Origin of the sequence: Pseudovibrio sp. FO-BEG1 (assembly GCF_000236645.1) — a bacterium.
GTDB lineage: Bacteria > Pseudomonadota > Alphaproteobacteria > Rhizobiales > Stappiaceae > Pseudovibrio.
In genome coordinates this window covers 4,029,929-4,079,571 of record NC_016642.1, presented here as the reverse complement: position 1 = coordinate 4,079,571, position 49,643 = coordinate 4,029,929, and the positions used below count along the sequence as shown (strand labels likewise).

Annotated in this window: 28 protein-coding genes and 2 rRNA genes (1 of these 30 cut by a window edge); 18 read left to right on the top strand and 12 right to left on the bottom strand. The window is 51.7% G+C overall.

Translation table 11 applies throughout. The features are described from left to right. A 23S ribosomal RNA gene (locus PSE_RS18245) occupies window positions 1–2,431 on the top strand; it begins 295 nt to the left of the window's first position. An 86-nt stretch (window positions 2,432–2,517) separates the two neighbouring features. Next, window positions 2,518–2,632 (top strand): 5S ribosomal RNA (rrf, locus tag PSE_RS18240). 1,625 nt (window positions 2,633–4,257) lie between these two features. On the opposite strand, the gene PSE_RS18230 is transcribed toward rrf, so the two are convergent. The 4 genes from PSE_RS18230 to PSE_RS18215 form a co-directional block, all read right to left on the bottom strand. Then, complete coding sequence (locus PSE_RS18230) at window positions 4,258–5,403, bottom strand: HlyD family secretion protein (RefSeq protein WP_014286196.1); 1,146 nt, start codon at window positions 5,401–5,403, stop codon at window positions 4,258–4,260. Then, window positions 5,400–5,612, bottom strand: a complete 213-nt coding sequence (locus tag PSE_RS18225) for a DUF1656 domain-containing protein (protein ID WP_014286195.1) — start codon at window positions 5,610–5,612, stop codon at window positions 5,400–5,402. The genes PSE_RS18230 and PSE_RS18225 overlap by 4 nt, the downstream gene beginning before the upstream one ends. A gap of 13 nt (window positions 5,613–5,625) precedes the next feature. Further along, on the bottom strand, window positions 5,626–7,776 hold the full coding sequence (locus PSE_RS18220; protein WP_014286194.1) for an FUSC family protein: 2,151 nt from the start codon (window positions 7,774–7,776) through the stop codon (window positions 5,626–5,628). A gap of 110 nt (window positions 7,777–7,886) precedes the next feature. After that, on the bottom strand, window positions 7,887–8,771 hold the full coding sequence (locus PSE_RS18215) for a LysR family transcriptional regulator (RefSeq protein ID WP_014286193.1): 885 nt from the start codon (window positions 8,769–8,771) through the stop codon (window positions 7,887–7,889). Between the two features lie 245 nt (window positions 8,772–9,016). Here PSE_RS18215 and blaPSV point away from each other — a divergent pair, with 245 nt between their 5' ends. After that, complete coding sequence (gene blaPSV, locus PSE_RS18210) at window positions 9,017–9,904, top strand: PSV family class A beta-lactamase (RefSeq protein ID WP_051125936.1); 888 nt, start codon at window positions 9,017–9,019, stop codon at window positions 9,902–9,904. 60 nt (window positions 9,905–9,964) lie between these two features. Here the strand turns inward: blaPSV and PSE_RS18205 are convergent, their stop codons facing one another. Next, window positions 9,965–11,479, bottom strand: a complete 1,515-nt coding sequence (locus PSE_RS18205) for an alkaline phosphatase family protein (RefSeq protein WP_014286191.1) — start codon at window positions 11,477–11,479, stop codon at window positions 9,965–9,967. A gap of 213 nt (window positions 11,480–11,692) precedes the next feature. Between PSE_RS18205 and PSE_RS18200 the strand changes: the two genes are divergently transcribed. The 7 genes from PSE_RS18200 (at window position 11,693) to PSE_RS18170 (ending at window position 19,895) form a co-directional block, all read left to right on the top strand. Beyond that, on the top strand, window positions 11,693–12,466 hold the full coding sequence (locus tag PSE_RS18200) for a DeoR/GlpR family DNA-binding transcription regulator (RefSeq protein WP_008546787.1): 774 nt from the start codon (window positions 11,693–11,695) through the stop codon (window positions 12,464–12,466). Window positions 12,467–12,643: 177 nt separating this feature from the next. Beyond that, window positions 12,644–13,483, top strand: a complete 840-nt coding sequence (locus tag PSE_RS18195) for an EamA family transporter (RefSeq protein WP_193384373.1) — start codon at window positions 12,644–12,646, stop codon at window positions 13,481–13,483. 184 nt (window positions 13,484–13,667) lie between these two features. Next, window positions 13,668–14,564, top strand: coding sequence for a LysR family transcriptional regulator (locus PSE_RS18190; protein ID WP_014286190.1), 897 nt, complete (start codon window positions 13,668–13,670; stop codon window positions 14,562–14,564). Window positions 14,565–14,668: 104 nt separating this feature from the next. Beyond that, window positions 14,669–15,145 (top strand): formate dehydrogenase subunit gamma, encoded by a 477-nt coding sequence (locus PSE_RS18185; protein WP_014286189.1) that lies wholly within the window; start codon window positions 14,669–14,671, stop codon window positions 15,143–15,145. Then, entirely contained in the window at window positions 15,145–16,701 is a 1,557-nt protein-coding gene (locus PSE_RS18180; RefSeq protein ID WP_014286188.1) for an NADH-quinone oxidoreductase subunit NuoF, read from the top strand. Before PSE_RS18185 ends, PSE_RS18180 begins: the two co-directional genes overlap by 1 nt. Window positions 16,702–16,705: 4 nt before the next feature. Then, the gene (gene fdhF / locus PSE_RS18175; RefSeq protein WP_014286187.1) at window positions 16,706–19,576 is read left to right on the top strand and encodes a formate dehydrogenase subunit alpha; all 2,871 of its coding nucleotides are present in this window, start codon (window positions 16,706–16,708) and stop codon (window positions 19,574–19,576) included. Between the two features lie 100 nt (window positions 19,577–19,676). Then, the gene (locus PSE_RS18170; protein ID WP_014286186.1) at window positions 19,677–19,895 is read left to right on the top strand and encodes a formate dehydrogenase subunit delta; all 219 of its coding nucleotides are present in this window, start codon (window positions 19,677–19,679) and stop codon (window positions 19,893–19,895) included. Between the two features lie 74 nt (window positions 19,896–19,969). On the opposite strand, the gene PSE_RS18165 is transcribed toward PSE_RS18170, so the two are convergent. From PSE_RS18165 to PSE_RS18155, 3 genes are all read right to left on the bottom strand, one after another. Then, complete coding sequence (locus tag PSE_RS18165; RefSeq protein WP_041769093.1) at window positions 19,970–20,767, bottom strand: enoyl-CoA hydratase-related protein; 798 nt, start codon at window positions 20,765–20,767, stop codon at window positions 19,970–19,972. A gap of 139 nt (window positions 20,768–20,906) precedes the next feature. Continuing rightward, entirely contained in the window at window positions 20,907–21,758 is an 852-nt protein-coding gene (locus tag PSE_RS18160) for a carbon-nitrogen hydrolase family protein (RefSeq protein WP_014286184.1), read from the bottom strand. Between the two features lie 24 nt (window positions 21,759–21,782). Next, complete coding sequence (locus tag PSE_RS18155) at window positions 21,783–22,661, bottom strand: MurR/RpiR family transcriptional regulator (RefSeq protein ID WP_008547237.1); 879 nt, start codon at window positions 22,659–22,661, stop codon at window positions 21,783–21,785. Between the two features lie 604 nt (window positions 22,662–23,265). Between PSE_RS18155 and dctP the strand changes: the two genes are divergently transcribed. From dctP to PSE_RS18115, 8 genes are all read left to right on the top strand, one after another. Further along, entirely contained in the window at window positions 23,266–24,300 is a 1,035-nt protein-coding gene (gene dctP / locus PSE_RS18150) for a TRAP transporter substrate-binding protein DctP (RefSeq protein WP_014286183.1), read from the top strand. Between the two features lie 81 nt (window positions 24,301–24,381). Further along, window positions 24,382–24,984, top strand: a complete 603-nt coding sequence (locus PSE_RS18145) for a TRAP transporter small permease (RefSeq protein WP_008546401.1) — start codon at window positions 24,382–24,384, stop codon at window positions 24,982–24,984. Beyond that, entirely contained in the window at window positions 24,981–26,270 is a 1,290-nt protein-coding gene (locus PSE_RS18140) for a TRAP transporter large permease (RefSeq protein WP_008546510.1), read from the top strand. The genes PSE_RS18145 and PSE_RS18140 overlap by 4 nt, the downstream gene beginning before the upstream one ends. Window positions 26,271–26,914: 644 nt before the next feature. Beyond that, a complete protein-coding gene (locus tag PSE_RS18135; protein ID WP_014286182.1) occupies window positions 26,915–28,279 on the top strand; it encodes a TolC family outer membrane protein in 1,365 nt (454 codons plus the stop codon). An 87-nt stretch (window positions 28,280–28,366) separates the two neighbouring features. After that, window positions 28,367–30,544 carry a type I secretion system permease/ATPase gene (locus PSE_RS18130; RefSeq protein WP_014286181.1) on the top strand — a complete coding sequence of 726 codons (2,178 nt, stop codon included), beginning with the start codon at window positions 28,367–28,369 and terminating at the stop codon, window positions 30,542–30,544. A gap of 1 nt (window position 30,545) precedes the next feature. After that, window positions 30,546–31,853, top strand: coding sequence for an HlyD family type I secretion periplasmic adaptor subunit (locus PSE_RS18125; RefSeq protein WP_014286180.1), 1,308 nt, complete (start codon window positions 30,546–30,548; stop codon window positions 31,851–31,853). A 28-nt stretch (window positions 31,854–31,881) separates the two neighbouring features. After that, a complete protein-coding gene (locus tag PSE_RS18120; RefSeq protein WP_014286179.1) occupies window positions 31,882–32,787 on the top strand; it encodes a transglutaminase-like cysteine peptidase in 906 nt (301 codons plus the stop codon). A gap of 368 nt (window positions 32,788–33,155) precedes the next feature. Beyond that, on the top strand, window positions 33,156–45,635 hold the full coding sequence (locus PSE_RS18115) for a DUF5801 repeats-in-toxin domain-containing protein (RefSeq protein ID WP_014286178.1): 12,480 nt from the start codon (window positions 33,156–33,158) through the stop codon (window positions 45,633–45,635). A 71-nt stretch (window positions 45,636–45,706) separates the two neighbouring features. Here PSE_RS18115 and PSE_RS18110 read toward each other — a convergent pair whose 3' ends face one another. The 4 genes from PSE_RS18110 to PSE_RS18095 form a co-directional block, all read right to left on the bottom strand. Beyond that, window positions 45,707–47,929 (bottom strand): FHA domain-containing protein, encoded by a 2,223-nt coding sequence (locus tag PSE_RS18110; RefSeq protein ID WP_014286177.1) that lies wholly within the window; start codon window positions 47,927–47,929, stop codon window positions 45,707–45,709. 179 nt (window positions 47,930–48,108) lie between these two features. Further along, window positions 48,109–48,399, bottom strand: coding sequence for a hypothetical protein (locus tag PSE_RS18105; protein ID WP_014286176.1), 291 nt, complete (start codon window positions 48,397–48,399; stop codon window positions 48,109–48,111). A gap of 27 nt (window positions 48,400–48,426) precedes the next feature. Next, window positions 48,427–48,666 carry an EscE/YscE/SsaE family type III secretion system needle protein co-chaperone gene (locus tag PSE_RS18100; protein WP_014286175.1) on the bottom strand — a complete coding sequence of 80 codons (240 nt, stop codon included), beginning with the start codon at window positions 48,664–48,666 and terminating at the stop codon, window positions 48,427–48,429. Window positions 48,667–48,700: 34 nt separating this feature from the next. Beyond that, window positions 48,701–49,486 carry a Crp/Fnr family transcriptional regulator gene (locus PSE_RS18095; protein ID WP_014286174.1) on the bottom strand — a complete coding sequence of 262 codons (786 nt, stop codon included), beginning with the start codon at window positions 49,484–49,486 and terminating at the stop codon, window positions 48,701–48,703. Window positions 49,487–49,643 lie beyond the last annotated feature (157 nt).

Genomic DNA, 49,643 nt, shown 5'->3' with positions numbered 1-49,643 from the left:
AGTGGGTGATAGCCCCGTACGGGTAGAAAGAGATATGATCCTTGAGTAGGGCGGGACACGTGAAATCCTGTCTGAACATGGGGGGACCACCCTCCAAGCCTAAGTACTCCTAGTCGACCGATAGCGCACCAGTACCGTGAGGGAAAGGTGAAAAAGTACCCCGACGAGGGGAGTGAAATAGTACCTGAAACCGAATGCTTACAAACAGTTGGAGCCCGTAAGGGTGACAGCGTACCTTTTGTATAATGGGTCAGCGACTTAATTTAACGAGCAAGCTTAAGCCGATAGGTGTAGGCGTAGCGAAAGCGAGTCTTAATAGGGCGTTTTAGTTCGTTGGATTAGACCCGAAACCGAGTGATCTAGCCATGAGCAGGTTGAAGGTGCGGTAACACGCACTGGAGGACCGAACCCACGAATGTTGAAAAATTCGGGGATGACTTGTGGCTAGGGGTGAAAGGCCAATCAAACTCGGAAATAGCTGGTTCTCCGCGAAATCTATTTAGGTAGAGCGTCCTGTGAATACTCCTGGGGGTAGAGCACTGGATGGGCTATGGGGGCTCACCGCCTTACTGATCCTAACCAAACTCCGAATACCAGGAAGTACTGCAGGGCAGACACACAGTGGGTGCTAACGTCCATTGTGGAGAGGGAAACAACCCTGACCGCCAGTTAAGGTCCCTAAGTTATGGCTAAGTGGGAAAGGATGTAGAGATCCCAAAACAACCAGGATGTTGGCTTAGAAGCAGCCATCATTTAAAGAAAGCGTAACAGCTCACTGGTCTAAATAAGGGTCTCCGCGCCGAAAATGTACCGGGGCTAAAGCCATACACCGAAACTGCGGGTGCGTCTTATGACGCGCGGTAGCGGAGCGTTCTGTAAGCTGATGAAGGTGGACCCGTGAGGGCTGCTGGAGGTATCAGAAGTGCGAATGCTGACATGAGTAACGATAAAGAGGGTGAGAGACCCTCTCGCCGAAAGTCCAAGGGTTCCTGCGCAACGCTAATCGGCGCAGGGTTAGCCGGCCCCTAAGGCGAGGCCGAAAGGCGTAGTCGATGGGAACGGGGTTAATATTCCCCGGCCAGTGGGTAGTGACGGATGCCGTGTATCGTATCTCCTTATTGGATTGGAGATGCGGTGAAGGTGTTCCTGGAAATAGCTCCCACGCTAAGACCGTACCCGAAACCGACACAGGTGGACAGGTAGAGTATACCAAGGCGCTTGAGAGAACTGTGCTGAAGGAACTCGGCAAATTGCTCCCGTAAGTTCGCGAGAAGGGAGCCCGGTACGAAGGCAACTTTGTATCGGGGGCACAGAATAGGGGGTTGCGACTGTTTATCAAAAACACAGGGCTCTGCGAAGCCGCAAGGCGACGTATAGGGTCTGACGCCTGCCCGGTGCTGGAAGGTTAAGAGGAGGTGTGCAAGCACCGAATTGAAGCCCCAGTAAACGGCGGCCGTAACTATAACGGTCCTAAGGTAGCGAAATTCCTTGTCGGGTAAGTTCCGACCTGCACGAATGGCGTAACGACTTCCCCGCTGTCTCCAGCACAGACTCAGTGAAATTGAATTCCCCGTGAAGATGCGGGGTTCCTGCGGTCAGACGGAAAGACCCCGTGCACCTTTACTACAGCTTCACACTGGTATTCGTGATGACATGTGTAGGATAGGTGGTAGGCGTTGAACCCCGGGCGCCAGCTCGGGTGGAGCCATCCTTGAAATACCACCCTTGTCCTCATGGATATCTAACCGCGGTACTACAATATCCGGGACCGTGTGTGGCGGGTAGTTTGACTGGGGCGGTCGCCTCCCAAATGGTAACGGAGGCGCGCGAAGGTAGGCTCAGAGCGGTCGGAAATCGCTCGTTGAGTGCAATGGCATAAGCCTGCCTGACTGCGAGACTGACAAGTCGAGCAGAGACGAAAGTCGGTCATAGTGATCCGGTGGTCCCTCGTGGAAGGGCCATCGCTCAACGGATAAAAGGTACGCCGGGGATAACAGGCTGATGATGCCCAAGAGTCCATATCGACGGCATTGTTTGGCACCTCGATGTCGGCTCATCGCATCCTGGGGCTGGAGCAGGTCCCAAGGGTTTGGCTGTTCGCCAATTAAAGCGGTACGTGAGCTGGGTTCAGAACGTCGCGAGACAGTTCGGTCCCTATCTGCCGTGGGTGTAGGAAATTTGAGAGGATCTGTCCCTAGTACGAGAGGACCGGGATGGACGTACCTCTGGTGGACCTGTTGTGGCGCCAGCCGCATTGCAGGGTAGCTATGTACGGAATGGATAACCGCTGAAGGCATCTAAGCGGGAAACCAACCTCAAAACTAGATATCCCTTGAGAGCCGTGGAAGACCACCACGTCGATAGGAGGCATGTGGAAGGGTGGTAACATCCGAAGCTGAGCCTTACTAATAGCTCGATCGATCTTGATCACTCCCATTAAGCTATAATCATAAAAACTGCTAAAACGCAGAGCTTGAAAAAAACAAAACAGACCAGTTCATATGTGACTTATTCCTGCCCGGTGGCTATGGCGGGGCGCCCCCACCCGATCCCATCCCGAACTCGGAAGTGAAACGCCCCTGCGCCAATGGTACTTCGTCTTAAGACGCGGGAGAGTAGGGCGCCGCCGGGCATGAATAAGACACACACAATCTCTCAAAATAAAACAGAACACAAAATCACACAAAAGCCCCCGATGCACACAGCACGGGGGCTTTTTGCGTTTGGAAGCAAGCCTGGGAAGGCGGATTAAGCCTGAATACCCCCCTTAGAACGGTCAATAATCCCTCATCCCAAAAGCGACCCCTCGCAGAGAAACAGACCAAAGCTTCAAGGAACAGATAGCCTATCTAAATCGTTCCTCCGCCAAGCCTTGCTTCTCCATCTTCAATTTTCAAAGATCCCGGACTTGTCCGAATACTGTGTTGCGTTGTTAGAGCATGGAGCGTGTTTTGGTTGTGGTCTATTCCCTTAATGTTCTCCTCAAGACTTTGGTGCTGGTGAACTGGTGGCTGGAAATTCGTTCCAGTTTGCGATTGGCGTGAAACTGGGGCTTGAGCTGAGCTCTGTTTGAGCGTTTGGTGGAATGGCTGGGCGCTGGGAATAAGTGGGTGTTTGGTGGTTGCAGACCGCTCTGTTGACGCCTTGTTCATTAAGGACTTCAGGCTCTTATCCAGCTGGGAGTGCGCTGAGAGCGCTGATCCCTACGTAAAGTTAGAACTTCGCGTGGCTTCAATGGAAGGTGTGTAGGCAAGGTTACATGGTGGGCCGGAGAGCTTAAGTACGCCGTGGGATTTTTGAAGGTGATGGCAGCATGCATGGGACTTGTTTGGTGGAAATAAGCATTGCCAACGTGTCCGTGCAAGTTAATTTTCTGATTGCAGGGGTACCCTTTTGCTCTTGAGCTGAGTTTGCTTCTCTTGGAGCGACGCTAAGCACTTAAACAGCTGGTTATGATCTGCGCTTCTGCTCAAATGGACCGAAAACATCAGCATGTACAGTAGGTGGGCTAGACCAGCGCGAGGCACGTGCTGTTGGTTCTTGGAGAGAAGGACTGCATTCCTGCAAGGTTGAGGATACTTGTCTAATCTGAAGAGCTGCTGTTTGGAGGTTGAGAGGCAGGCCTTTTAGAGACTGGGGGCTTTGCGCTCTTATGTGCGTTGGTTTGAATGATTTACGTTCAGATGGCGTTGCTGGGTTGAAGCTGGGCTAAGCAGTGGTCTTTGAGAGCGACGCCGGAGCTTATAGGTTATGAGGACAACTCAGAAGGTGATGCCATAAGAAATGGTTCTCGGTGAGGACTGCTGCAACGGGATATCACCGCACCCAGGAGGTCTCTGAGAGATGCTCTTCTGTAGGCCCTCGGGGATGCGGAGGGAATATCTCTTAATCGCAGTGAATGCAGCTGCTGATCCTGCAAACTCGGCTGAAATCAGCTCAAACACCATAGCAGGCCAACTTATCCCCCCTTGCAACCCACGCACTCACGGCACTGCCTACTCAGAGTTATCCCCTTTCTCCCGGTAACCAGTGCGCACCTGTCTGTGATGTACTCCTAGTAATTCTTCACCGTAACTGCGGATGCTAGCTTTGGCATAGGGTTCTCTCAATAAGTCCGCTTTGCTCCAGTTGCGCCTTGAGCAGATCCCGGTCGCGGTCAACGTTTGGGGCAACGCCGTGCAGCAGGGCGTAAATGGCCTTGTCGTAGGTGATCGATAGGTTGGTCCCGATCTCCGACAGAACTAACGGGTACCTTTCCTACTGAAACACCAGCGGTGCTGGTGGAGCATCCAAACTTTTATCTTCTGAGGCGGTGCCGGTTAGGACCAGGACGGAGACTGTGGTGCCGACGCGGAGGAGGATGTTTTTGGGGAGGTCTGTGATTTTTACGCGGACGGGGATGCGTTGGGCGAGGCGGATCCATTCGAAGGTTGGGTTGATGTTGGGCAGGAGGTCGGAGCCGGTGCTGCCGTCAGATTGGGAGATGCCCCAGCCGATGCTTTCCACTTCTCCATGGACCACCTGATCGGGATAGGCCATGAGGGTCATGATCACCTTATCGCCGATGTCTATCCGGCTGATCTTGGTTTCCGGGAAGTAGGCGTCAATCCAGAAGCTTGAGGAATCCACGAGGGCAAGGGCAGGCTGGTTCTCTACGGTCTGGCTGCCCAGACGCAGGTTGAGGTTGGTGACATAACCGGAGACGGGGGCGGCGACCTGCGTGAAGCCCAGATCCAGTTCAGCGGTTTGAAGGGCGGCCATTGCGGAGCGAAGCTGGGCGTTATCTTTTCCTTTTGCTCCTAAACTCGCCACGACTTTCGCAAGGCTTGCCTGTGCTTCGACCAGTGCGGCTTCGGCCTGTGCCAGACCGGACTGAGCCTGCTCTGTATCAGCCAGCGCGACGATGTAGCTTTTTTCAATCTGATCGTAGGTGCGCTGGGTGACGTATCCGTCTTTTAAAAGCTTTGCGTTTCTGTCCAGATTGCCCTTGATGTTCTTCAGGGTTGCGATGGAAGAGCGGAGTTCTGAACTGGCCTGTTCCACGTTGGAGCGATACTGGGCGACGTTGGCTTCTGCGGCTTCACGTTCTTTTTCCAGCGCGTTGAGCTGGTCGACAGTCTGGTCCAGGTCTGCCTTCTTTTGCGCGTAAGTGGCCTGGAATGTGCGTGGGTCGATGATGAAGAGCAGTTCGCCGGCCTCGACCTTCTGGTTGTCTACGATGGGCAGTTCCACAATCGGGCCGGAGATACGGGTGGCGATCTGGATGACGTTGGCGCGGACCTGACCGTCGCGGGTCCATGGGTTTTGCAGGTATTGGTAATATTTAAAGGCGAAGGCCAGAACAGCCACGCCGATAATTGTGCCAGTGATTGCGAGTTTATGGATGGGTTTAAGTGCTTTCATATCGGAATAACCCAGCTCCCAAGAATGACGGTGTAGATGACGGCCAGAGCGACGAATACGCCGGGGGGATAGAGCAGAAATCGGGAGAGGCGATATCTGTTCATCAACCGGGCGGTGAGCCAGCTAAGAAGCAGGCCAAGGGCAGCAGCAACCAGAAAGGGAGGGAGGTACACTGTACCGATGGCCCATTCGCTTGGAAAACCATTCATCAGCGCTCCTCCTTTAAAACCGGGCTTCTTGCAGTTGAGGCCAATCCATCTTGAGGGATTGATCCTCATAGTCCTCTAATGCCCGACAAACACTGCGAATACCTCCAAGAATGCGATAGATATTTAATCGTTCGTCCAGATCGATGCCGTCTTTGCCGCGCTCTTCCAGTACTTTGGCGATGGTGGTTTCCATCTCTGGCATGCTGAGGGCACATTGTCTGACAGCTTCCCCGATGGTTGCGCCTGTTGGGTCTTTGACCAGTTCAGCGAAGTCCGTTTTTAGCTGAGCACTCCAGTCGTGGATGTCTTTTCGCAGAGCGGCATAGAGCTGGGAGCTCTGAGCGATTTTGAGTTCGTTGATGAGCACGGACAGGCGGATGGACAGGGCTTCGAGGATGATCACTGTTCTGCGTAACTGGTGCTTGTCGAGCCGTGGAGAGGTGCCGGCGATCCAGCCTGTCATCTTGTGAGGGATGCTCTCGACCTCATTGAGGTGATGACGTCTGATGTATTGGCGCAGTTTTGTGGGTTCCAGATGCGGTTCTTTTTGGTGCTCGGTCAGCAGGAAGTTGGTGCTGGCGAAAAAGCGGCGCAGCAGGTTGAGATACTGCACCTCCGGGCGCAGATTGAAGGTGAAAATAGATATGGCTGCGTAGATAGCGATGACCAACAGGAAGACCAGAAGCTGATCGGCTACGAAATTGAAACTGTAACTTTGATGGTTGCTGATGTTGGTCATCATCACAAAGTTCGCCAGACCAAACATTCTGCCCAAAATGAGTTGAGGCGTGTGGAAGAGGTAGGCGATGGAGAACACTGAAAGAAAAATGACGGTTCCCAGAGACCAGAAGCTGTGCAGATGAGGCATTATAAGCAGATAGATGAAAGCCCCAAAGGCGGAGGATAGGATGCCCGGAACAAGAATGGAGACGGGCTTCAGATAGGGATTACTGGAAAGGGTGACGCTGTAAACCCCGGCCAGAATGATGAGTACCGTTCCTGCTGGCAGGTTGGGAAAGTAGATGTAAGAGAGGTACGCGACCCACAGGCAAAGAAAAGCGCGCAGTGCTCCCTTCAGTTGACCCATGTTGATTACGTCTGGCTGTGTGCTTTCCTTAACGTGAAAGTCTAGCTGGTTGCTGGTGTTCTCGCTGAAGATGACCGTGGTGAGTTCATGAAGCTGATAGGTGATGCGTTCGATCTCATCCAACTGATGGATGTACAGGGACAGAGCGGCTTTCTGGAAGTACTGCAGGCCGGATATGTCGATCTCTTTGATGTGAAAGTCCCTGAAAAGCGGCTTTGGTTTGACGTCTTTGCCTTCTGTGAGATCTATGATGGTTTTGAAGCGTCTGGTGATTTCTGCCTCATATCTGGTGAGCCACGGGATGCGGGTTTCAAGCTCCAAATCGTTGACTTCGTTGAAACTTTGTCGCCAGACTTCCAATGCGCGTTCGTATTGGGTCCAGAGCTTGCCGGTGTCTTTCCATTGCTTGCTGACCTCCCAGACTTCGTAGCTTTCCAGTTCTGCGATGTTTGAGAGTTCTGCAAACTTAGCTTGCAAGGCTGAAAACTCACCTTGTTGCTGTAGGTACTTGTGCGGGTTGCTGGCGAACTCCCGGTCTATTGTGCTTTGAAAGAGAGCAAGGCCGCTTTTGGTCAGGTTCTCAGATGTTTTTTTGAGGATCTTTGATGAGGTTCGGGGCCAGAGGACAACCGAGACCATGCTGTAGGTGAGCACACCCAAAGCGGTTTCCTGAATGCGCAGAACTGCCGTGTAAAACGCGGGCTGGTCACTGGCAGCTGCATCAATTGCAACGATAATGGTGACGAAAGCAGCGACATTCCAGAAGTATGGATTGTGCTTGGATTTCATCATGTAGGTGCAGAAAAACACATAGCTGGACAGGGCAATCATGAACATCCAGCGCTGCTGTGGGAACAGCGAAAGCAAGGTGAGAGCCATGAATGCAGCAAGCAATGTGCCGCCGAGGCGTTGAAGGCCTTTGTGAAAGGACTGGCCTGAGGTTTCCAGCGATATGAAAGCAACGGCAAGGGCAGCCCAATAAGGACGGTCCCAATCCATATAGAGGGCGATGGCATAGGCAATCATCATGGCCAGTGCAACTTTTATGGCGTCCTTTGCTCTGTCGCTGAGAAGCATTCCTCGCACCTGAGTTCCGTTGCCCACTTTTTGCGGGCGGTCAGATCAGGATAGGGGGAAGGCGTATGGGAGAGGTTTTGTTTTTTCCTTCAATTCGCTGCGTTGTTTCATCATTCCTGGGCAGAGGTAACTGGTTCCTGAGCGAGCAACCAGTTTTTGAAGAGGGTGAGAGCCGGGGTGGCTGGTTTGGATTTTGGGTGGGTGAGCCAGTATTTGCCGGTTGTGATCTGGGTGGGGAACGGTCTGATGAGCCGTCCGGTTGCCAGTCGCCGTGCGAACATATGGTAGGGCAGCAGAGCGATGCCGAGACCAGCTTCGACCATATCTGCCATGGCAACGGATGAGTCAAAGACGGGGCCTTCAATTTTGGGGCACGGAGCTGCCGCTTGTTGGAACCAGAGTTCCCACTCGTCAGAGCGGTAGGATCTGAATAAGGGGTGATCCGCCAGGTCCTGCGGGGTTTTGAGGGTCTTTGCGGTCTCTGGTGAGCAGAGCGGGGTGAGTGGTGTGGTGAGCAAGGGGGCTGCATGCAAACCCGGCCATAGGCCTTCTCCGAACCGGATGGCAATGTCGAGGCCTTCTTTGGCGATATCAACGCGGTTGTTGTTGGTGAAGAGGCGCAAGTTCATGCCGGGGTGTTTTGCCTGAAAGTCCGGCAAGCGTTCAATCAGGTAACCGGTGGCAAATGTGGTGACGACACCGAGGTTGAGTGTTTCCTGATAGCGGCCATCGAGGAAACGGTCGAGTACGGAGCCGATCCTGTCGAAGCTTTGGGTGAGGACGGGATGCAGGGCGGCGCCTTCATCTGTCAGCACAAGGCCTTTTGGGGTGCGCAGGAACAGCGTTGTGCCGAGCAGCTCTTCCAAGGCAATGAGCTGGTGGCTGACAGCGGCCTGAGTGACACGCAGTTCAATTGCAGCACGAGTGAAACTGCCTTGCCGGGCGGCGACCTCGAAGGCGCGCAGGGCGTTGAGAGGAATGTTGGGTCTGTCCATTGCTATTAGTTTTTCTAATATTCATGTCGAGAATTAGTCGTTTGTGGCTCCACCTTAAAGTGTTTAGTCCTAAGGATGCATCTGATTAAGATGGTGCCCACCATCAAGATATTTCGTGTTTAAGTGCAGTTATTGGCGATTTTGTGCTGCTGAGTGTTATGCTTTGCGGCAGGGGACAAGCTGTATCTTTTTCATGAGATTTATTTGTTGCCGGGCACATATTTCGTCATTCAAGGAGTTTGAGTATGTGGCGTTGTTTTGACCATATAGCTGTGCCTTTCAAGCGTGTTTCTTTTGCATTGGTTGTTGCCTGTAGTGTGCCTGCTGTTGGTGCTGCCGGAGAGCTTCTGGACACGGTCAACCGATTAGAGAATGAAGTTGGGGGCCGGATTGGTGTGGTGTTGCAGCACACCGGATCTGATTGGGCTATTGAGACCCGGGCTGATGAGCGGTTTCCTATGGCTAGCACGTTCAAGGCTTTGTTGTGCGGGGCTGTTCTGGCGCGGGTGGATCGCGGGGAAGAGCGGCTGGGGGAGGTTGTTGCCTTCTCAAAAGCGGAGCTGGTTTCTTACTCACCCGTCACGAAGAAGCATGTGGCTGAGGGAATGCGTGTTGGGGAGCTTTGTGAAGCGACGGTCACGATGAGCGATAACACGGCTGCCAATCTTCTGCTGAAGCGTGTTGATGGCCCCAAAGGGCTGACGAGGTTTTTGCGTGGGCTTGGGGACCGTGTGACACGTCTGGACCGACGGGAGCCGGAGATGAACGAGGCGAAGCCCGGCGATGCGCGCGATACCACCTCGCCACGGGCTGTTGTGCAGACGCTGGACCGGTTGTTGTTTGAGGAGGTGTTACAGCCGTCCTCTCGGGCGCAACTGCAGCAATGGATGGTGGATGACAAGGTGGCCGATGCTTTGATCCGCAAACACCTGCCATCTGACTGGCGCATCGCAGATAAGTCAGGTGCCGGTCACAATGGCTCTCGTGGGATCATCGCTGCCATCTGGCCTAAGACGGGCAAACCTTATCTCACGGCTGTTTACATGACGGGTAGCGATGCGGACTTCAAAAAACGCAATGCTGTGATCGCTGAAATTGGGAAGGCGATCGTTGAGGAGATTCAGCAGCGCTAGGAGTGCTTGTTGTGAGCTGATTATGGAGAGCGGAGCAATGGTGGTTGCTCCGCTTTTTGGTCAGTGTTTTGGTCCGTCTGTGGTGATCATCCAGTTGGAGAGGGTTTTGTCCATGTTCTTCATGCGATGACGCAGAAGTTCGCGGGTCATGCGGGTCAGTGTTGGGGCATGCTCGGGTTTGTCGGCAAGGTTTTCCATCTCTCCGTTGCCTTCTGCATCGAACAGCATGGGTGGTAGATCAGCTGCAAACTCGACCAGCGTGAAGCGATCATCGCGCAGGATGCTCAGGCAGGAGTTGTCCAGATTGGTTCCCAGTTGCTGCTGCCATAGGGTTGCTTCCAGAGGATCAGCGAAGTCCAGCTCAGACATGGAGAAAGTGCGCCAGTCTTCAGGCGTCTTTCCTTCCAAGAATGGCAGCAGGGATTTGCCGTCCACTGAACTTGGCAGGTCCTGTCCGACCCAGTCCAGAATGGTTGGCATAATATCGATGGATTCAGTGACTTTTGTGACTTGCGTTCCGCGTTCACCGTCTGGCATGCGGATGATGAGCGGGGTGTGGTAGGCCGCATCATAAACGGTCATCTTCCCCCAGCTGTGCCGGTCACCCAGCATCTCACCGTGGTCTGCGGTGATTACCACCATGGTGTTGTCGTATTGTCCGGTGTCTTTGAGGAACTGAACTACACGGCCAACGTGATGGTCTACTTCTGTGGCGAGTCCCAGATAGATAGCACGCAAGGTGCGGATGTTCTCGTCGGTTGGTTCCAGATCTGGGAAACCTTCAACAAAGCTGGCGGCGCTGCTGTTTTGCATGGTGGGCGTGAAGAACGGGTGGAGGGCCTGTTCGTCTTCTGGTTGCTCCAGGCGTGTTGGCAGCGGCAGAGACTGCGGGTCATACATGGTGTTGTATGGAGCAGGGGCGACAAGCGGTGGATGCGGGCGGATGTAGGTCAGATGCGCAAACCAGCTTTGCTGGCGGTAGGCTGGCATCATCTCCAGGAAGGCGTTGGTGAGGAAGGCTGTGTCACTGTCTTCAGCGGCATAGAGTGCTGGATCGTTTAGGCGCGGTTGCTGGCCATTGGGTGAGACAGGTTTGTAGACGTCCCAGTAATTTTCAAAGGTGTAGCCCCGGTTCATGAGATGGGATTGCCATGGAAATGACATTTCCAGTCGCATCTCCTTCATCTCGTGGAAGCCGTTCATCGGGTATTCGTAGGTTCTGACCGCTGGATCATTGGGGTGGAATGCCCGAGGATCCTGTGAAGTGTCGGTGTAACCAAACAGCATTGGCAGATAGCCCGCCTTGCGCATTTCTGTTGCGATGTTTGGCGTGTCGTGGCGCAGAGGTGTGCCATTGCGTACGGAACGGTGGTTCATGGCGTACTGGCCGGTGAGCAGGGATGCTCTGGATGGGCCGCAGGGGTTGGTGACTGAGAAGTGCCGGGTGAAAGTGACGCTGTCTTCCATGAATGCTCTGAGATTGGGCTGGTCCACATGATCTGCCAGATCCCCGAGGACGCAGTCTGCGCGCAGCTGGTCGATGATGATGAAAAGTACGTTGCGCTTGTTCTGCATAGTCCTGATCCCCCACTGCCACGGTTCGTGGCGCAATCCGACAGACCGATACTCCCGCAATATGAAAGAGAGATGTAACTGCGGTTGTTTGCCAGCGAATAATCCACAACTACGCACAAAATCCAACATAAATCGATATATGTGTTGGAATTTGACTGTAATTGTGGAGTAAGGCAGTGCCAGAGTAGCAAAGATGCAAAGCACGAGGGGCAGATGTCTCATAGCCATCGCGAACTTGAACTGCTGGATGTTCTGAAACGGCTCGGCGGATCTGCGCGCAATTCCGATCTGGCAAAGGCGCTGGATGTGTCTGAAGAGACGGTTCGGCGTACGGTGAAAACTCTCTCGCAGACCTCTGATGTTGAGCGTGTGCGGGGCGGGGCTTATCTGGCTGGTACGCAGAATGACCCAAGCTTCTTCCGCCGGATTTCGCAGCGCACAGATGAGAAGCGTCTGGTTGCTTCTGTTGTGTGTGATGTGGTGGAAGATGGCATGACCCTTTATCTGGATGTGGGGTCAACCACGGCTTATGTGGCGGAAGATCTGAGACTGCGAAAGAACCTGACGGTTGTGACCAACTCCATCGGTGTTGCGCAGACGCTGGTCAGCGTGAATGGCAACCGCGTGCATTTGCTTGGCGGGGAAATGCAGGAGGATGACCGGGGCACCTTTGGGCACGACACTTACACCCAGGTGCAGCGGTTTGCGCTGGATATGGCGATTTTCAGCCTGGATGCAGTCTCTGCCAGCAAGGGCTTTCTCTATCAAAGCAGCGTGGAGTCTCAGTTGAGTGCTGCGATTGCCGAAAGTGCGGATCAGGTGTTGATTGCCTTTGACCATGGCAAGCTGGGTGAAACAGCACCGTATGTAGGGCCAGCTGCTGGCAGTGTGGACTATGTGGTGACGGACAGAGCGCCTGAAGAACCGTTTGCTTCAGCCTTTGCTGAGTGGGGCATCCAGACCTTGATTGCTTCACGAAAAAACTGATTACCAGAGTAAAGTGCAGAAATCGAAAACCTTCGAAATTCCAGCATTTTAAAGAATAAACAAGAACTCATAGGAAGCCCCGTGTTCCAGCGCTTGCAAGGTCAGTTGCAGGCTGGAGGACAGAGCTCAGAACGAGCCGAAACATTGGGTGCTTCCGATTACGAATGGTTTTGATTGATGAGCGTTTCCATCATAATGATTATCCTTGCTGCGGCCATGCTGCATGCAATCTGGAATGCGATTGTAAAAACGGCGGGTGACCGCACAATCACGCTGGGCCTTGTGGCCTTTGGGCATGTGATCCCGGCCGCGGTGATGATTGCCGTATTGCCGCTTCCGGAGCCTGAGAGCTTTGGCTATGTGTTGCTCTCCACCTGCATTCACTTTGCCTACTATTACACGTTGGGGCAGGCGTATCGTCATGGTGATCTGAGTGTGGTTTACCCGATTGCCCGCGGGATTGTGCCTGCGCTGGTTTCTCTTTGGGCCATGCTGTTCGTGGGCGAAGTTTTACCGTTTTGGGCGTGGTTTGGCATTGGCCTGATTGCGTTTGGTATTCAGATCTCCAGCTGGTCTGCCCTGCGTCAGGGGGTTGGCGGTGCCGCGCTTGGCTTTGCCATTGCCACGGGTGTTTGTATCTCGGCTTATTCGCTGGTGGATGGTGTTGGTGTCCGGCTTTCTGGCAATACGCTGAGCTATTGGGCGTGGGGTGCGTTTTTGCAGGTGTTTATTGCCGCCTTCATTGGCATCCGCCGCTGGTCAATGCTGCCAACGCTTTCTAGGAAGACCTGGGCGCTGGGGCTGACGGGTGGTGTGGTTTCCATGATCGCGTATGGCCTGGTTCTTTATGCCAAAAACTTTGCCCCGCTGGGCGCAGTGTCAGCACTGCGAGAAACCTCCGTTATCTTCGCGGCTCTGATCGGTTTTGTGCTGCTGGGTGAAGGCAACTGGGTGCGCCGCTTGCTGGCAGCCGTGCTGATGGTTGCCGGAGTTAGCTTTATCGGCATGAACGTTTGATCCGCTGATTTATCCAAGTCAACCGGTCTTCTTGACTTTCGCCGTTATGGTTCTGGCTCTGAATATGCTAGTTCATTTCAGAGCTAAGAGAAAACATCTAAGGGATTGCCCATAGGGAGGTTATGAGCAGTCCCGTTGGTCATGATCTGACTGGTCGTTACCGGAGTGTTTGAGAGGGAGAGCCATGATCGACAAGCTGGAGATGTTTATTGCGCTGGCGCGTGAGAAGCATTTTGGGAAGGCGGCAGATGAGTGCGGTGTGACGCAGCCAACGCTGTCTGCCAATATCAAGCAGCTTGAAGAGCAACTGGGTGTTCTGCTGGTGTTGCGCGGCTCGCGCTTTCAGGGGCTAACGCCTGAAGGGGAGCGCGTGCTGGAGTGGGCGCGCAAGCTGGTGGCTGATACGCGGACCATGAAGCAGGAGCTGAAGGCGGTCAGCGATGGCCAGTCTGGCACCTTGCGGATTGCTTCCATTCCCACAGCTCTGACGTATGTTCCTGAAATCACCACATGCTTTAGCGAGGAGAACCCGGGCGTTGACTTCAAGGTGTTCTCGCGACCGTCCTCGGAAATTCTGGCGCAGCTGGAAAATCTGGAGATCGATGTAGGGCTGACCTATCTGGACAACGAGCCTTTGGGCCGTGTTCTGCAAATTCCGCTTTATCGCGAGCGCTACTGCTTTGTTGTCGCTGAGGGTGGGCCTCTTTCCGGCAGCGAGCATGCCACCTTGCAGGATGTGAGTGGTGTGCCGCTGTGCTTGCTGACCAGTGATATGCAATGCCGGCGTATCATCAACAATATCCTTCATGATGTGGAGGTGGAGCCCAAGCCCGTTTTGCAGTCAGATTCCATCATGTGCCTGCTGGCGCATGTGCGCACCGGGCGGTGGGGGACGATTATCCCACAGGCAGTGGCGCAGACGATTGCCTCCGATCATCTGGAGATCATCCCGATTTCAGACCCTTACGCCAGCATCATGGTTGGCCTGATTGCGACACAGCGCGAGCCGCGCGCGCCACTTCTGGATGCCTTCCTCAAGCGTGTAAGCAGAATTTCGCAGGGGCAAGAGCTCTCTACGTGATTTCAACGATAGGGATGTGCAATCGCCCAACGGATATATCATATTGATTGCCTGCGACATATTGTGCCAACACGAAGCATTGACGTGCGAGGAGGGAGGAACTTATGGCCTTGCAGACGCAATCGCAGGATATAGAAAAAGACACGGCCGCGATTATTGATGTCCACGAACATCAGGAAGGGCCGCTCCTGCCTATCCTGCACGATGTGCAGGCGAAATTTGGTTATGTTCCCGAAGATGCGCTGTTGCAGATCGCTGATCGGTTGAACCTGAGCCGCGCCGAAGTTCACGGAACAATGAGTTTTTACCACGACTTTCGCACGGAGCCTGCCGGGCGCCATGTGCTGAAGGTTTGTCGTGCGGAAGCCTGCCAGTCTCTTGGCGGTGAGAAACTTGCTGAAGACATTCAAAGAGATCTTGGCATCAAATGGCATGAGACCACGCCTGACGGCAAGGTGACGCTGGAACCAGTTTATTGCCTTGGCCTGTGCTCCTGTGCACCGGCTGCGATGATGGGTGGCAACCTACATGGGCGCCTTGATGAAGCTGCTGTGCTGAAGCTGGTTGAGGAGGTGAAGTGATGGGTGCTGTCCTTTATGTTCCTTGCGATGCTGCGGCACTCGCTGTTGGTGCTGACCGGGTTGCCGATAGGCTTGCGGAAGAGTTGAACGCGCGTGGTGTTGATGCGCAGATTGTCCGCAATGGATCACGCGGTATGCATTGGCTGGAGCCGCTGGTTGAAGTTGAGACTGAGCGCGGCCGCATTGCTTACGGCCCGGTGACCCCGGCTGATGTTGCTGGCCTGCTGGATGCTGGGCTTTTGGAAGGTGCTGACCATGCTTTGTGCCATGGCCTGACAGAAGAGATGCCGTTTTTGAAACGGCAGACGCGTCTAACCTTTTCCCGCTGTGGGATCACTGATCCGCTTTCTCTTGAGCATTACGAAGCGCATCACGGCTTCCTCGGCTTGAAGCGGGCTCTTGAGATGACGCCTGCTGAGATCGTGCAGGAGGTGACCGATAGTGGTCTGCGCGGTCGTGGTGGTGCGGGTTTCCCGACTGGTATCAAGTGGAACACCGTGCTGAAGGCGCAAGGTGATCAGAAGTACATTGTCTGTAATGCTGATGAAGGTGACAGTGGCACGTTCTCAGACCGGATGATCATGGAGGGCGATCCTTTCGTTCTGATCGAAGGGATGGCGATTGCCGGGATCGCTGTTGGGGCGACGAAGGGGTATATCTACACTCGCTCTGAGTATCCGCATGCTATCGCTATTTTGCATGACGCCATCCAGATTGCGCGCAAGGCCGGTATTCTTGGGCCTTCCGTCATGGGCTCAGAACACACTTTTGATATGGAAGTACGTGAAGGGGCTGGCGCTTATGTGTGTGGTGAAGAGACCTCACTTCTGAACAGCCTTGAAGGCAAACGCGGTATCGTGCGTGCCAAACCTCCGCTTCCGGCGATTGAAGGCCTGTTTGGTAAGCCGACTGTGGTCAACAACGTGATGTCTCTGGCGTCTGTACCGATCATCATGGATCGGGGCGCGCGGTTCTATCGTGACTATGGTGTTGGGTATTCTCACGGCACAATTCCTATTCAGCTGACCGGTAACATCAAGAACAGTGGTCTGTTCGAGACGGCCTTTGGTCTAACGCTGAATGAGCTGATCTATGACATCGGTGGTGGTACTTTGAGTGGTCGCCCGGTGAAGGCGGTTCAGGTTGGTGGTCCGCTGGGTGCTTACTTCCCGCCGTCTTTGTTTGACACGATCTTTGATTATGAGGCGTTTGTTGAGCGCAATGGCATGATTGGTCATGCAGGGATCGTGGTGTTTGACGATACTGTCGACATGCTCAAGCAGGCTCGGTTTGCCATGGAGTTCTGCGCTATTGAGAGCTGCGGCAAGTGTACGCCATGCCGCATCGGTTCTGTGCGCGGTGTGGAGGTACTGGACCGGATTGCCAGAGGTGATCAGCCGGAGCAGCAGGTTGAGCTGCTGACCGACCTTTGCGACACGATGAAGATGGGCTCTCTTTGTGCTCTTGGCGGGTTCGCTCCTTATCCTGTGATGAGCTCTTTGACGCATTTTCCGCAGGATTTTCATGTAAAGCCATTAACAGACGCCGCGGAGTGAACCCATGACCCTGATTAAAGAAACAGATTACGGCACTCCTCAATCGACTTCTGAAAAGAACGTCACTATCAACGTTGACGGCTTCGATGTCACAGTGCCTGAAGGAACCTCAGTGATGCGTGCTTCCATGGAAGCTGGCATTCAGGTTCCGAAGCTTTGTGCGACCGATATGGTTGATGCATTCGGCTCCTGCCGCCTGTGCCTGGTGGAGATTGAAGGCCGCCGTGGAACGCCTGCCTCCTGTACCACGCTGGTGGAAGAGGGGATGAAGGTTCGCACGCAGACAGATCGTCTGAAAGGCCTGCGCCGCGGTGTGATGGAGCTTTATATCTCTGACCACCCGCTGGACTGCCTGACCTGTGCTGCCAATGGTGATTGCGAACTGCAGGATATGGCTGGCGCTGTTGGTCTGCGTGACGTGCGCTATGAAGCGGATGGACAGAACCACTTCAAGATGCGCGATGGTGGTGGTGAGGTGAATGCCTGCTGGAAGCCGAAGGATGAAAGCAATCCATACTTCACCTATGATCCAGCCAAGTGCATTGTCTGCTCGCGCTGTGTACGTGCCTGTGAAGAGGTGCAGGGCACTTTTGCGCTGACCATTACCGGGCGTGGTTTTGACTCCCGTGTGACTGCGGGCATGTCTGAGAGCTTCCTGGATTCTGAGTGTGTGTCTTGCGGTGCCTGTGTTCAGGCCTGTCCGACGGGGACGCTTCAGGAGAAATCCGTGATCGATATCGGTCAGCCGGAACGCTCCGTTGTGACGACCTGTGCTTATTGCGGTGTCGGGTGCTCGTTCAAAGCGGAAATGCGCGGTGATGAGCTGGTGCGTATGGTGCCGTACAAAGACGGTAAAGCGAACCGGGGCCATTCTTGTGTGAAGGGGCGCTTTGCCTACGGGTATGCTGCTCACCAAGACCGTATTTTGAATCCGATGGTTCGTGACAGCATTGATCAGCCTTGGCGGGAAGTTTCCTGGGATGAGGCGCTGAACTTTGCGGCGACCAAGATGAAAGGCATTCAGCAGCAGTACGGTAAAGAAGCTGTTGGTGTGATCACGTCTTCTCGTTGCACCAATGAAGAGACGTACCTGGTTCAGAAGCTGACCCGTGCTGTGTTTGAGAACAACAACACAGACACCTGCGCACGTGTCTGCCATTCCCCAACCGGTTATGGTTTGGGACAGACCTTCGGTACATCTGCGGGAACGCAGGACTTTGACAGTGTTGAGCATTCTGATGTGGTGATGGTGATCGGGGCGAATCCGACTGACGGACACCCGGTGTTTGGCTCTCGCCTGAAGAAGCGTTTGCGTCAGGGCGCCAAGTTGATCGTGATTGATCCGCGGCGAACTGATCTTGTGAAGTCTCCGCATATCAAAGCTTCGCACCATCTGGCACTGCGTCCGGGCACGAACGTTGCCATTGTGACAGCATTGGCGCATGTGATTGTGACTGAGGGCCTGTTTGATGAATCCTTCATCCAAGAGCGCTGTGAGTGGGATGAGTTCCAGGATTATGTCGAGTTCGTTTCTGATCCAGCTAACAGTCCAGAAGCGGTTGAGCTGCTGACTGGGGTTCCTGCTGAGGAAGTGCGCGGCGCGGCACGGCTTTATGCGCGTGGTGGTAATGGCGCGATCTATTACGGCCTTGGTGTGACAGAGCACAGTCAGGGTTCCACCACTGTGATCGGTATTGCCAACCTTGCGATGTTGACTGGTAACATTGGTAAGAAGGGCGTTGGTGTTAACCCGTTGCGCGGTCAGAACAACGTGCAGGGTTCCTGTGATATGGGATCCTTCCCACACGAGCTGCCGGGCTATCGCCATGTGAAGAACGCTGATGTTCGCGATATCTATGAAAAGCAGTGGGGCGTGACGATCTCTGATGAGCCGGGTCTGCGTATTCCGAATATGCTGGATGCAGCTGTTGAAGGCACGTTCAAGGGTCTTTACGTGCAGGGGGAAGATATCCTGCAGTCTGATCCGGATACCAAGCATGTTGCGGCTGGTCTTGCAGCGATGGAATGCGTGATTGTTCATGACCTGTTTTTGAATGAGACCGCGAACTATGCGCATGTGTTCTTGCCGGGGTCTACGTTCCTTGAGAAGGATGGCACGTTCACAAACGCTGAGCGCCGGATCAACCGGGTGCGTAAGGTGATGGCACCGCGCAATGGCTATGCTGACTGGGAAGTCACGCAGTTGCTGGCCAATGCCATGGGTGCGAACTGGACCTACACTCATCCTTCACAGATCATGGAAGAGATCGCGGCAACCACTCCAAGCTTTGCCAATGTGACCTATGATCTTCTGGAAGAGAAGGGATCTGTTCAGTGGCCGTGTAACGAAGCGAAGCCGGAAGGCACGCCAACGATGCACCTTGATGGGTTTGTTCGTGGTAAGGGCCGTTTCATTCGTACCGATTATGTGGCGACGGATGAACGAACCGGACCTCGCTTCCCGCTTCTGCTGACAACTGGCCGTATCCTGAGCCAGTACAATGTGGGTGCACAGACACGGCGTACGGACAACGTGGTTTGGCATGAGGAAGATCTGCTTGAGATCCATCCGCATGATGCTGAACTGCGCGGTATCAAGGATGGGGACTGGATTAAGCTTATGAGCCGTTCCGGTGAAACCAGCTTGCGGGCGAATGTGACAGATCGTGTGTCGACGGGTGTAGTTTACACCACGTTCCACCATCCAACGACACAGGCCAACGTGGTGACCACCGATTACTCCGACTGGGCTACCAACTGTCCGGAGTACAAGGTGACAGCGGTTCAGGTTTCTCTTTCCAATGGTCAGACGGACTGGCAGGAAGAGTATCAGGAGCATGCTGCGCGTTCACGGCGGATTGAGGCTGCAGAATAAACGGGCCGACGCTGGGCTGTTTGAGTGCTGGAGATTTATCTGGTGCTTATGCAGCCCATGCTCATGGGAACAAAGATTTAAAAGGGAGGAGAGCTGGAATATGGCGCCGGAAAAGCTCACCTACATGGCGAACCAGATTGCAAGCTTCTTCAAGCATAAGCCGCATGATGAAGCCGTTGAAGGCATTGCCAATCACATCAATGATTTCTGGGAGCCGCGGATGCGGTTGCAGCTGTTTGATATTGTGAAGGATGGCGGAGAGGGGCTCAATCCGCTGGTGGTTGAAGCCGAACCGTCCATTCGCAGGCCTGTGCAGTAAGCTATTGGGTTTCTTAGAATTAAGCGCTGCATGCTGCCGGATATTTCCGAGCGCGTGCAGCGCTTTTTGTTTGCTTACTTCATCTTCGCCATGAAGGCATGCACGGCTTCCAGATGCTCTGGTTCATTGTGGCTCATGCCCTGGAAACAGGCGGAGAGATCGAGGAAGTCTTTGAGCTCGGTGCGCTGGGCCATCTTCAGGAGGCGCTTGGTAAGACGGGTGGCCTTTGGTGGCTGAGAAGCGAACTGCATGGCCATTTTGTTGGCCTCATTCATCAGTTCTTCTGGCTCATAGACATCAAGCACGAGGCCGTATTCTTTGGCTTGCTCGGCATTGATTACACGGCCTGACAGAGTGAGTTCAGCTGCGCGCTGGTAGCCGATCAAACGCTGCATGAACCATGCGCCGCCATCTCCTGGAATGATACCCAGATTGAGGAAGGTTTCGCCAAACTTGGCTTTGGTTGAGGCCAGGCGAATATCGCACATGTTGGCAAGGTCAAAACCAGCACCGATGGCAGGGCCATTGACGGCTGCGATGATGGGCACTTCTACATTTTGCAGGGCGAGCGGGATGCGTTGGATGCCACGGCGGTAGTGATTTTCCACCTCAGCAACATTGCCAGCAAAGTCGCCACCACGCTCGGCCATGTCCTTGATGTTACCACCGGAGGAGAAGGCAGACCCTGCGCCTGTGAGAAGGAGGACGGAAACCTCACGGCAGGTGTTCACCCACTCCGCAGTTGCAACAATGTCGTCGATGAGGGCTGATCCTGTCAGCGCGTTGCGCAGGTCGTGACGGTTCATGGTCAATGTCGCGACGCGGTTTTCAAGCGTCAGAGTTGCATCGGTGAGACTTGGCAGATCTGTCATAATGTGTTTCCCCTCCAGATAAATGCGGTGCTGCGAGCCTTTGAATGCGATTTCCAATCAACTGAAATTCAAAGGAAATCGCTGTGCTTTGCATTCTTGCGGGTGATACTAGAGGGAAAACTTGCGGGAGCAGAGATAGCTATTGGTTGAGGAGCTCAGGCTCCTGATGCTGCAACCCGGCGTAGTCCTTCAGCAGGTCTTTGCGGAAGGTGTAATCTTCGCGCACCTGATCCAGCGTTGCTGTATCCAGCTTGATGCTTGCAAAATGCTCGTCTGTCTGCGGGAAGGAGACACGTGGTGTGTTCTCGTCTGTCCATGGTGGGCAGAACGTGGAGTTGCCAAAGTTCTCGCCGGCGCGGTTGAGGCTGAGGAAGAAGATTTGGCTTTCCAGAGCTCTGGTGACCACAAAATCGTGCCAGCTGAAGAAGCTTTCATCACGGGCATAAGCGCCGCTGTGCAAGATCAGGTCTACGCCATGCTGCAGAGCCAGCGTGCGGCTCAGCTCAGGAATGCGGATGTCGTAACAGATGATTGGCGCAACTTTCACACCCTTTACGGAGAAGGAGAAGAGGTGATCACCTTTCTCGAAATACTCTTTCTCCATTGAGGCGCCATACTGGCAGATGTGGAGCTTGTCGTAATACCCGATCACAGCACCATCTGGTCCAACAGCAACCTGAGAGATCTTGAAGTGATCCTCTGCCTTGCGTGGCATGCCAAAGACGATGGTGGCGTTATATTCTTTCGCCAGAGTGCCGAATGCCTTGACGGATGGACCATTCAGATCTTCCGCCAATACGCTGAGTTCTGCAAAGGCTGCTCTGGAGTAGTCGACGGTGGAAAGCTCAGGCAAAACAACCAGATCATGTGGTTTTGCGGTGAGTTGCTGATGCAACTTGGCGGTTACAGAACACAGATGTGCGTCTCTTTCCTCTGCTGTGGTCATAGCAGGGATGTTGATCTGTCCGGCAAGGAGACTGAGCTTTGTCATATAGTATTCCGAGTTCTTATTGGCTTATTGGTCTGGCCAGTATTCGCCGAGTTCATTGCGGCAGCGTTCCAGCCTTGTGATGTTGTCGATGACGACCTGTCCGCTGTCCGCCACCAGAAAGCCGAGGATCATTTCAAGCAGGGCTGCCGTTGCAACGTAGCTTTCAAAGAAATGCGGGCTCTGGACTGGTGTGAGCAGGAGGTCGGTGGAGTAAGTGGCGAGTGGTGAAGTTCGGGTATCGGTGATCCCGATAACCTTTGCGCCCACTTCATAGGCTCGCTTTGCAACGAGCACAGTGTCTGCGGCGCACGGGTTCAGGGAGATTGCAACGACCACGTCGTCGGCGTTGATGTACTCAACCTGATCTGCGATCTCACCGTTTCTGCGATTGATAAGGCGCCAGTTGCGAAAGCACATGGAAGCGACGTAATGGAGATAGTTCGCTAGTGAGTGAGAGGCGTGCATGCCCACGACAACCACGTTTCGCGCAGTCGCCAGCGAAGAAATGATCTGCTGCAGGTGGTCGCGATCGATGGTGTCGAAGAGGTGTTTCAGGTTGCCGATGGCAGCGCTTTTGAAGCTTTGTAGTGAGGCTTCAATGTCAGAGGTGCCGTGTGTGGCCTGAAGTTCACCTGCGCGGGATGGGTAGTTGGAGGAGAAGTCCTCAAACCCACCACGATAGACATCGCGCATCGCATTGTAGGTGTCGAACTCCAATGACTTTGCGAGCCGGTTCATTGTTGGGGGAGGGACTTCCGCACGGGCTGCGACCTGACGCATGGAGAGTGTTGCAACGTCACTCGGATATTCCAGCACATAAGCCGCACTCTTCTTGAGCTGCTTGCTTAAATTCGGATAGGCCTTCGTGAGTTGATCGATCGTCTCCTGATAGCTTTTCGTCATAGTTTCCCCTCCCAAACGAATCATTGTTTCAAAAATTTCGACCCAAATGGATCAAATGTATCAGTCGCTCTGAATTGTCGTTTTTGTGTAGAGCGCTTCTGCAATTGCGATGTTCCTCTCGATTTTGAACCGATATAAATTTGATATATCAGTGTCTTTTTTTCATGCAGAAAATTGCTGCTGCCATTTGGTTTGCCTAAAACCCTATAATTTGAAGAGCTTTCCGCCCAAAATTTCTTCAAATTCAGTAGATATGACTAGTTCATAAGGTGACAAATGGTCAATAGTGAAAAAAATATGGATCATTTGAATTATATCTAGTATGTTTCCCGAGTTAGTAAAAGTATGCATGCGAAACGCACTGCGCTTTATTGCCAGTTCTTCGCATCTATTCGGGCAAAAGGGGACAAGCACTTACGAGGACATCACTCATCAAGAACAATGAAAGATGTTTTCGGTCGCGGCCCCTGAGCTGTAGCAATCTAAAAAATCTTAAGCGATCCGGTCCGGTGCAAATCGTCGTGTCGCGAGAGGCGTAATCGGCCATCCGGGAGCCAATGATAAGCAATAGATGCATATCTGGATGGTTATTAGGGAGACAAGAATGAACAAACCTAGCCTTAAATCTGTATCAAAGGGTTTCCGTCGCGTTCTGAGCGTAGGTGCAGCAAGCGCAGTTGCTTTGACACTGGCTTCTTCAGTTTACGCAGCTGACCTGCGTTTGAAAATTGCTGGTACGGTTCCTGTCGATCACGAAGGCACCAAAATGCTGAAGCAGATCGAGAAGGAAATTGAGGCTGCAGATGTTGGACTGAAAGTTTCTGTCTTCCCTGCAAGCCAGCTCGGTTCCGGTGAGTCTCTGGTTGAAGATACCATCCGCGGTAACGTGGACTTTGTGATGGCGTTCATCTACTCCCACAAAGACCCAGTGCTCGACATCATGTCCATGCCTTACCTGTTCACCAGCTGGGATGATCTGGAAAATGTGATGTTGAACCCAGAGTCCGAGTACAACAAGATCATCAACGAGCGTCTTGAAAAACTCGGCCTGAAGCTGTTCAACCACAACCCAGAAGGTTTTGTTGGCGTTGTTGCGAACAAGAAGCCTGAAGACTACGCTGGCTTTGGCGACAAAGGCATGAACATCCGCGTTTGGTCTTCTGCTGTTGTTAAAGACATGGCTGAAACACTGGGCTACAACACCACCACCATGGCTTGGGGCGACATGTTCCCAGCAATGCAGTCCGGTATTGTTGACGGTACCCTGTGCTGCACCAAGCAGGCTGCTTACACCATCTTCGCAAAATCCAACGTTGGTAAGTACTTCGTAGAGTACAACGCGATCTCTGAAATCAACTCTTTCTACGGTTCCATGAAAACCTGGAACAAGATGAACGACGAGCAGAAAGCTGTTGTGAAAGCTGCGTTTGACAAAGCTTCTAAGCAGTACTTCCAGTTCAACAAAGAGAATGATGCGAACTTCAAGCAGAAACTCGTAGAGTCCGGTTATGAAATCCTGAGCTTCACCCCAGAACAGGAACAGGCTCTGGCTGAGCGTGTTCGTGAGCAGGTTTGGCCTGCAATGGCTGAAGTTGTTGGTCAGGAAACCATTGACCGACTGAAGAAAGACTTCAAATAAGCCCTTCTCTTCGAGGCCGACGCATACCCTGCGTCGGCCTTTTCTATGAGTTTTTTGTTTTTATAACGAAGGGCATATCAGATGAGTATTCTGACAAGCGAACTTCCAAGACCAGTGGCTAAACCGCTGAACGGCGTCATTAAACTGATGAACCTCATGATTACAGCAGGCGGTGTAATCATGGCGCTCACATTCTTTATGGTGGTGATCGTCCGTTATGGCTTTGGTGGTAACCTATTCGCCTATGAAGAATGGCTGATGACCATCAGTTTCTGGATGTTCTTCATGGCTGCTGCTGTCGCCTCGGCACGCAAAGAGCACGTGAACGCAGACGTGCTTGGCTTTCTTATCAAGAACCCACGTATCATCTGGTGGCGTGAGGTTGCAGTTGAAATCATCGAGATTGGTGTGCTGTCCGCTGTGACGTATTGGGGCTTCCTGATGCTTCAGGAAGAGGTTGCTTCCTACCCAATCTGGCAGACCACAGTCGCGCTGAAGATCCCATTCTTCGTGCCGCGTCTCGGCATTTTCCTCGGCTTCCTGTTTATGACCCTGTTTGCTGTGCTGCACTTCTATCTGCTGCTCAGAAACGGCCCTAAATGGCCGGAGCGTGAACCGCGTGAGATCGCGGAGAGTGTTGACCCTGAAGAAGAACAAGTAAAAGCACAAGGGGCTGCGCAATGATTATTGTAGGATCTATCGCCATTCTTTGCGGCCTACTGCTGCTTGGTGTCAGTGTGCATCTGGCGTTTGGCGCAATTCTGATTTTCCTCGCCTATATGGGCGGTCACGATGTGGCTGGTTATCTGCCAACCGGTCACTGGAAGATGAACAATGTGGTGCTGCTGGCTATTCCGCTGTTCATCATGGCTGGCGGTATCATGGAGAAGGGCCGCATCGCTGCGCCTCTCGTGGCACTTGCTGAGCTGTTTATCGGGCACATCAAAGGCGGCTTGTCTGCGGCAACTGTTCTGGCTTCCGGCGTGTTTGGTTCTATCTCCGGCAGTGCAAACGCGACGCTGACCTGTATCGGTGGCATCATGATGCCGCATCTGCGCAAGGCGAACTATCCGCAAGGCCAGTCTGCTGCGCTGATCGTGAGTGCGGCGCCGCTGGGTTTGCTGATCCCACCGAGTGCTTCTCATATTCTTTATGCCTGGGTTGCTCAGCAGTCCGTGCTGCGCGCGTTCCTGTCTACTGTTATTCCGGGTCTGATCCTGATCACTTTGCTGATCGTTGTGAACCAGATCATGCTGCGTAAGTATAAAGACATCAAGCTGGAAGAGCGTCCTGAGAACTTCAATTTCGAGTTCAAGAAACGTGGTCTGAAAGCGTTTCCTGCGCTGATGATGCCAGTCATTATCCTCGGTGGTATCTACGGTGGTGTTATGACGCCAACAGAAGCTGCTGGTGTGGCTGTGATTTATGCGATCCCTGTTGCGATCTACGTCTACCGAGGCCTGACTTGGAAGACCTTCCGCGAAACTGTGCTGAGCTCCGGCATTACCATTGGTGTGGTGATGGCGATGATCTTCATGGTTCTGATTGTTAGTCGCTTCCTGATCTTTGAAGACATCCCTGCGATTGCAGAGGAGTTTGTTTACTCCGTCTCTGAAGACCCGATTATGATCCTGCTGATGGTGAACCTGGTGATGATCATCATCGGTATGCTGATGGACGACATTTCCGGTATTCTGCTCTCAACGCCTCTGCTGCTGCCAATCGTGCAGGGCGTTGGTATGGACCCGATCCACTTTGCGGCGGTTCTGGGTGTGAACCTGGGCATGGCGAATATTACGCCACCAACTGCTCCGCTGCTGTATCTGGGTTCTAAGGTGACAGACACCTCCGTCGATAAGATGCTGAAGCCAACGCTGATGTTCATCTTCTTCGCGTGGCTGCCAACTCTGATCCTGACCACTTTCATCCCGCAGCTGGCGCTTTTCGTGCCGGACCTGCTGCTGAACTAAGTGTTCTGGAATTAGCGAGCTGATCAATTCAAGGCGGGTGCCACAGGCATCCGCCTTTTTCTTTGCTTGTTCCTTGAGAAATGAGGGGGAGGAGGAGGGCTTCACCGCAATGGAAATTAAAAGAATCAGTATTCGGTTTTCTGTCTTATGGTTAATTTGTGGGAACTATTGGATTTCTTAGGTTCCAGTAGCGTAAATAAAATTCAATGACAGGTGGTATTTTAGCGACTGGGAATGAATATCTCTAAAATTTTATCTTTCTAATTTTCCTCAGTACTATATCGAGGGTGAGTAGAGGTGACTCTATTTCTTCCTAGATGAGTTCTAATAGATATGTTTTCAAAGGAACGTTGTAATGCGTTCTGGCTGTGTTGGGTCTCTATTTAAGTATTCTTGCTGTTTTCTATAAATTTGCTGTGCTGAGTGTTGCATATATTCAAGGGTTCTCTTTAAATTTAAGGGTATCATTTGTGATGTGAAAAAATATATTGATAAAAATCTCAACACGTGATTTTACTCTCTTAGATTTTCTTTTTGTTTTTCCCATGGGCGGAAAATCAGGGGCGATGTGAAGATGAAATGTCGTTGTCTTTGGTTGGTTGAGGTAAACGCCGTTCGTGGAAAAGTCATTGGGGTGTAGGGCAATGCTTTTTCGAGGTACTTCTGTTGCACTTTTGATGTGCGCGTTGGGGGTAACGTCTGCTCATTCTGCGTCTTTAAGAGATGCCGTTGAAACCGCCGTTCTCACAAATCCGGACATTGTAGAGTCTGCAGCGAACAGAAGAGCGCGTGATCAGGAACTGCGTGCTTCTCAAAGCGCCTTCATGCCAAAGCTGAGCGTGAACGCATCCTTTGGTGCTGAACGCCTTCGCAGAGCACAGTCCAACACAACGGAACAGTGGCGCGCTGCCAAGCAGGTGAGTGTGGAAGCTGAACAGCTGCTGTTTGATGGCTTTGGCTCCGTAAATGAGATCTACCGCCAGAGTGCCCGTGTTGATGGTGCTGCTCTGCGCGTGCTGGAGCGTTCTGAAGCGATCGCACTTGATGCCGTTGAAGCTTATATCGACGTTGTGCGTCACCAGAAGATCCTCAACAAATCTAAAGAGAACACCGCTCTTCACCAGCGTCTGGCGCGTGAAGTTAAAGAGCGTTACGACGGCGGTGAAACCGGCGCTGCTGACCTTGCTCAGGTTCAGGAACGTGTAGCTGCTACCCGTATGATCACTGCAAGCGTCCGCAAGTCTTTGCTGGATGCGATGGCGAAGTATCGCCGCGTGGTTGGCGTTGCTCCAAATAATCTGATGGCTGTTTCTGCCGCAAACTCTGCTGCTGCTAAGAGCCTTTCTTCTGCGCTTGCCATGTCTCGTCAGAGCAACCCGCTGATCCTTTCTGCTGAGGCAGATACAGACGCTGCTGGTTTTGCGCTTGAGCAGAGCAGCTCTTCTTTCATGCCACGCGTTACTTTGAACGGTTCAGCGAATTTTGGTGATGACCTGAATGGTTATGAAGGCCGCAGTGATGATTACCGCATCATGGTTCGTCTGAAGTGGAACCTGTACAACGGTGGTTATGACAGTGCGATGCGCGGTCGTGCTGTTGAGCAGCTAGCTGAAGCTCAGGCTCGTGTAGACCGTATGCGCCGTGAAACCGATGAGGCTGTTGAGCAGGCATGGGCGTCTGTTCAGACAACCCGCGAACGTATCTCCGCGCTGCGCCAGACTGTTTCTGCAAACCAGCGTGTCGTGAGTGGATACCGTCAGGAATACAACATCGGTCAGCGTTCTTTGCTGGACGTGCTGAACGCAGAAAATGCGTTGTTTAACAGCCGTATCGATCTGATTTCAGCTGAGTACATCCTCAAGTTCTCTACCTACCAGCTGCAGGGTACCACGGGTAATCTGCTGGCGATGTTCGACATCACGCCACCAGCTGAGGCAAGAGCTGATCGCCGCGGGAACACTTCGGTCTTCCCTCAGGCAGCAGGTTTCCAGATTGAACCACTTCGTTAATGGTGTAACCTGCACGCATAGCCGAAATTTTCTTCAGGAAGGGAGCCTTTGCGGCTCCCTTTTGTCGTTAGGAATGATGAGACTGTAATGACCGTCGAGACTGAAAACTCAGCTGAAGTGAACGTCAAAGATCCACTGATTGAGGCAATCAAGTACATCGCCAGAAGTTACGGCAACTATGCAACGGCTTCGGTCATTCTTGCAGGGTTGCCATACGATGGTCAGCGGCTTTCCATCAAGCTGGTTGAGCGTGCAGCATCCAACTGCGGGATGCGGGCGTTGGTCGTCAATAAAAAGGCAGCCACCATTCCGGCAATCTCGCTTCCTGCGATCCTTGTGTTTGAGGACGGTAGTCTTCGTATTTTGAGAGAGCTGAATGAAAGTACCGGGCATGCGTCCATCGTGGATGCCGAGAAGCCTGAGGAACAGCAGATCCTTTCTATTGCGGCCCTGGAGAAGCTCTACAGCGGTCATGCGATCTTCTTCAAACCGGTGAACATGACCTCTGAGAACAGTGGTATGGGCTCCGGGCGAGACGGGCATTGGTTCTGGGGTGTCATTGCGGGTTTTTGGAAGGACTACATCCACGTTGCCATTGCGGCTCTGGTGATCAACAGTCTGGCACTGGCGTCTCCGCTTTTTATCATGAACGTTTATGATCGGGTGCTGCCGAATTTTGCAGTTCCAACGCTGTGGGCGCTCGCTGCTGGGGTTGTGCTGGCACTGGTGTTTGATGGAGTTTTAAAGACTGCACGCAGCTCGATCATTAACATGACGGGTAAGCAGGCAGACCTTGCGATTGCTTCTCGGATCTTTTCCCATGCGCTTGGTCTGGATCTGGAGAACCGTCCAGGATCCACCGGTCAGTTTGCCAACCACATCAAAGAGTTTGAGACCGTTCGTGAGTTCTTCACGTCCTCCTCGCTGGTTGCTCTAATAGATATGTGTTTTATCGGTTTGTTCGTGATGGTGCTGTTCATCATTGTCGGGCCGATTGCTTATGTGCCGCTTGTGGCGGTTCCGGTTGTTATTCTGATTAATCTACTGGTGCAGCCTGCGCTTGCCGGATCGGTTGATCAGGCGACCAAGGAAAGCGCTATGCGCCATTCGGTGCTGGTGGAGAGTATCGCGAATATCGATACCATTCGTGCGCTCAATGCTGAAAGCTCCATGCAAATCAAGTGGGAGCGCTCCGTTGCATCCAGTGCGGCTGCCATTCTTAAAGGGCGCTACTGGTCCACATTGGCGCAGTCGCTCACTGGCTTCGCGCAGGCATTGGTTTCTATCTGTATCGTTGTCTGGGGCGTTTATCTGGTCAATGAGGGCACTGTAAACATGGGTGGCCTGATCGCAGCGATGATGCTTTCTGGCCGTGTGCTTGCGCCTCTGTCCTCTATTGCAGGTACTTTGACGCGCCTGCGCCAGACCATGCATTCCTATAAGATGTTATCTGGTCTGATGGATCTGCCAGCTGAACGCAGGCCTAACCGAACTTATGTAAACAGCCGGATCACTTCCGGTGCAGTTTCCTTCCAGAATGTTTCCTTCCGTTATCCGGAAGCGGCTGAAGACTCGCTGCGTGATGTGAGCTTTGAGATTAGGCCAGGTGAGACGATCGGGCTGATTGGCCGTGTTGGTGCTGGTAAGTCGACCGTTGGGCGATTGTTAGCTGGACTCTATACGCCATCCGACGGGGCAATCCTCGTCGATCAGATTGATACGCGCCAATATGATCCGGCTGATCTTCGAGACGGAGTTGGGTTCCTGTCTCAGGATAACGTGCTGTTCAGCGGCAGCCTGCGAGAAAATATCGTTGTCGGACGTCCTCAGGCGTCTAACGAAGATATCTATCGTGCAGCTCATATTGCCGGTGTTGAGGATTTCGTTGCGACCCATCCGCATGGCTTTGATATGCAAGTGGGTGAGGGGGGGCGGTTGCTTTCTGGCGGGCAAAAGCAAAGTGTTGCGCTGGCCAGAATGTTGCTGCGTCAACCGCGTCTTTTGTTCCTTGATGAGCCTTCCAGCCATCTGGATACAGCCTCTGAGCGTCGTCTTCTAGAGCGATTGAGAGAGTATAACTCACCAGACACGACTATGATCATCAGTACGCACCGGACGTCCTTGCTGCAGCTGACAGACCGTTTGATTGCGCTGGATAAAGGCCAGTTGGTGGCGGATGGTCCACGGGATCTTGTGATTGAAAAGCTGCGTACACTTGGGGCGACACGACAAGAACAACGTCAGCGCAATGCGGAGGGTGTGTAAGATGAAAAACTGGGATTATGCGACCGATATCCGCGCCAGTCTGCAGACGCGCCCACCACGGGCAGCAACGCGTGTTATTCTGATTGTTTTCGTTGCGCTGATTGCCGGTATCGTCTGGGCATCTCAAGCTGAGCTTGAAGAAGTAACACGTGGTGAAGGGCGTGTTGTGCCATCCAGCCAGATCCAGATTGTTCAAGCGCCTGAGAAAGGGATCGTGAAATCTCTACTCGTGGAAGAGGGGCAGATCGTCCAGAAGGGCGATATAGTGGTGCGCGTGGATGATACAGGCTTTTCCTCGCAGCTTGGTGAGCTTCAGCAGCGTCAGTGGAGCCTTTTGGCGCGCGCAGAGAGATTGATGGCGGAGGCCAACAATGCGCCTCTGGAGCTTTCTGAGGAGCTTAGAAGCAATGCGCCGGGCCATAGCTTTGAAGAAGAACAGGTTTATCTGGCTCGCAAGCAACAGTTGGCGAGTGAGATTTCTTTGCTCAAAAATCAGCGTTTGCAGCGAGAGCAGGAGCTGGAGGAGCTTCTGGCGGAACAGCGCAAAACGACTGTGACGACTGAAACGCTGGCCCGCGAGGTTGAAATTAACGAACGGCTCTTCAAGCGCAAAGTGCTTCCAGAGATTGAGTTCCTGCGTCTTAAGCGCCAGTTGGATGAAGCTCAGGGCAGTTTGGAAGTGTTGAATGCTTCTATCCGGCGTGTGACTTCAGCGGGGCAGGAGGCGGAAGAACGTATCGCCAATGCGCAGACTGTGTTTCATGCCAAGGCTCGTCAGGAGTTAGCTGCAGCACGTGCTGAGCTGGCGGTAATAAATGAGAGCATTAAAGCTGCTCGCGATAAGGTTCAGCGGACCGATCTTGAGGCGCCTGTCTACGGTGTGGTTAATCAATTGAATATATCCACAATCGGGGCTGTCGTGCAGCCTGGAGAGCCTCTGGTTGAGATTGTTCCGCTTGAAGATACGCTTCTGATTGAAGCGCAGATCAGTCCTCAAGACGTGGCATTTCTTAGGCCAGGTCAAGAGGTTACGGTCAAAATCACTGCCTATGACTACTCCATTTATGGTGGTCTGAAAGGCAAGCTGGAAAGGATCGCTGCGGACTCCACCAAGGACGAGCAGGGAAATCGATTTTTTAAAGTGAACGTCAGAACAGATAAAAACTATCTCGGGACGGAAACGGATCCTTTACCAATAATTCCAGGAATGGTGGCCTCAGTAGACGTTTTAACCGGTTTTAAAACGGTGTTGGATTACATCCTTAAGCCTATAAACAAAGTGCGTTCGGAAGCACTCCGCGAAAGGTAATTTCGAGCGCCTGACAAGGGGCGTCAGGATGTTTTGTAATAGGTTTTGGGCCGCCGGTAGACGCCGTGCGGCAACTAAGGATTATTGTGTCTACAAAGCTGCAGTTCTCGGATTTGCCGGTGTTGCACTTGGATTTTCTCAGTTTGTTACTGCGGCTGCTGCACTGGAGCCGCAAACCCCATATTTTCCAGCGGATCTCGCTTCTGTTTCTACCCCTCAACCGGTGGTTCTGGCCAAAGCCCGCATGCCTGTGCCAATGGTTAAGCCTGAGCTTCCTGCTATCGAAACGGCTTCTGCTCATGGGGCTGATGCTGTTCTTGATAAGTCTGCCAGCAAGCTTCAAAGCGTTGTTCGCTCTGCAGCAGGAACTTCTATCGATATGCGCTGGAGTATTATTACCAGCCAGATGGATAGTATCACGAGTTCTTCCAAGTGTTTGAAAAGTAGCGAGAAATGTGAAGTTGGCGTGCTGAACACCTGGGGCAATCTTATTAAGTCAGCTCGCAAGCTTCCTCGTCATAAGCAGCTTTCCTACGTTAATCGCGGAATTAACGCCCTGATCAGTTACAAGAGTGATCAGCAAGTGTGGGGGCAAAGCGATTACTGGGCTTCTCCGATAGAAACGCTGAGCCAGCGCCGGGGGGATTGCGAGGATTATGCTGTCCTGAAGTACTGGACCTTGAGAGAGCTTGGTATTCCGGCGGAAGATATGAAGGTGGTTGCGGTATATGATACCAAAATTGGCCAGTACCACGCGATCCTCAATCTCTCCTATAAAGGAGGGGAGTATGTGCTGGATAATCGCTTTGGTCGCGTTGCTCTTAAGCAAGACACCAAAAACTATAAATGGGTGCATGTTGCCGGTAGTGGCAAGCAGCTCCCGCAAAAGATCAAGTATACATCTCTTGCTGCAATGACCCGCGCGTTTAACTAGAACCGCGAATCCAGTTTACAAAACCTATTTTTTGAGCGCGTTACAAGGGGCAAAGAACGCGCTCTTTTTTGTTCGGGAAGCCCTTTCTCCTGCCAATCAGCTCTCAAAAAGCACCATTTCCCGTTAATAACTTCGCCACCCTGTATAGGGAGCGGTGTTTAATAAAAAGTAAAATACTCAATAAAATTTAATCAAATTAAAACCTTGGTCGCAGAAATGCGCGATTTCAGGGTGTTGCCGTACTGTGACGGAATTAACGACGTTAAAATTTCCTTAAGGAAATGATTTGACTTTTATCAGGATTGGCAAAATTATCGGCGCAATTGCTAAAATTTTATTAAAACTGTTTATGCGTCGGGTTTGCTACTATGTCAGAGCGTCAAGCGTCTTCCACGAACACAGCCACCAACACCTCCCAAGCTACGATTCCTCCGCAAACGCTGAAGATTGGCGTTGTTGCAGAAGGAAGCTCTGAGGTTCTCGTTCGGCAGCCAGGTCAGCTGGTCGACTTCAGCCAGATGCTGGAGGTGCCTGTCAGTCTATTTCGATATGGCGAAAGCCTGCAGATCCTGTTCTCTGGTGGGGGAACACTGCTTGTTGAAGGGTTCTTTACTGGTGACCAGACCGACGCTTCTCTGATCCTGAGTGAAAACCAGGCACTGACCATCGAAGAGTTTGGGGCTCTGGTTGAAATTCTGCCAGTTGATACTCTGCAGACCGCTGCAGGTGATGGCACGCCGATTGCTGATCAGCTGGAAGAGCCAGGAAGTTCCGGTCAGGACTTTGACGACAACCCTGACGGTGGGCCACTGGGGCCAGGGCTGAATGTTAATGATCTGCTGAGGCCAGAAGACAATGCAGGTGCTGCTGCGGCCAATGATGAACCTGAGCAGGACGTGGATGATGTTCCTGTTGCCGGTATTGCAGAAGTTGGTGCTCTTGATGAGACTGACTGGGCAGATGCTGGTAAAGGACCGCTTTCCTTTACAGGTAATCTGAACGTTGATTTCGGTCTTGATGGTGTTGCTGAGCGTTCTTTGCAGTTCCAGCTGGACAATGGTGTACCGGTTGATCGTGCAGGCAACCCTTTAAGCCTAACAGCTGACGGGCAGCCTCTTTCCTATGAAGTGCAGGACTTGACTGCGGATGCTGCCAATGAAATTGGCGATGGAAGCCAGTTGCTGACAGCTAAGCTGCCGAATGGTGAAGTTGTTTTCGAGGTTCTGCTCAACACGTTTACCGAGACGGGTGCGTACACCTTTACTCTGCACGGTAATCTGGATCATCTGGAAGCAGATGTGAAAGACATTCTGGCACTTGAGTTTGGTTTCCTGGCTTTTGACGCGGACGGAGATTCTGCGGACTCGTTCCTGATTGTGAATGTTGCTGACGACCTGCCAGAAGTTGGCGAGCCAACTACAGGTACCGTTGATGAAGATGGTATTCCTGATATCGGCAACAACAACGACAATGCTGATGGCGATGCCCCTGCCACGTCCAATACGATAACAGCATCTCTCGATATTGATTGGGGTGCTGATGATGCGGACAGCGAGCAGGACGGTGTTGGTGATCGCTCTGTTAAGTTTGCTGGAACACCTGAGGCGCCACAAGGACTGACCTCAGAGGGTGTAGCTCTGGTCTACTCCCTCAGCGATGACGGTACTGAACTGACTGCGACTAAAGGAGATGGTGGCGAAGCCGTCTTCAAGGTGACTTTGTCCGATGATGCCGCTGGTACTTACAGCTTTGAGCTGATGGGTCCTCTGGATCACCCAGTTACCAATACGGAAGACGACATCAACCTGACTTTTGACTTTGTTGCAACCGACAGCGATGGCGACATCGCAAACTCAAGCTTCACTGTGATTGTTGATGATGATCTGGCTGATATTACCTCGCTTGAGGTGAACAAGTACGTTCAGGTTGATGAGAGCGCAGGCCTGGACAATGATGATACCACAGATACGGCTGTTTCTGACCTGTTTGCGAATGTGGCTTTCAAAGGTTCTGACGAAGATATGGAGCCTCAGTTTGCCCGTGATAACGTGGTGGACTTTGCCTACGACAACGGAGCAGATGGCGCGACCCACACGGTGACGCTGAGCATTGAGGAAGACGGTATGTCTTCTGGTCTTCAGACCACCGCAGGCGATGACATTCTGCTTTATCTGCAAAACGGTCTTGTTGTTGGCCGTGTTGGTGGTGCGGATGGCGATGCTGTGTTTGCAATTGCGATTGATGAGGCTGGTGAAGTCAGCCTTGCGCAGTACCAGTCCATCAAGCAGCCGGATACCAGCGATCACGATGAGTTCGTCAACCTGGATGGCAAGATCTCCGCCGTTCTGACCGTCACCGATGGAGACGGAGATGTTGCGAGCCAAGACATCGCAATTGGCGAAAAGATCCGCTTTGGTGATGATGGGCCAACCATTACCTCGCTTGAAGTGAACAAGTACGTTCAGGTTGATGAGAGTGCTGGTCTGGACAATGACGACACTACAGATACGACTGTTTCTGACCTTTTTGCGAATGTGGCTTTCAAAGGTTCTGACGAAGATATGGAGCCTCAGTTTGCCCGTGATAACGTGGTGGACTTTGCCTATGACAACGGAGCAGATGGCGCGACCCATACGGTGACGCTGAGCATTGAGGAAGACGGTATGTCTTCTGGTCTTCAGACCACCGCAGGCGATGACATTCTGCTTTATCTGCAAAACGGTCTTGTTGTTGGCCGTGTTGGTGGTGCGGATGGCGATGCTGTGTTTGCAATTGCGATTGATGAGGCTGGTGAAGTCAGCCTTGCGCAGTACCAGTCCATCAAGCAGCCGGATACCAGCGATCACGATGAGTTCGTCAACCTGGATGGCAAGATCTCTGCCGTTCTGACCGTCACCGATGGAGACGGAGATGTTGCGAGCCAAGACATCGCAATTGGCGAAAAGATCCGCTTTGGTGATGATGGGCCAACCATTACCTCGCTTGAAGTGAACAAGTACGTTCAGGTTGATGAGAGTGCTGGTCTGGACAATGACGACACCACAGAAACGGCTGTTTCTGAGCTGTTTGACGGCGTAAATAACCCAGGTTCTGACGACGATATGGAGGCTCAGTTTGCCCGTGATAACGTGGTGGACTTTGCCTATGACAACGGAGCAGATGGCGCGACCCATACGGTGACGCTGAGCATTGAGGAAGACGGTATGTCTTCTGGTCTTCAGACCACCGCAGGCGATGACATTCTGCTTTATCTGCAAAACGGTCTTGTTGTTGGCCGTGTTGGTGGTGCGGATGGCGATGCTGTGTTTGCAATTGCGATTGATGAGGCTGGTGAAGTCAGCCTTGCGCAGTACCAGTCCATCAAGCAGCCGGATACCAGCGATCACGATGAGTTCGTCAACCTGGATGGCAAGATCTCCGCCGTTCTGACCGTCACCGATGGAGACGGAGATGTTGCCAGCAAGAGCATTGAGATTGGCGAAAAGATCCGCTTTGGCGATGATGGTCCAACCATTACCTCGCTTGAAGTGAACAAGTACGTTCAGGTTGATGAGAGTGCTGGTCTGGACAATGACGACACCACAGAAACGGCTGTTTCTGAGCTGTTTGACGGCGTAAATAACCCAGGTTCTGACGACGATATGGAGGCTCAGTTTGCCCGTGATAACGTGGTGGACTTTGCCTATGACAACGGAGCAGATGGCGCGACCCATACGGTGACGCTGAGCATTGAGGAAGACGGTATGTCTTCTGGTCTTCAGACCACCGCAGGCGATGACATTCTGCTTTATCTGCAAAACGGTCTTGTTGTTGGCCGTGTTGGTGGTGCGGATGGCGATGCTGTGTTTGCAATTGCGATTGATGAGGCTGGTGAAGTCAGCCTTGCGCAGTACCAGTCCATCAAGCAGCCGGATACCAGCGATCACGATGAGTTCGTCAACCTGGATGGCAAGATCTCTGCCGTTCTGACCGTCACCGATGGAGACGGAGATGTTGCGAGCCAAGACATCGCAATTGGCGAAAAGATCCGCTTTGGTGATGATGGGCCGAGCCTGACAGGTGCGGAGCAAGGCGTTACTGTTGATGAAGATGATATCGATACCATCTTCTCTGCTGGTACCAGCCCTGATTACTGGGGCTTTGAAGGTGATGCGAGCCTGACTGAATTCTGGACTGGCGCAGCAATCTCATTCGGCGATCTGCAAGGTGTTGTTAATTTTGGTGCGGACGGGGATGCGGGCGCTAACTCGTTCACATTCGTTAATGATGCTACGCAGCAGTTGACCAATCTTGGTCTAACCTCTGACGGAGATAGCATTCAGTTTGACAGTCTTCAGCTGACACCAAATATCACTCTGATGCTTGGTGTTGCGAACGGTCGTCCTGTTATCGGTCTGGCACTGAACAATGAAACTGGTGAGTTTGCCGTGTTGCAGGCGGATCAGCTGGATCATGTTGCAGGTAATGGTGAGAACACTGCATTGCGGCTCAGTGATGGCACCACGATTGATGCCATTGACTTTGGTTCTGTGATTGTTGCCAGGGATGGGGACGGGGATACCGTCGAACTGGGTGGCAAGCTGGATGTGACTGTCGTTGATGATATTCCTGAGCCTCACATCTGGGTGGATGATCATATCCGCATTGATGAGACTGAAGGTGATCACAGTGACAACGTTCCTGCGAAGGGGCGTATTCGCAAGCTATTTAAAGACGTTGAAGACAAGGGCAGTGACCCAGATCTGAGTGGCCCAATCTACGCGCGCAATGATGTTCTGGACTTCCACAGGCATGTTGGAGCTGATGAGCGGGGCAGCCATGAACTCGTATTCCGCATTGATGATGCTACGTCTGGTTTGACCACGACAGAAGGTGAAAAGATTACGCTTACTCTGGAAGATGGTCAGATTGTTGGCCGTGTTCCAAGTGGAGAGGCTGCGTTTGCGATCCACCTGCATCAGAACGGAAAGGTTTCAATGGTTCAGTACATGTCCATTGAGCATCCGGATACCGACTCTTCCGATGAGCACGTATCGCTTGATGGAAAAGTCACCGCGATCCTGACGGTTACAGATGAAGATGGTGATGCTGTTTCAACTGAGATTGCTGTTGGTGATCTGCTAACGTTTGATGATGACGGTCCGCGTGTAACCAATCAGCAGCGGGATGTCACCATTGATGAAGATGATATCGATACGCCTCTGTCTACCGGCACCAGCCCTGATTATTGGGGGATTGAGGGTGACGGCAACTGGACTGACTTCTGGACCGGTTCTGCGATTAATACTGGTAGTTTACAGGGTGTTGTCGACTTTGGAGCTGATGGAGATGCTGGTTCAGGTTCCTTCACCTTTGCAGGTGATGCAGAACAACAGCTGACAGATCTGGGACTGACCTCAGATGGAGATGCCGTTGAGTTCCAGAGTGTTCAGCTGAATGCCAAGCTTACACTGATGGTCGGCATTGCTGATGGCCGTCCGGTTATTGGTTTGATCCTGAACAGTGAAACTGGTGAGTTTGCTGTGTTGCAGGCGGACCAGTTGGATCACGTTACCGGTCATGGTGAGAATACTGCGCTTCAGCTCAGTGATGGTTCCACGATTGATGCCATCGACTTCGGTTCCGTGATTGTTGCGACAGACGGGGACGGGGATACCGTTGATCTGGACGGCAAGCTGAATGTGACCGTTGTTGATGATGTTCCAGAACCACATATCTGGGTGGATGATCATATTCGCATCGATGAGACTGAAGGGCCTCATAGCGATAACATTCCGCCTTGGTTCGGCTTTAACACATTCAAAGACGTTGATAGCATAGGCAGTGACCCAGACCTGAGTGGCCCGATCTACGCGCGCAATGATGTTCTGGACTTCCATAGACATGTTGGTGCTGATGAGCGTGGCAGCCATGAACTCGTGTTCCGCATTGATGATGCTACGTCTGGTTTGACCACGACAGAAGGTGAAGAGATTACGCTCACTCTGGAAGACGGCCAGATTGTTGGCCGTGTTCCAAGTGGAGAGGCAGCGTTTGCGATCCACCTGCATCAGAACGGCAATGTTTCAATGGTTCAATACATGTCCATTAAACATCCGGATACCGACTCTTCCGATGAACATGTGTCTCTTGATGGAAAAGTCACTGCAATCCTGACGGTTACTGATGAAGATGGTGATGAAGTTTCAACGGAGATTTCTGTCGGGCATTTGCTGACCTTCGACGATGACGGACCACATATTGAGGAGTTTTTCACCACCGGTGAAACTGTTGAGCTGGATGAGACAAGCGGCTTGCAGCACGATGAAGTTAATGCTGCGCCGGGTTCTAATATACGTGCATTGTTTGCTGCGGTTGAGAATGACGCTGCTACTGATCCAGACATGGAGACGATCTTTGCCCAGCAGCAGGGTGTTCTGGATGCTGAGATCTTTGGAGGGGCTGACGGTGTTAGTGATGTTGCCGTTTCTCTGGAAATTTCTGCTGAAGGTCTGAACTCCGGATTGCAGACGACCGAAGGTGTTCAGATCAACCTTTACACGGAGGGTGATCTGATCGTTGGCCGTGCGGGTGACGGCGATGCGAGTGTAATCTTTGCTGTTTCCATCGATGACAATGGAACGGTCAGTGTGGTTCAGTATGCTTCACTTGAACATGCTCAGCCGGGTCAGGACGACAGTCTTGATCTTGGTGATCTGATCGTTGCTCGTCTGACCATCACAGATGGTGATGGTGATACAGACACAGCAACTACTGTGATTGGCGACAAGATCATCTTCCATGATGATGAGCCCGATGCCATTCGCTCAGGCTCTCAGATTGCAGTGGATGAGGCAGCTGATCTTGGAACTGTCGTCTCTGGCCAATTGCAGTTTGAAGAAGGTGCTGATGGTGCGACGGTTACTGGCGCTCACTTCCGCAATTCTCAGGGCTATGTCCGTCGCTATGACATGGAAGAGCCTCAAGGGCAGCGTGGCGATTTCCTGACTGTGGGTGGTGAGAAGATTGTTCTTTCCAGCACTACGGATGCAAACGGCATTATCACACTTGAAGGCACGACTGAAACGAGTGGTAGCTCTGCCTTTACGGTGGTTGTTCAGCCTGATGGATCCTATGAGTTTACTCAAATACTCGGCTTTGACCATCCTGATGCAGGTGAAGCTGGAAGCGATGATAGCATTGACCTGCGGCTACGCTTTACTGTCACTGATGGTGATGGAGATACATCGACTGCAACAGCTGTAATCTCGGTCCAGGATGATGAAGTTGTTCTCACGGGTGATGAGATCACTGCGAAAGCAGATGAAGACGATATTGTCGGTGACAGATCTGGTGTGCCGGGTAACCAACCAAATGATGGCAATGGCGATGGTTCGACTACGGGTGCCAATGACGTCAAAGGCCCTGCTTATGTCACCGAAAACATTAGCAATCTCGTTGATTTTGGTAATGACGGGGGCGTGTTTGTTATTGCTGATGAGGCTGTCTCTGCACTTGAGGGCATGGACCTGAAATCAGGTGGCGAAAAACTGTCTTATGTGGTGATTGGCAGTAAGCTGGTTGGATATCTCGAAACTACGGGAGACACAGAGTACAGTTTTGCTAATGATCATCCGGTGTTCTCACTTGAGTTGACGTCTGACAATGGTGATGTGGTCTTCAAACTGTTTGATCAGCTTGATCATGTTGCTGGCCATCTGGATAACGAACACAGCGGAGAGCTGCTGATTGATTTTGGAAGTGTCATCGACGCTGTTGATGGTGATGGCGATCGCGTCAATCTGGATGGTAAGTTCACAATCCAGATCGTCGATGATGTTCCTTACGTCGATTACAACGCTTATGAGAAGAACCTCGTTGTGAACGGTTCTTTTGAGCAGCCAGATATTGGTTCCTCATATAGCTTCTTCAGCTCTATAGATGGATGGCAGTCTACTAATGAGACTGGTTTTGAGATCCATTCTGATAGCTTTAGCCAACCAAGAGATGGTGAGCAGTATCTAGAGCTGGATATGGATGCAGGTGGTGCTGTTGATGGCATCTATCAGAACATCGTAACAGAAGCAGATGCTCAGTATGAACTGTTGTTCAGTCTGGCGGATCGTGCTGACAATGGTCCAAGCAGTGAAGTGCGTGTCCTTTGGAATGGTGTAGAAGTTGGTGTTTACTCGACTGATAGTACCGACTGGATAAACATCTCAGTTAACGTTGTTGGTACTGGCCAGGATGGCGGTGATCGCCTTGAGTTTGTTGAGGTTTCAGGTTCAAGCCAAAACAATGGACTTGGGACGTACCTTGATAACATCCAGCTTTACAAAACAGCAGGGTATGTTGATGAGGCAGAACTTGGTGGGGCTGAGCCAGTTGTTGCAACGGATTCTCTTGGCATCTTGTGGGGGGCTGATGATGCGAACACCAACACTGGAGGTGTTGGTGACAGGTCCGTTGTCTTCTATACATCGAGCACCAATCCTCCAAGTGGCTTGAGTTCTGACGGCGTTCAACTGGTCTATGAGTTCAGTGCGGATGGAACCACGCTTAAGGCATTGAAAGGCCCTGGTGGAGACGAAGTCTTTACCGTGACTTTGTCTGATGCAGATGCAGGCTCTTACACCTTCACGCTTATTGGTAATCTTGATCACGATGTTGCTGGGTCTGAAGAGGACCTACTGCTGGACTTCAGCTTTACCGCGAAAGACAGTGATGGTGATACTGCATCTGGCAGCTTTAGGGTTGTTGTAAATGATGATCTGCTTGAGATCGGGTCGCCATTGGCCAGCACCGTTGATGAGGATGGGCTCCTCGACGGTAACAAAGACAGTGCCAACGGAGATGCAGCAGCAACTTCAGCTTCAGTTAGTGATGTCTCTCTTGATATCAACTGGGGTGCAGATGATGGTGTCCGCACTGTCACATTTGCTTCTAACTCAGTTCTGCCAGCAGGGTCGGCCTCTGATGGTGTGCCTCTCGTCTATACTCTTAGTCAGGGTGACACTGTCCTAACAGCGATGAAGGCTGGTTCTAGCGAAGTTGTTTTCGTAGTTACTCTTTCAGATGAGGGTACTGGCTCTTACAGCTTTGACTTGAAGGGCAACCTTGATCATCCAGCCGGTGCTGATGAGAATGATATTGATCTGTCATTTGAGTTTGTCGCGACTGATGGTGATGGGGATACCGCTTCTTCCAGTTTCATTGTCACTGTCGATGATGACATGCCGGTGATTGGTGCTCCTGCTGATAGTGTTGTTGATGAAGATGGTCTGGCAGCTGGTAATAAGGACGATGCTCCTGGTGATGCAGCTGCGACTGAGACAATGGTTGACGATGTTGCACTCAACATCAGTTGGGGTGCTGACAACGCCAACAGTGATGCTGGTGGTACTGGTGATCGCTCTGTCACATTTGCATCCAACTCGGTGTTGCCAGCAGGGCTGAGCTCTGATGGTGTATCTCTCGTCTATACTCTTAGCCAGGGTGATACTGTCCTTACAGCGACCAAGGCTGGCACTAGCGAAGTTGTTTTCGTTGTAACTCTTTCAGATGAGGACACAGGCTATTACAGCTTTGATTTGAAGGGCAATCTTGATCATCCAGCGGGTGATGATGAGAATGATATTGATCTGACTTTCAACTTTGTTGCGAAAGACAGTGACGGTGACACAGCGTCTTCAAACTTCACTGTGACGATTGACGATGACAGCCCAGTGCTTGACGACAGCGTCTATGGCCAGAACCTTGTGGTAAATGGCTCCTTTGAGGATCCTGATATCGGTTCTAAAGGGCATAAGGCAGTCGACACAATGTCTGGCTGGATGTCTACCAACGGCACCAAGTTTGAAATCCATTCCAACAGCTTCAGTCCATCTTCTGACGGAGACCAGTATCTAGAGCTGGATAAGGATGGGGCTAATTCGAATAAAGTCGACGGCATCTATCAGAACATCATCACAGAGGCGAACACTCAGTATGAGTTGTCGTTTGATCTTGCTGACCGCATTAATAATGGTCCGGGCAGTGATGTGAGAGTGCTGTGGAATGGTGTTGAAGTTGGCGATGGTGTCTATTCAACAGACAGCACTGACTGGTCAAACTTCAAAATTACTGTTGTCGGCACTGGTCAAGCAGGTGGAGATCGCCTCGAGTTTATCGAGCTGGCTACTCCTGGCCAGAACAACGGCCTTGGCACGTATCTGGATAACATCCAGCTCCATAAAGTCGGGCCTATTGTTGATGAAGCTGACATTGAAGGCGGCTCTGCTGTTGCGAGTGATGAACTTCACATTAAGTGGGGTGCTGATGATGCGACCAGTGGCACAAATGCTAGAGCTGTAACTTTTGCGGATAGTCTTGATGGGACAGTAGCCAAAACTGATGAAAACACTGATCTGAAGTCCGCTGGTTCACCTGTCTTCCTTAAGTCATTCGGTGCTGTTCTGATTGGATACACCAATGTGGTGCCTCAGAGTGCTACAGATACTGGTGATGCGGTCTTCACGGTCACGTTGTCTAGTGATGGTTCCGGTGCTTACGCATTTGAGTTGCTCGGACAGTTAGATCACGAAGGCTCAGAAGCCGAAGACCTCTCGCTTACCTTTGATTTTGTCGCTACGGATAGCGATGGTGATAGTGTTTCTGGTGAGTTTACCGTCAACATCGTTGATGATGTTCCGACCGGTGCTGCAGATAATGCCAGCGGTGAGGAGGACGTGTCCTTCAAGATTGACGTACTGGCAAATGACGAAGTTGGTGCTGATAAGGCAGCAACGATCCTCCTTGAGAACGATGGGGAGACTGCTCAAAAAGGTACTGTAACTGTCAATCCAGATGGAACGGTGCAGTACACTTCACCACACGAAAACTTTAATGGTTCTGATAGCTTCAGTTACGTCATTGAGGATGCTGATGGCGATCGTTCAGAAGTGATTACGGTGACTGTTGAAGTTACACCGGTGAATGATCATCCTGAACTAACTGTTACAGATGTGCAGTCCAAGTTTGACGAAAACGGAACAGGTCCGGTTGCAAAATTCAGCGCAGCTGATGTTGACGGTGATGCGCTCACATACTCACTGAGTGGAGATGATGCTCATCTCTTCGAAATCAGAGGTAATGAAGTTTACTTCAAAGCCGCACCTGATTTTGAGAACCCGCTAGATGTGGGGACAGACCAAGAGTATGACTTCAACATTGTCGTAAGTGACGGCCACGAAGAAGTCAGTGAAGATATCTCTGTGTCAGTGACTGATCAGGCTGCTGAGCTTTCACTTTCTCTTTCTAGTAAGAATGTTGCCTTCTCAGTTGCAGATGATTTCAAAGGTCCTGACAACAATAATGGTCAACCAGGAGGCTACTCGGGTAGTGATGGTAGCCGGTTATGGTTGGACGGTTCTTGGCATGAAGTTGGCGACGATGACAGTTCGACAAATTACAATGGAAAGATCGTATCTAACTACCAAGACTTAGGGGACAATCTGCTTAACTATCATCTCGTGATTAAAGGTGATGGTGAGATTTCAAGATCTGTTGATCTTTCTGACATGACTGACGCAAAGCTGATTATTCATGCCGATCATGTTCTTCATGATGCTGGAGATAATTTGCTGATTGTGTTGGAGTGGGAAGATGAGAGTGGTGTTACGAAGACATACTCTACTGATCTAGCTTCCAAACAGCAGTCTCCATCTGATTTTGTAATTGATTTGTTGAATGACGTGCCAGGGTATGTGCCATCAGAAACAATCTTGAAGTTTGTCTCTGAAGATTTTGAAGCTGGTGACTACGCTCGCATTTTCAATGTTGTTATTGAAGGTCATGAGAATGTGCCTGAAACTGACTATACGACGAACTTCAAGCTTGGGGGGGCAGGGGTAGTTATCGGTGATGTTGTTGCCGTTTCTGATGGAGACAACAACGCTGCCAATAATCAGCTCTCCAGTGCTGTCATCACACTGAAGAACTATCAGCAGGGTGATGCTCTTAGCTACATTCCTCAGGGTGCTTACGCTGGTATTTCCGCTACGACAGCTGTTGTGGGTGGAAATCTGGTTCTGACCCTTTCAGGTGATGCAAGCCATGCAGCATATGTTGCAGCGATCAAGGCTATCGAGTTCAACACCTCATCAAACGATCCAGTGAGAACAATCGAAATGGTTGTCAGCAATGGTTCAGACGAGAGTGATGTTGCTACTACAACGATCAATGTGACTGAGAATACAGAGAATCCAAGCACGATCTTTGTCGACTATAACGAGCCTGCGTTCTCACAGAATAGGTTCTATGAAAGTGATCCTGACAAGAATCCAGGATGGCATTATCGCCTGAATGGTACAGATCAAAATGACAGAATTGAAGGGCAAAGTAACTGGCATAACGATATGTCTGGTGGTGAGGGCAATGATCTCCTGATTGGCGATGATTGGCATCCTGTAAGCCATCGCAACTACTCGGATACCTTCAATGGTGGTGCTGGTTATGATCGGATGACTAGTGGAAGTGAAGATGACTTGGATACCTTCATCTTTGATGTTCTGGACGGCAGTTTCGATACGATCACAGACTTTGATGGAACTGCGCAAGGTGAAGTAGATCTTACAGTCGATCGACTGGATATCTCTGCACTTCTGAACAAAGCCTTCGGGGATGATGAGGTTGATGCTGCTGAAGCTGGGCAGTACGTGAAAGTTCAGGAAAATGGTTCTGGAAGCGACGTGCTGGTTGATGTGGATGGAACTGCCAATGGTGAGAACTGGTCGAAGATTGCTCACCTCGATAACATTAGCCAAACCGATACAATCAAAGTTGTTCTTGATGATGATGGCTCATACACTCAGGTGGATGTAGTCGCTTAATAAAAAAGGCCCGGGCTGATATCAGCCCGGGCCTTTTGCTTTTGAAGTGAGAGCTACTTGGGTTTTTTCGCTTAAGGTTTCGCGTTTGCTTCGCGGACGACCCAGGCCGTCTGGTCTCCGTATATCGCGACGGAGTATCCTTCGTATTCACGGACCAACGCTCCAAGTTCACCTACAGCAACGAGACGGCTGCTTTGGTTGATGGACTGGCCTTTTTTGTAGCGTTTGTTGGTATCGCTCAACACGTAGCGTTCTCCAATCAGGCTTGCGCCAGAGACAGTCAGCGACGGTGTGTTCAGATCTCTTGTCAGGAAGCTGATGAACTCTGGATTACGCAGGCTTTCACGAATGAAGTTGGAGTAGGGCACCAAACCAAGTTTATTGCTCAGCTCCGCTTTGATCAGACAATCACGGGTTGCCGCTGGATTGACTGCTGCTTCCAGAATGTAGCGCTGACGATCATCCGGGAATGTCGTGAGGGACAAACTCTCGCTGCTACTGAGAATATCGAGCCAGAGCACAGTTACCGGGATCTGTGAAACAGGCACGGAGAGGTCGTCTGAGCAAAGAGGTCCTTCAGAAGGTGGTGTAACAAGCAGTGGCAGGAATTTCTTTTTCAGATCTTCTGGTACTGTTTTAGATTCCGCAGATTTCATCCAGGCGAGGAAGACCACTTCAGCTGCCTCATTGAGTTCCGGATCATCTAGAGCAATGCTCTGGAAGCGTGCATCAACCTTGCTTTGAGGGGTTACTTTCCCTTTTCCAACTTCTTTAGTTACGCCCTTGTCTGTTGCACCACCAACTTTTGTTGGTTCTACTTGCTTGAGCTCTTCTGGTGTCTCTGTTGGAGATGTGGAAGCCTGTGCTGAAGAAATACTGATACTACTTAGCAAGCGTTCTGTCGCTTTTTGAAGCGGTGTTGCAGGTGCATCTGGCTTGTCAGCTTCTGCGTTATCATTTTGTTTCGCGACACGACTAGAAGACTTTGTGCCGCGACGTTCTGGAGCAAAGCCATCTTGCTGTTTGATTGCGCGTGCGAGCTCAAGCACTTTCGTTTGGCGTTCTTCTACCGGTTCATTGGTCTTCGGATCTACTGCTGCAAGCAAAGGTTCTATGCCGCCATCAAAGTTGGCTTTGAGGTCAACAACTTGACCGTTTTCCTGTACCAGTTTGACCAGCGAGCGCAGAGGGATGACAGATGCGTATTGGCGGGAGTAAGAGCGCAGGAAACCTGACCAGCGATCTATGTCCTGGCTGGCAATGATGCCGCTTACTTCCAGCGTTTTGTCATCAAGGCGGAAAATGATGGTGTCATCAATCAGTGCGCGTTTGGCAAGTTTGCGGACATCCAGCAGATAGTCATCAGCGGTCTTAATCTTGGAAGTTACGCTGGAGATACCATTCAGGCCGCGCAGATCTGCAATCAACTGGTCAGCCTCGGCTTTATCCAGTACGGAGCCGCTGAGGGTCAGTTCACCGTCATCCGCAAGTGCAAAACTGATGTTAGATCCGCGGGATTGCAGATAACCTGCGATATCTTTCTTTAGTGTTTCGATGACGCGGACGCGTAGGCGAACAGGAACAGCTGTGCGTTCCACTGCTTCAGTAATTGCGCGGCGTTGAACTGGCTCGCTGACATATCCTGTCAGGTAAATCTGATCATCCACGTCCTGGCGCAGGCTTAAGCTCTCTGCGAAGGGGAGGTCAGCCAATGCTACGCGCACAGCTTCTATGCCACCATTCGGGAGAGCGCTTGCGGTGCGAGGGGAAATCTTGCCTGAGCCTACAAGATAGAAGCCGCCAAGGACCACTGCACTTGCAACCGTTGCAAGGGCGATGCGTTTACGGTGTTTTGTGAGCGGCGCCATAACCGCGTCGACGTGCTTTGAGTTTTCACCTAGCAGCGAGTTAGCTGCAGAGTTCTCGGCTTTCTCGTTTTCACCTTCGCTGGCTGCATTCAGTGCTTTGCTGAGTGTCGCCCATTGGGCGTTCTTCGCGCCGAGGGCGATTTTGACGACACCAATGTTTATGACATCCAGTGGTTCAATTTCGACCCACTCGTCATCTCCACTGTTAAGAGAGACGCCGTTTTCAGTGCGGATGTCGCCAGTTTTGGCGGAGATTTCAATTTTATTGTCTTGCAAGCGCAGTTGCATATGGCCTGCGGCGACGCTGAGGTCAGCAATCTGCAGGTCATCGTTTCTGTCAGAGCCAAGTGTATACTCACCCGGCTCGAGCATGACTTCGGCGCCAGCCTGTTGGCCTACAAGTATTTTGAGGATGAGTTTACCCATTCGCCGTCCCACCTAACAAGCGCTGGAGTTCGCAACTATGGCTGTGTTGCCAAACGCGAACGAGAAAATGCCATGAGTTGTTTAGGCTCGGTGTGACCGGGCTTGTCTCATGTGCTTGAATAAGAAAAAGGCTCTCTTATGCACGTGCTCACGCAGGCAGAAGAGAGCCTTTCAATGACTTAGGAAATGTTACGTGCGCAGGCTTTTACCATGTCTGCGTGCGCCTTCACCATGCTGGTACGTGTCTGACCCATGGTGGTGTATGTGTTCACGAGCAGCTGCAGGGTGAACATCTTTTCTGTCTCAGCCAAGTTGGAGTTTTGAGCTTCAATGATCTTGTCATTGATCTTATCCATCTCAGTCTGAAAGCGGACGCTGATGTCAAGAGCGTTCATGCCCGCTTTATTTTGCAATGCTTCGGGAGCATCAGACGTATAGGACGCTGTAATGCCTTGGGTAAAAGACGTCATGTTGACTCTCCTAATATTTGCGCGGCTCTAACTCTGTACTGGAAATTTGCGCAGGACGTCCTGAGCAGCAGTGATGCCGTTTATCACTGTCTGAATGCGTTGATAGTCAACCTCGGTCTGAGGTTCCTCAGACTTGCGACGCATCTGAGCAGAAAGGTCTTCCAATTTTTCTCCGAGGAGCTGCGCATGATCTGATCCTTGTGAGCTTTTCAACGCCTCTTCCAGATCGGTGACATACATCTCGTTATTGGTGTTTTCTTCCTGCACGCGTCAGTCCTTTGTTTCAACGCTTACCAGCTTCTTAAAAGTTTGATTCATTATTGAGCAAGTTCCGCTCCAGCATTGTCCTATTCAGCACAGTGATAGAACGATCCTGAATTTTTATGATACCTGCGCGCTCCCATTCTTTCAGACGGCGATTGATGTTGCTGCGTGTGCCGCGAGCCATCGCGCCCAAGTCGCTCTGAGTGACGATTGCACCAGAGATGACAGACTTATCCTTCGGATCACTACCAGCTGGAGTGCCAATAGACTCCAGCAAGCTGAGCAGAGCGTGAGCCAGACGAGCTGAAAGGCTCGGCAATGACAGGCAGCGGGTTGATTCGATGTAGGAGCGATAGTGTTTCGCTACGACTACAGCCAGCGCGCGGCAGATCTCTGCACTCTGTTCGTTGATGACATGAAATGCAGAACGTCTGATCTTATGAACGACAACATCTCCCAATGCGCATGCTGTGTCGGCATGTACAGATCGCTGAAATACACCCAGTTCGCCGAAGCTTTGGCCCGCAGTGATGATGGCATAAAGGAAGGTAGATCCATCTTCACGCAAGTGACTCAAGCGAACGTGACCGCTTTCGATGATGTAGAGAAATTCAGCTTCATCTTCCTGGAGATAGATGTTTTCGCCATTTGAGTAGGTTGGACGGATCGCTGACTGCTCTAAAGATGCACATAATTCATCATTCAGCTCTTGAAACAGCGCTGCATTCTCTTTCCAGCTGCTTTCACCTGAGGATGAGGTGCCAGTATTATGAGCTTGTGATGCGCCTCTACCCAGGCTTGCATCATATACTGCCTTTTCCATAGAAATGTACCGTGACCTCTTACTTAAATAAGTGCAGCTATTTCAGAGTTTGAAGATATACTGTTCTCCGTAGAGCAAATATACTTCGTCTTGTTTTTATTATACTCTACCAATATTCCACCCCAATCTCACTTGTACACAATTGCAAAGAATTGTG

What these genes read in the sequence shown, in the direction of transcription:
- PSE_RS18230 (WP_014286196.1), bottom strand. Translation starts at nt 5,403, where the DNA reads ATGAAAGCACTTAAACCCATCCATAAACTCGCAATCACTGGCACAATT.
- PSE_RS18225 (WP_014286195.1), bottom strand. Translation starts at nt 5,612, where the DNA reads ATGAATGGTTTTCCAAGCGAATGGGCCATCGGTACAGTGTACCTCCCT.
- PSE_RS18220 (WP_014286194.1), bottom strand. Translation starts at nt 7,776, where the DNA reads ATGCTTCTCAGCGACAGAGCAAAGGACGCCATAAAAGTTGCACTGGCC.
- PSE_RS18215 (WP_014286193.1), bottom strand. Translation starts at nt 8,771, where the DNA reads ATGGACAGACCCAACATTCCTCTCAACGCCCTGCGCGCCTTCGAGGTC.
- blaPSV (WP_051125936.1), top strand. Translation starts at nt 9,017, where the DNA reads ATGTGGCGTTGTTTTGACCATATAGCTGTGCCTTTCAAGCGTGTTTCT.
- PSE_RS18205 (WP_014286191.1), bottom strand. Translation starts at nt 11,479, where the DNA reads ATGCAGAACAAGCGCAACGTACTTTTCATCATCATCGACCAGCTGCGC.
- PSE_RS18200 (WP_008546787.1), top strand. Translation starts at nt 11,693, where the DNA reads ATGTCTCATAGCCATCGCGAACTTGAACTGCTGGATGTTCTGAAACGG.
- PSE_RS18195 (WP_193384373.1), top strand. Translation starts at nt 12,644, where the DNA reads ATGAGCGTTTCCATCATAATGATTATCCTTGCTGCGGCCATGCTGCAT.
- PSE_RS18190 (WP_014286190.1), top strand. Translation starts at nt 13,668, where the DNA reads ATGATCGACAAGCTGGAGATGTTTATTGCGCTGGCGCGTGAGAAGCAT.
- PSE_RS18185 (WP_014286189.1), top strand. Translation starts at nt 14,669, where the DNA reads ATGGCCTTGCAGACGCAATCGCAGGATATAGAAAAAGACACGGCCGCG.
- PSE_RS18180 (WP_014286188.1), top strand. Translation starts at nt 15,145, where the DNA reads ATGGGTGCTGTCCTTTATGTTCCTTGCGATGCTGCGGCACTCGCTGTT.
- fdhF (WP_014286187.1), top strand. Translation starts at nt 16,706, where the DNA reads ATGACCCTGATTAAAGAAACAGATTACGGCACTCCTCAATCGACTTCT.
- PSE_RS18170 (WP_014286186.1), top strand. Translation starts at nt 19,677, where the DNA reads ATGGCGCCGGAAAAGCTCACCTACATGGCGAACCAGATTGCAAGCTTC.
- PSE_RS18165 (WP_041769093.1), bottom strand. Translation starts at nt 20,767, where the DNA reads ATGACAGATCTGCCAAGTCTCACCGATGCAACTCTGACGCTTGAAAAC.
- PSE_RS18160 (WP_014286184.1), bottom strand. Translation starts at nt 21,758, where the DNA reads ATGACAAAGCTCAGTCTCCTTGCCGGACAGATCAACATCCCTGCTATG.
- PSE_RS18155 (WP_008547237.1), bottom strand. Translation starts at nt 22,661, where the DNA reads ATGACGAAAAGCTATCAGGAGACGATCGATCAACTCACGAAGGCCTAT.
- dctP (WP_014286183.1), top strand. Translation starts at nt 23,266, where the DNA reads ATGAACAAACCTAGCCTTAAATCTGTATCAAAGGGTTTCCGTCGCGTT.
- PSE_RS18145 (WP_008546401.1), top strand. Translation starts at nt 24,382, where the DNA reads ATGAGTATTCTGACAAGCGAACTTCCAAGACCAGTGGCTAAACCGCTG.
- PSE_RS18140 (WP_008546510.1), top strand. Translation starts at nt 24,981, where the DNA reads ATGATTATTGTAGGATCTATCGCCATTCTTTGCGGCCTACTGCTGCTT.
- PSE_RS18135 (WP_014286182.1), top strand. Translation starts at nt 26,915, where the DNA reads ATGCTTTTTCGAGGTACTTCTGTTGCACTTTTGATGTGCGCGTTGGGG.
- PSE_RS18130 (WP_014286181.1), top strand. Translation starts at nt 28,367, where the DNA reads ATGACCGTCGAGACTGAAAACTCAGCTGAAGTGAACGTCAAAGATCCA.
- PSE_RS18125 (WP_014286180.1), top strand. Translation starts at nt 30,546, where the DNA reads ATGAAAAACTGGGATTATGCGACCGATATCCGCGCCAGTCTGCAGACG.
- PSE_RS18120 (WP_014286179.1), top strand. Translation starts at nt 31,882, where the DNA reads ATGTTTTGTAATAGGTTTTGGGCCGCCGGTAGACGCCGTGCGGCAACT.
- PSE_RS18115 (WP_014286178.1), top strand. Translation starts at nt 33,156, where the DNA reads ATGTCAGAGCGTCAAGCGTCTTCCACGAACACAGCCACCAACACCTCC.
- PSE_RS18110 (WP_014286177.1), bottom strand. Translation starts at nt 47,929, where the DNA reads ATGGGTAAACTCATCCTCAAAATACTTGTAGGCCAACAGGCTGGCGCC.
- PSE_RS18105 (WP_014286176.1), bottom strand. Translation starts at nt 48,399, where the DNA reads ATGACGTCTTTTACCCAAGGCATTACAGCGTCCTATACGTCTGATGCT.
- PSE_RS18095 (WP_014286174.1), bottom strand. Translation starts at nt 49,486, where the DNA reads ATGGAAAAGGCAGTATATGATGCAAGCCTGGGTAGAGGCGCATCACAA.